Source organism: Pseudoalteromonas atlantica, from assembly GCA_007988745.1.
Lineage (GTDB): Bacteria > Pseudomonadota > Gammaproteobacteria > Enterobacterales > Alteromonadaceae > Pseudoalteromonas > Pseudoalteromonas atlantica.
This window is the reverse complement of record BJUT01000002.1, coordinates 57,672-115,342: the sequence shown is the minus strand read 5'-3', so window position 1 is coordinate 115,342 and position 57,671 is coordinate 57,672. Positions and strand designations below refer to the sequence as shown.

General features: G+C 41.1%; 52 protein-coding genes and 1 pseudogene (2 of these 53 cut by a window edge). 15 read left to right on the top strand and 38 right to left on the bottom strand.

The genetic code is table 11. The features are described from left to right. The 12 genes in view from PAT01_RS02595 to PAT01_RS02540 are tightly spaced (at most 22 nt apart) and all read right to left on the bottom strand, a layout consistent with a single transcriptional unit that may run on beyond the window. On the bottom strand, nucleotides 1-279 hold the 5' portion of the coding sequence (locus PAT01_RS02595; RefSeq protein ID WP_138577009.1) for a type IV pilin protein. It extends 213 nt beyond the left edge of the window; 279 of the gene's 492 nt are visible here — the first part of the coding sequence; the start codon lies at nucleotides 277-279; its stop codon lies beyond the left edge, outside the window. 9 nt (nucleotides 280-288) lie between these two features. Beyond that, nucleotides 289-816, bottom strand: a complete 528-nt coding sequence (locus PAT01_RS02590) for a prepilin-type N-terminal cleavage/methylation domain-containing protein (RefSeq protein WP_138577007.1) — start codon at nucleotides 814-816, stop codon at nucleotides 289-291. Nucleotides 817-838: 22 nt separating this feature from the next. Then, nucleotides 839-1,423 (bottom strand): hypothetical protein, encoded by a 585-nt coding sequence (locus PAT01_RS02585; RefSeq protein WP_024032498.1) that lies wholly within the window; start codon nucleotides 1,421-1,423, stop codon nucleotides 839-841. 5 nt (nucleotides 1,424-1,428) lie between these two features. After that, nucleotides 1,429-2,646: a type II secretion system F family protein gene (locus tag PAT01_RS02580; RefSeq protein ID WP_154944659.1), complete on the bottom strand. Its 1,218-nt coding sequence runs from the start codon at nucleotides 2,644-2,646 to the stop codon at nucleotides 1,429-1,431. After that, on the bottom strand, nucleotides 2,633-4,360 hold the full coding sequence (locus PAT01_RS02575) for a GspE/PulE family protein (RefSeq protein ID WP_096738997.1): 1,728 nt from the start codon (nucleotides 4,358-4,360) through the stop codon (nucleotides 2,633-2,635). Before PAT01_RS02575 ends, PAT01_RS02580 begins: the two co-directional genes overlap by 14 nt. Then, the gene (locus tag PAT01_RS02570; protein WP_138577003.1) at nucleotides 4,357-5,547 is read right to left on the bottom strand and encodes a tetratricopeptide repeat protein; all 1,191 of its coding nucleotides are present in this window, start codon (nucleotides 5,545-5,547) and stop codon (nucleotides 4,357-4,359) included. The genes PAT01_RS02575 and PAT01_RS02570 overlap by 4 nt, the downstream gene beginning before the upstream one ends. Continuing rightward, complete coding sequence (locus PAT01_RS02565; protein WP_024032502.1) at nucleotides 5,544-6,446, bottom strand: ExeA family protein; 903 nt, start codon at nucleotides 6,444-6,446, stop codon at nucleotides 5,544-5,546. Before PAT01_RS02565 ends, PAT01_RS02570 begins: the two co-directional genes overlap by 4 nt. Nucleotides 6,447-6,448: 2 nt before the next feature. Further along, a complete protein-coding gene (gene mshL / locus PAT01_RS02560) occupies nucleotides 6,449-8,107 on the bottom strand; it encodes a pilus (MSHA type) biogenesis protein MshL (RefSeq protein WP_024032503.1) in 1,659 nt (552 codons plus the stop codon). Further along, a complete protein-coding gene (locus PAT01_RS02555) occupies nucleotides 8,091-8,414 on the bottom strand; it encodes a hypothetical protein (protein WP_064386227.1) in 324 nt (107 codons plus the stop codon). The genes mshL and PAT01_RS02555 overlap by 17 nt, the downstream gene beginning before the upstream one ends. Next, nucleotides 8,392-9,072, bottom strand: a complete 681-nt coding sequence (locus PAT01_RS02550) for a hypothetical protein (protein WP_024032505.1) — start codon at nucleotides 9,070-9,072, stop codon at nucleotides 8,392-8,394. The genes PAT01_RS02555 and PAT01_RS02550 overlap by 23 nt, the downstream gene beginning before the upstream one ends. Further along, nucleotides 9,069-9,668 carry a PilN domain-containing protein gene (locus PAT01_RS02545; protein ID WP_154944657.1) on the bottom strand — a complete coding sequence of 200 codons (600 nt, stop codon included), beginning with the start codon at nucleotides 9,666-9,668 and terminating at the stop codon, nucleotides 9,069-9,071. Before PAT01_RS02545 ends, PAT01_RS02550 begins: the two co-directional genes overlap by 4 nt. Continuing rightward, a complete protein-coding gene (locus tag PAT01_RS02540; RefSeq protein ID WP_318299728.1) occupies nucleotides 9,665-10,495 on the bottom strand; it encodes an MSHA biogenesis protein MshI in 831 nt (276 codons plus the stop codon). Before PAT01_RS02540 ends, PAT01_RS02545 begins: the two co-directional genes overlap by 4 nt. 178 nt (nucleotides 10,496-10,673) lie before the next feature. Here PAT01_RS02540 and PAT01_RS02535 point away from each other — a divergent pair. After that, nucleotides 10,674-11,583, top strand: a pseudogene (locus tag PAT01_RS02535) (1-aminocyclopropane-1-carboxylate deaminase/D-cysteine desulfhydrase). Nucleotides 11,584-11,721: 138 nt separating this feature from the next. On the opposite strand, the gene PAT01_RS02530 reads toward PAT01_RS02535, so the two are convergent. From PAT01_RS02530 to PAT01_RS02505, 6 genes are all read right to left on the bottom strand, one after another. Further along, nucleotides 11,722-13,395 carry an EAL domain-containing protein gene (locus PAT01_RS02530; RefSeq protein ID WP_154944655.1) on the bottom strand — a complete coding sequence of 558 codons (1,674 nt, stop codon included), beginning with the start codon at nucleotides 13,393-13,395 and terminating at the stop codon, nucleotides 11,722-11,724. Between the two features lie 145 nt (nucleotides 13,396-13,540). Then, nucleotides 13,541-13,957: an arsenate reductase (glutaredoxin) gene (arsC, locus tag PAT01_RS02525; RefSeq protein ID WP_154944653.1), complete on the bottom strand. Its 417-nt coding sequence runs from the start codon at nucleotides 13,955-13,957 to the stop codon at nucleotides 13,541-13,543. A gap of 9 nt (nucleotides 13,958-13,966) precedes the next feature. Further along, complete coding sequence (gene arsB, locus PAT01_RS02520) at nucleotides 13,967-14,983, bottom strand: ACR3 family arsenite efflux transporter (RefSeq protein WP_029773089.1); 1,017 nt, start codon at nucleotides 14,981-14,983, stop codon at nucleotides 13,967-13,969. A 9-nt stretch (nucleotides 14,984-14,992) separates the two neighbouring features. Next, entirely contained in the window at nucleotides 14,993-15,715 is a 723-nt protein-coding gene (gene arsH, locus PAT01_RS02515) for an arsenical resistance protein ArsH (RefSeq protein ID WP_024032512.1), read from the bottom strand. Nucleotides 15,716-15,886: 171 nt separating this feature from the next. Then, nucleotides 15,887-18,613, bottom strand: a complete 2,727-nt coding sequence (locus tag PAT01_RS02510) for a response regulator (RefSeq protein ID WP_154944650.1) — start codon at nucleotides 18,611-18,613, stop codon at nucleotides 15,887-15,889. A 170-nt stretch (nucleotides 18,614-18,783) separates the two neighbouring features. Then, nucleotides 18,784-19,695, bottom strand: coding sequence for a LysR family transcriptional regulator (locus tag PAT01_RS02505; RefSeq protein ID WP_154944648.1), 912 nt, complete (start codon nucleotides 19,693-19,695; stop codon nucleotides 18,784-18,786). Between the two features lie 138 nt (nucleotides 19,696-19,833). Here PAT01_RS02505 and PAT01_RS02500 point away from each other — a divergent pair, with 138 nt between their 5' ends. From PAT01_RS02500 to PAT01_RS02485, 4 genes are all read left to right on the top strand, one after another. After that, complete coding sequence (locus PAT01_RS02500; protein WP_154944647.1) at nucleotides 19,834-21,006, top strand: MFS transporter; 1,173 nt, start codon at nucleotides 19,834-19,836, stop codon at nucleotides 21,004-21,006. Nucleotides 21,007-21,075: 69 nt separating this feature from the next. Further along, nucleotides 21,076-22,215 carry an MFS transporter gene (locus tag PAT01_RS02495; RefSeq protein ID WP_154944645.1) on the top strand — a complete coding sequence of 380 codons (1,140 nt, stop codon included), beginning with the start codon at nucleotides 21,076-21,078 and terminating at the stop codon, nucleotides 22,213-22,215. A 10-nt stretch (nucleotides 22,216-22,225) separates the two neighbouring features. After that, nucleotides 22,226-22,759 carry a redoxin domain-containing protein gene (locus tag PAT01_RS02490; protein ID WP_154944643.1) on the top strand — a complete coding sequence of 178 codons (534 nt, stop codon included), beginning with the start codon at nucleotides 22,226-22,228 and terminating at the stop codon, nucleotides 22,757-22,759. A 63-nt stretch (nucleotides 22,760-22,822) separates the two neighbouring features. Further along, nucleotides 22,823-23,233 (top strand): hypothetical protein, encoded by a 411-nt coding sequence (locus PAT01_RS02485; RefSeq protein ID WP_154944641.1) that lies wholly within the window; start codon nucleotides 22,823-22,825, stop codon nucleotides 23,231-23,233. Nucleotides 23,234-23,354: 121 nt separating this feature from the next. Here the strand turns inward: PAT01_RS02485 and ssb are convergent, their stop codons facing one another. Further along, nucleotides 23,355-24,059 carry a single-stranded DNA-binding protein gene (gene ssb / locus PAT01_RS02480; RefSeq protein WP_024032519.1) on the bottom strand — a complete coding sequence of 235 codons (705 nt, stop codon included), beginning with the start codon at nucleotides 24,057-24,059 and terminating at the stop codon, nucleotides 23,355-23,357. A gap of 20 nt (nucleotides 24,060-24,079) precedes the next feature. Continuing rightward, nucleotides 24,080-25,447 (bottom strand): MFS transporter, encoded by a 1,368-nt coding sequence (locus tag PAT01_RS02475; protein ID WP_024032520.1) that lies wholly within the window; start codon nucleotides 25,445-25,447, stop codon nucleotides 24,080-24,082. Between the two features lie 163 nt (nucleotides 25,448-25,610). On the opposite strand from PAT01_RS02475, the gene uvrA reads away from it, so the two are divergent. Then, nucleotides 25,611-28,430 (top strand): excinuclease ABC subunit UvrA, encoded by a 2,820-nt coding sequence (gene uvrA / locus PAT01_RS02470; protein WP_154944639.1) that lies wholly within the window; start codon nucleotides 25,611-25,613, stop codon nucleotides 28,428-28,430. 96 nt (nucleotides 28,431-28,526) lie between these two features. On the opposite strand, the gene trpS is transcribed toward uvrA, so the two are convergent. The 3 genes from trpS to rpe are packed head-to-tail and all read right to left on the bottom strand — an operon-like array spanning nucleotide 28,527 to nucleotide 30,913. Continuing rightward, nucleotides 28,527-29,531 carry a tryptophan--tRNA ligase gene (trpS, locus tag PAT01_RS02465; RefSeq protein ID WP_029771853.1) on the bottom strand — a complete coding sequence of 335 codons (1,005 nt, stop codon included), beginning with the start codon at nucleotides 29,529-29,531 and terminating at the stop codon, nucleotides 28,527-28,529. 33 nt (nucleotides 29,532-29,564) lie between these two features. Next, entirely contained in the window at nucleotides 29,565-30,230 is a 666-nt protein-coding gene (locus PAT01_RS02460; protein WP_004589357.1) for a phosphoglycolate phosphatase, read from the bottom strand. Next, nucleotides 30,230-30,913 carry a ribulose-phosphate 3-epimerase gene (gene rpe, locus PAT01_RS02455; protein ID WP_154944637.1) on the bottom strand — a complete coding sequence of 228 codons (684 nt, stop codon included), beginning with the start codon at nucleotides 30,911-30,913 and terminating at the stop codon, nucleotides 30,230-30,232. The genes PAT01_RS02460 and rpe overlap by 1 nt, the downstream gene beginning before the upstream one ends. 426 nt (nucleotides 30,914-31,339) lie before the next feature. On the opposite strand from rpe, the gene PAT01_RS02450 reads away from it, so the two are divergent. After that, complete coding sequence (locus PAT01_RS02450; protein ID WP_154944635.1) at nucleotides 31,340-31,636, top strand: hypothetical protein; 297 nt, start codon at nucleotides 31,340-31,342, stop codon at nucleotides 31,634-31,636. A gap of 3 nt (nucleotides 31,637-31,639) precedes the next feature. After that, complete coding sequence (locus PAT01_RS02445; protein WP_024032525.1) at nucleotides 31,640-31,825, top strand: DUF2970 domain-containing protein; 186 nt, start codon at nucleotides 31,640-31,642, stop codon at nucleotides 31,823-31,825. On the opposite strand, the gene PAT01_RS02440 is transcribed toward PAT01_RS02445, so the two are convergent. The 9 genes from PAT01_RS02440 to PAT01_RS02400 all read right to left on the bottom strand — a co-directional run bounded on the left by PAT01_RS02440 (nucleotide 31,773) and on the right by PAT01_RS02400 (nucleotide 40,718). Then, nucleotides 31,773-32,639: a Dam family site-specific DNA-(adenine-N6)-methyltransferase gene (locus tag PAT01_RS02440; RefSeq protein ID WP_024032526.1), complete on the bottom strand. Its 867-nt coding sequence runs from the start codon at nucleotides 32,637-32,639 to the stop codon at nucleotides 31,773-31,775. The genes PAT01_RS02445 and PAT01_RS02440 overlap by 53 nt on opposite strands. 53 nt (nucleotides 32,640-32,692) lie before the next feature. Further along, nucleotides 32,693-34,072 carry an AAA family ATPase gene (locus PAT01_RS02435; protein ID WP_154944633.1) on the bottom strand — a complete coding sequence of 460 codons (1,380 nt, stop codon included), beginning with the start codon at nucleotides 34,070-34,072 and terminating at the stop codon, nucleotides 32,693-32,695. Beyond that, nucleotides 34,072-35,142 carry a 3-dehydroquinate synthase gene (gene aroB / locus PAT01_RS02430; RefSeq protein ID WP_154944631.1) on the bottom strand — a complete coding sequence of 357 codons (1,071 nt, stop codon included), beginning with the start codon at nucleotides 35,140-35,142 and terminating at the stop codon, nucleotides 34,072-34,074. The genes PAT01_RS02435 and aroB overlap by 1 nt, the downstream gene beginning before the upstream one ends. Before the next feature lie 28 nt (nucleotides 35,143-35,170). Next, nucleotides 35,171-35,689 (bottom strand): shikimate kinase AroK, encoded by a 519-nt coding sequence (gene aroK, locus PAT01_RS02425; protein WP_004589350.1) that lies wholly within the window; start codon nucleotides 35,687-35,689, stop codon nucleotides 35,171-35,173. A 184-nt stretch (nucleotides 35,690-35,873) separates the two neighbouring features. After that, nucleotides 35,874-37,964: a type IV pilus secretin PilQ gene (locus PAT01_RS02420; protein WP_154944629.1), complete on the bottom strand. Its 2,091-nt coding sequence runs from the start codon at nucleotides 37,962-37,964 to the stop codon at nucleotides 35,874-35,876. Next, a complete protein-coding gene (locus tag PAT01_RS02415) occupies nucleotides 37,951-38,487 on the bottom strand; it encodes a pilus assembly protein PilP (RefSeq protein WP_024032530.1) in 537 nt (178 codons plus the stop codon). Before PAT01_RS02415 ends, PAT01_RS02420 begins: the two co-directional genes overlap by 14 nt. Next, nucleotides 38,484-39,089, bottom strand: a complete 606-nt coding sequence (gene pilO, locus PAT01_RS02410; protein WP_004589347.1) for a type IV pilus inner membrane component PilO — start codon at nucleotides 39,087-39,089, stop codon at nucleotides 38,484-38,486. Before pilO ends, PAT01_RS02415 begins: the two co-directional genes overlap by 4 nt. Continuing rightward, the gene (locus PAT01_RS02405; RefSeq protein ID WP_024032531.1) at nucleotides 39,079-39,651 is read right to left on the bottom strand and encodes a PilN domain-containing protein; all 573 of its coding nucleotides are present in this window, start codon (nucleotides 39,649-39,651) and stop codon (nucleotides 39,079-39,081) included. Before PAT01_RS02405 ends, pilO begins: the two co-directional genes overlap by 11 nt. Next, nucleotides 39,639-40,718, bottom strand: coding sequence for a pilus assembly protein PilM (locus PAT01_RS02400; RefSeq protein ID WP_004589345.1), 1,080 nt, complete (start codon nucleotides 40,716-40,718; stop codon nucleotides 39,639-39,641). Before PAT01_RS02400 ends, PAT01_RS02405 begins: the two co-directional genes overlap by 13 nt. A 131-nt stretch (nucleotides 40,719-40,849) precedes the next feature. Here PAT01_RS02400 and PAT01_RS02395 point away from each other — a divergent pair, with 131 nt between their 5' ends. Beyond that, nucleotides 40,850-43,366 carry a penicillin-binding protein 1A gene (locus PAT01_RS02395; RefSeq protein WP_154944627.1) on the top strand — a complete coding sequence of 839 codons (2,517 nt, stop codon included), beginning with the start codon at nucleotides 40,850-40,852 and terminating at the stop codon, nucleotides 43,364-43,366. A gap of 54 nt (nucleotides 43,367-43,420) precedes the next feature. Here the strand turns inward: PAT01_RS02395 and metL are convergent, their stop codons facing one another. Together metL and metB are read right to left on the bottom strand one after the other, a co-directional pair. Beyond that, complete coding sequence (gene metL, locus PAT01_RS02390) at nucleotides 43,421-45,766, bottom strand: bifunctional aspartate kinase/homoserine dehydrogenase II (protein ID WP_154944625.1); 2,346 nt, start codon at nucleotides 45,764-45,766, stop codon at nucleotides 43,421-43,423. Between the two features lie 6 nt (nucleotides 45,767-45,772). Then, entirely contained in the window at nucleotides 45,773-47,020 is a 1,248-nt protein-coding gene (gene metB / locus PAT01_RS02385) for a cystathionine gamma-synthase (protein ID WP_154944623.1), read from the bottom strand. Between the two features lie 268 nt (nucleotides 47,021-47,288). Between metB and metJ the strand changes: the two genes are divergently transcribed. Further along, nucleotides 47,289-47,609, top strand: coding sequence for a met regulon transcriptional regulator MetJ (gene metJ, locus PAT01_RS02380; RefSeq protein ID WP_004589341.1), 321 nt, complete (start codon nucleotides 47,289-47,291; stop codon nucleotides 47,607-47,609). 61 nt (nucleotides 47,610-47,670) lie between these two features. Here the strand turns inward: metJ and PAT01_RS02375 are convergent, their stop codons facing one another. Beyond that, nucleotides 47,671-48,912: a malic enzyme-like NAD(P)-binding protein gene (locus tag PAT01_RS02375; protein WP_029771819.1), complete on the bottom strand. Its 1,242-nt coding sequence runs from the start codon at nucleotides 48,910-48,912 to the stop codon at nucleotides 47,671-47,673. A gap of 520 nt (nucleotides 48,913-49,432) precedes the next feature. Next, nucleotides 49,433-49,648, bottom strand: coding sequence for a 50S ribosomal protein L31 (gene rpmE, locus PAT01_RS02370; RefSeq protein ID WP_004589339.1), 216 nt, complete (start codon nucleotides 49,646-49,648; stop codon nucleotides 49,433-49,435). A 232-nt stretch (nucleotides 49,649-49,880) separates the two neighbouring features. On the opposite strand from rpmE, the gene priA reads away from it, so the two are divergent. The 5 genes from priA (at nucleotide 49,881) to PAT01_RS02345 (ending at nucleotide 54,981) form a co-directional block, all read left to right on the top strand. Beyond that, the gene (priA, locus tag PAT01_RS02365) at nucleotides 49,881-52,067 is read left to right on the top strand and encodes a primosomal protein N' (RefSeq protein WP_154944621.1); all 2,187 of its coding nucleotides are present in this window, start codon (nucleotides 49,881-49,883) and stop codon (nucleotides 52,065-52,067) included. Between the two features lie 11 nt (nucleotides 52,068-52,078). Then, entirely contained in the window at nucleotides 52,079-52,606 is a 528-nt protein-coding gene (locus tag PAT01_RS02360; protein ID WP_004589337.1) for an SPOR domain-containing protein, read from the top strand. Between the two features lie 79 nt (nucleotides 52,607-52,685). Continuing rightward, on the top strand, nucleotides 52,686-53,204 hold the full coding sequence (hslV, locus tag PAT01_RS02355) for an ATP-dependent protease subunit HslV (RefSeq protein ID WP_004589336.1): 519 nt from the start codon (nucleotides 52,686-52,688) through the stop codon (nucleotides 53,202-53,204). An 11-nt stretch (nucleotides 53,205-53,215) separates the two neighbouring features. Continuing rightward, nucleotides 53,216-54,544 carry an HslU--HslV peptidase ATPase subunit gene (hslU, locus tag PAT01_RS02350; RefSeq protein WP_004589335.1) on the top strand — a complete coding sequence of 443 codons (1,329 nt, stop codon included), beginning with the start codon at nucleotides 53,216-53,218 and terminating at the stop codon, nucleotides 54,542-54,544. A 62-nt stretch (nucleotides 54,545-54,606) separates the two neighbouring features. Then, on the top strand, nucleotides 54,607-54,981 hold the full coding sequence (locus tag PAT01_RS02345) for a gamma-butyrobetaine hydroxylase family protein (RefSeq protein WP_138577701.1): 375 nt from the start codon (nucleotides 54,607-54,609) through the stop codon (nucleotides 54,979-54,981). A 31-nt stretch (nucleotides 54,982-55,012) separates the two neighbouring features. Here PAT01_RS02345 and PAT01_RS02340 read toward each other — a convergent pair whose 3' ends face one another. Both PAT01_RS02340 and PAT01_RS02335 read right to left on the bottom strand, forming a co-directional pair. Continuing rightward, on the bottom strand, nucleotides 55,013-56,893 hold the full coding sequence (locus PAT01_RS02340; RefSeq protein ID WP_138577699.1) for a methyl-accepting chemotaxis protein: 1,881 nt from the start codon (nucleotides 56,891-56,893) through the stop codon (nucleotides 55,013-55,015). A gap of 89 nt (nucleotides 56,894-56,982) precedes the next feature. Beyond that, nucleotides 56,983-57,671, bottom strand: partial view of an MJ1255/VC2487 family glycosyltransferase gene (locus PAT01_RS02335; RefSeq protein WP_138577697.1) — the 3' portion only. Its footprint extends 349 nt past the window's final position; 689 of the gene's 1,038 nt are visible here — the last part of the coding sequence; the start codon falls outside the window, past its right edge — the gene reads right to left on this strand; its stop codon occupies nucleotides 56,983-56,985.

The following is a 57,671-nucleotide window of genomic DNA, read 5'->3' as shown; positions in this document are numbered from 1 at the left end:
ACTTGGGCCGCCAGTACAGGTTTCTGGCTCTGGCCCCGCAACCAAGGTAGGTGAAATATACAGTTTATGGCAGCTGCTTGTTGCAGTATTTTGCATCGCGCGTAATTGTACTGTGCGCAGGGCGTTTAATACCCTATCTCTGTATGAGTATGCTTGCTCTGTTGAACTTCCTAGCAACTTGGGCACTGCCGTTACCGACAGTATGCCCAAAATAACTAAAGTAATAATTAATTCAACCAGTGTGAAGCCACGCAATCGTTGATTACTACTGCTATTCATTTATGTAAATTAACACCCACTCGTGATAAGCGTAACAGTAGGAGGCGTAACAGATACAGGCGGCGTGCCGTCGTTTGCATCTGCAGCTTGTGTATACTCAATACGACAATCATCAGTTTGCACGTAGCTATTAGGGAAAATAATTGCTTTTTCATCAGCGGCAACTGCTACAAGATTAAAATCAGCAGAGTCATCAGATGCAAATTCAACATCTAAAAAAGCTTCAAAAGCTGCTTCTGTCGCTGCAGGGTAGCCATACACTGTAGGTACTGCATTCCCGGTATCAACAGTAACCGTTGCACTCGCTTTTTTGTGGTCACTTGCGATAATAGATTTACCATTAACGATGTTCATACCACTGCGAATTGAGCCTTGTAAACCTTCGAGTGTAGAAGCGTTAGCATCACCTTGCAGGTTTAAAAAACGAGGGGCAGCGGTCACCGCTAAAATACCTAAAATTACAATTACAATTATTAGTTCAACAAGCGTAAAACCTGCTTGCTTATTCATTGGTTGTTTTAATGACTGCGTTTTCATAAGTAAGCCTCTTTATAATTACTTAGTTTTTAAAAATTTGCACTTTGCCTGTTGTTGGAAAGTACGAAAACCCTACTTTTTTAGCCATAACGGCGCCATCGGTAGGTAGGTTATTGGTGTTTAAATTATGAGTTAAATAATAAATACACTGGTTGTTTTTAGTGTTATAACGCACTAAATAACTCACCTTGGTTATTATAGAAACCTCGGTACTTAATGTGCTTGTAGGCGCATCTTGTAAAATTACACTTAATACTTTTTGGCATTGCAGTGCAGTCATTGCGCTGGCCCGCGTATCAGTATTAGTCGTTTTATCACCCGTTGGTGTGCCTCTGTGTCCATCGACACCAACAATGACACCTCCGTAATTAATATGTGTTGTATTATTAACGCCCTTTGGACGCCCCGATAATTCCCACTGACCTTTGACCATCAACACCGCAGAGGCAAATCCACCAGCTACCACATCCACACTCGCATTGTGTGCCTGATTTTTAATGCCTATATATTGAGGTATAGCAAAAGCCATAATAACTGCCAGTAAAACAACTACTAAAACGAGCTCAAATAACGAAAAACCTGTTGCACGAACACGACCGTTAGTCACAATGGCTACCCTTTAATAGCCGACATCATGTTCCACATTGGCATAAAAATACCGAGTGCTAAAATAAGCACCATAATGGCAACAAACACCGTCAAAATGGGCTCTATTTTTGCGGTTAAACTGCGTAAATCGTAATCGACTTCTCGTTCGTAAAAATCAGCTGCTTCTTGTAATAACTCATCTACGCGACCAGTTTCTTCACCCACTGCTACCATTTGCAGTACCAACTGTGAAAATAGCTCGCTACTTCGCGAAGCCCGCAACAAACTATCGCCTTTTTCGATATCTTGACGCATGGTGATAATGGCTTTTTCCATGTAGCTGTTATCAACTGCATGGGCCGTTAACGACAACCCTGTCGTCATAGGGACGCCCGAGCGCAGCACCATGGCTAAACTTTGGCTATAACGGCCAAGTAAGGTGCGTTTTAAAATATCGCCTACAAATGGAATTTTGAGTTTGTGGTGATCCCACTTAAAGCGCCCAGCCGCCGTATTTAAATACCGACGCCATGCAACGACTCCCCCCACTAACATTAGCGCTAGCAGCCACCAATAATTGACAAAAAAGTTACTGGTGCCAATGAGGATCTGGGTCATTAAAGGCAGCTCTGCATCAAACTTTTCGAACATGCTGGCAAAGGTAGGGATCACAAAAATATTTAATATGATCATCGCAACTAAAAGCGCCAAAATAACAAAAGTGGGGTAACGCATAGCGGCTTTTATGCGCTTACGAGTCTCTTGCTCTTTTTCAAAATAAATAGCCAGTTGATAAAACGCATCTTCTAATCGTCCCGACCCTTCTCCGACTTTAACCATAGAGATAGTTAAGCGGCTAAACACCTTGCTGTGTATAGCTAACGCACTAGATAGTTCACGGCCTTGTTCGAGCTGGCGTGTTACCTCAAGCAATACACTTTTAAACTCTTTATTTTGCGTGGTATCAGCAAGCCCTATCATTGCCCTAATAATGGGGATCCCGGCTTTAAGTAAAGAATACATTTGCCGTGAAAACATGATCATGTCATCAAGGGTTATTTTTTCGCTAAATAGGTTATCGAATAACTTTATATTGTTTTTTGTTTCAACTAACGAAATTGAAATAGGTATGTACTGGCGCTTTAATAAGCTATCGGCCACACCGGCCTCATTATTTGCCTCAACACGCCCTTTAACCAGCGCACCTTTTGCGTCTTTGGCTTTGTAACTATAAAGCTGCATCGTCATCACCTACCACTTCAGGTACATATTCAGCCACTTTAAATACCTCATCTAACGAGGTAATGCCTTGCTTTGCATACGTTAAAGCCATATAAGAAAGCGGTGCAAAATTAGCGCTATTTTTAGCCGCTTCACCAAAACGCTGTGTGTCGTTAATACGCAGGGCATCCATCATAGCGTCGTTCATTTCTAACAGCTCAAAAATCCCCACCCTGCCTTTGTAGCCGCTATGGCTACATGCTGTGCAGCCTTGGCCTCGCCAAAACTGTGTGCTGCTAACATCTTCGCCTAAATACGTAAGCCAGCTTTGTTCTTGTTTATCTGGGTGATACGGTGTTTTACATTCATTGCAAATACGCCTAACTAAACGCTGAGCAATAATAGCGCGTAGTGAGCTTGCAACTAGATAAGCGGGTGCCCCCATATCAATTAAGCGCATTGCGCTTGATATAGCATCGTTGGTATGTAACGTAGAAAGTACTAAATGGCCTGTTAATGCAGCCCTTAGGCCTATATCAACGGTTTCTTGGTCACGCATTTCGCCAACCATAATAATATCGGGATCTTGGCGTAACGTGGTTCTTAATACACTGGCAAAACTTAAGCCTATTTTGTTGTTTATTTGCACCTGGTTTACCCGTCCAATGCGGTATTCAACCGGATCTTCTACGGTAATAATTTTACTTTCTTGTTGATTAAGCTCACTTAAAGCGCCATACAAGGTGGTCGTTTTTCCTGAACCGGTAGGCCCAGTCACTAACACCATGCCATGAGGGCGTTTTATAATGCTGCGCAGGCGTTTTAAAATATGCACCGGCATGCCCGTTTCATCTAACGATAAAAGCCCTGCAGATTGGTCGAGCAACCGCATCACAACTGACTCGCCATATTGCACAGGCATTGTCGATAAACGTACATCAATGCTGTGCGCGTGCACTTTTATATTAAAACGGCCATCTTGCGGTAAACGCTTCTCCGATATATCTAACCCCGACATAAGCTTTAGCCTAAGTACTAAAGCAGAGGCTATTTTTACTTGGTTTAATGTGTGCTCTTGCAATACACCATCAACTCGTTGGCGAATGCGTAATAGCCTTTCATCGGGTTCTATGTGGATATCTGAGGCACGTACTTGTACTGCATCTTCAAATATAGATTGCAGTAGTTTTACTACGGTGGCGTCAGAGGTTTCATCTGCTAAGGAATTAAGATCAAACTCTTCTACGTCTTCGTATTCTTCGTGTAGCTTTTCAGCAAAGTTAGTAATCTCTTCTGTTCGGCGGTACACATTATCAAACGCTGCCATAAGCTGGCTTTCTTGCACAACAGCAAGCTCAATTCGCTTAGGGGCTAGCATTGGCGCTAACTGATCCAATGCTCTCAAATCAGCGGGGTCACTCATTCCAACTAACACAGAATCCCCGTTATCTTCTATTACTAATGCTCGGTAGCGTCTGGCATAAACCTCTGAAAGTAATTTAGATACATCTGAAGATATTTTGCGCTGCGATATATCTAAAAACGGTATTTGTAATTGTTGGGCTAAAAAGCGCAATAATTGCGGCTCACTTATAAACTCAAGCGCAATTAATGTAGCCCCTAACTTTCGCCCTGACGCAGCTTGCACATTGAGTGCTTCGCTTAGCTGCGCTTCGGTGATCATTTGCTCATGAACGAGTAAGTCCCCTAAGCGCATTTTTAAACTGGGTCTCATACAGCCTCCTTCAATGCGACTAAGCGCTGTAGTGCATGTTGCGTCATTGCGGCATTTAAACCGCCTAAATCTAGGGCAACTTTATAAAGGTGCTTTGCATCAGCAAATTCCCCCAACGCATCTTTTGAAGTAGCTAACGCCAGCCACCACTTAGCCTGCTGAGGCTGAAGCTGTGTAAGCTGTGTAAAACTCGCAAGCGCTATTTGATGTTGCTGCGCATTTTGTGCTGCAGTACCTTTTAATAACCAAAACTCCAAGTTTGCTTGCGGCTCAAGTTCGGCTATAAGCAGTTTAAGTACGCCTTCGTACTCTTGTTGCATAATTAAAATTTTACTGAGCATTACACGCCACTGCACAACCTCAGGGTTTATTTTTATGCCAGCAACTAATAACTGCTGAGCCATAAGTACATCTTGTTGCTGAAAATACGTTGCCGCGAGTAAATTACGCGCCTCTATATGCTCAGGTTGTGTTTGTAAAATAGCGGTTAAATCGTTAATCGCATCATCATATAAAGCAAATTCCAACGCTTGTTTAGCACGCTTTAATTGCTGTGCTATGCGCTGGGCTTTGCTTTGTTTAACACTGGCAGTTTTTACTAATTTATTTTCAGCGGGCGGCTGCTTAGCCTGTGTAATGCTTTTTACTGGTGCACTGCTTTTTGCTTCAACTGGGGCATTTATTTCTGTGCTAGTGGCTACTTTAGCGCTTACTTCTGGGGGGCTTGCTTTTTTGCTCAGTAGCGCGGCTTTGTCTGCAGCGTGTAGCTGTATTACTTCGTCTTTTGGCTGATCAAGCAATGCGTTATTGCTTTGTACCTGCGCCAGCTCTTTTTGCGTATCTGCATTAATATGAGCTGCTTTAGCGCCAGTGTTTTCTTCGCTTAATTGTTTTAAGGGCTTAATTACGGGGGTAATTTTAGCTTGAGCAATTTCAATCGGCTGGCTGTTATTATTAACCGCATATGCTTTTTCAGCCGTGTCGCTACTCGCTTGTGGTGCCTGTGCAAAAGGTAAATAAAGGTAGGCTGTAAAAATTAGTACAATCGCTAATAAAACACTCAGCACTTTAAATAATACATCGTGGTAGTCGCGTACAGGGGGAATATCGACCCCACCACTTTGCTGATTACGCTGTGCAGTTTGGCGCTGGTCGATATTTTTTAGCATGTTATTAATAACACTCATAACCATTGCCTCCATACCCACATAATTGCAATAACAAAAACACTAATAGCTAATAAGCTGTAAGCCCAGTAATGGTTAGCATGGTGCTTTTTGCAATCTTCGGTGTCTGCAATGGCAAGATGTATATGGCGCGGCGTTACTCTTTTAAGGCCTTCACCGTATGCCTGCAGTAAAACTTTATGGCATAAAATATTGACCAAACGGGGAATTCCTCGACTCGCACGCGCTATTTTTAATCCTAAACGATTAGTAAATAGTGGTGGCTGATTAAAGCCTGCCACCTGTAAACGGTGATTAATATAATAAATAACTTCACTGGCGGTCATTGCACGCAATGAGTAGGAAAAACTGATCCGCTGGCGTAGTTGCCTCACTTTACTATTAGCAAGTTTTTCATCTAATTCAGGTTGGCCAAATAGCACCACCTGAATAAGCTTTTCGGTTTCGGTTTCTAGGTTTGTAAATAATCGAAGCGCTTCAAGTGTATCCCAACTCAAGCACTGCGCTTCATCTATTAGTAGTACAACCCGTTCGTTATCTTCTTGCAGCTCTAATAAGTAATGGTTTATTTGCTGACTTAACGATTGCTGATCTAGGCTTTTATCTACCTCCATGCCAAGTTCTACAGCAATAGCCCAACGTAATTCTTCAGGGCTTAAATAAGAATTAGGTAAATAAGCCACAAAGTAGTCTTCTTCAATTTGATTTAAAAGTTTTCTGCATAGTAAGGTTTTGCCTGTCCCTACTTCTCCTGTTACTTTTATAAATCCCTCCCCCATTTCTAGCGCTGTGGTAAGTACTTGCATCGCTTCGTGGTGCGGCTCAAGTGCACAAAAAAACTCGGTGTTTGGGGTTAAGGTGAAAGGCATTTCACTTAAATTAAAAAAGCTCAAATACATAGTTAGTTCTCATACCATGTATTTAACAGCGCGCGGCTGTGAGCTTGTTGCTTTTTCCACGTGTCGGGCATCACCACCGTTGGCTTGATTAAAATAACGAGCTCTTTTTTCTCTTGGCGCTTACTAATACTTTTAAATAAATTACCTAATATTGGCACATCGCCCAAAATAGGTGTTTTCGATTCTTCATCTTCTGTGGTGGTTTGCATTAACCCACCAATTACGACTATTTCACCACTTTGAGCGCGGATCACCGTATCAGATTCACGAATATTGCTTTGTGCAAGCGGCAACTCAAAACGCTGATCATCTAATGTAATCACCTTGAGCTGCTCTTCTGTTTCAGTTACCGATGGGTGAACGTGTAAAATAACTGAGCCATATTTATCAATTTGTGGTGTGACATCTAAGGCAATTCCCGAAAAAAACGGAGTTAGATCTATTTCTGGTGACGTAGTCGTTGAGGTGCCCGTTACTGTTGTGCTCGAAACGTTAGTAACAAAGTACTCATCTTGCCCCACTTTAATCACGGCTTTTTGATTGTTTGTTGCAGTTACACGCGGGTTAGAAAGCATTTGCAGGTCGCCCTGCGTTTCAAGCAAGCTAATTACGCCGCTAAAGTCGCCTTTTTCAATCGTTAACGAGGAGACCCCTCCTAAAGTAGCTGAAATAGAATTACCTATGCTGCCTGCTGTTGTTGCAAACGACACCCCTCCTTCTAACCCTCTAGAAATTCGCTCCCAGTTAACCCCTTGTTGGTATTCATCTTTTAAAGTTATTTCGACAATTTTAGCCTCAAGAATAACTTGTCGCTGAAGGTTTTCTTGGCTTTGACGTAAAAAGTCTTTTAACTGGTTTATTTCACTGGGTAATGCATTAACCGTAACCAAGCTTGCCTGTGGGCTGGCAACTACATAACGGCCATCGTTTGAACCAATAAGTGATTTAAGAGCAAGCTCAAGCTCCTTCCAAAAGTCGTTTTGGTTAATTGTTTGGATGCGAGAGCCATTTAGCTCGGTATTTTGATTATCGCTGCCAAACTGATTATTTTGGCTCGAATTATTACTACTGTTTGAGCTTGAATTTGAACTTGAGTTGTTTTGTGAAAACTGGCTCACTCCACCAGCAACAACACTTACCGTTGATTGCCCATGGCGCTGCATCATTAAATAATTAACCGGTATAGTTTCTGTGCGCATGACCGCTGGTAACACCTGCACAATACGACCTTCTTGGACAATATCTAACGGGTACATGCGTTTAATAACAGCTATAACTTCTTCAAACGTTACGTTTTTTAAATTTAAAGAAATAACTCCGCTCACCTTTGGGTGTACTGCCACGCTGTATGGAGTATCAGCAGTTAATCCATTAAAAAATGAGCTTATTTCTACCTCTTTTGCGGCAACATCAAAACGCTTTACAGCTAACTCATTTGTTAAACTTTGCTCGCTATTAAGTGATGAAAGTAAGCTTTGTGTAAGCGCGCTACTCACCTCTACCGGGGCAACACTTTTAGCATTATTGCTTACAGGAGCAAGCTCTTGTGCTATGTGTGGCTGAATCTCTTTTCCGGGCTTAAAACTATGGCACGCCGTTAAAAAAGGCGGTATTAAAATAAGCGCAAGCCATGGCTTTGTTATATTATTTTTTAATTTCATAGTCGTATAATTCTAATTTTATTTGCTTATCATCATTCGCTAACAACACTGAATTGGCGTTTATTGTTAGCACCCGAAATTCACCTATTACATCTCCTGGCTTATACACCTGCTTAGAAATAATCGCTTTGTATTGCTTTTCGGTTTTAATAATTGACTGTAACGACAGCGCTGTATTGCTAACTGCAGCGCCTTTTAGTATTGGTGCATTGCTTGGCTGAGTAGGATCGCGCAGTATTTCAGCTGAACTAACAGAGAAAAAACACACGCAACATACACACAAACTATAAAGCGATAAATTTTTCATTGGCACTCACCGTTGCTATTTGTAATGTTAACTCTGCATTAGGGTATGTTTGCACCTGATAGTTAAACTGCTGTATTAACAACTTTTGTTGGCTAGCTTTAAGGCCTTCTAAATACTGCTGTAAGCTAAAATAACGCCCCTGCAAAGTAACCACCATTTGGTGTTCGAAAAACAAGGTTTGCGTATCGTGCTCACCGAGTTTTTCTACATCAATTGCTTTTGCTGGGTTTACTCTAAAGCCAACCACTTGCACATCGGGGGTATTTACTAATAAATCCTTTAATACAGCAGGTACTTTGTTTGCTGAAATAAAGCCTTGGCTAAACGTGCTTAACTTATTATTTATATCTTCTAGCTCGCGCTGGGTTTGCCCTACCTGATTTCTAAGTACTTTTGTGTAGTCATGCTCTAATGCCTGGGTAAGCATAGAGAGCTGTGCTTCATTTTGGTTGAGTTTTTGCCACAATGTATTTTGTTCCACGCGTAAACTATTTACTGCATCTTGCTGTGGAAACACCACAAACCATAAACCTAAATAAACAATAAGAAATAAGCCAACAAACAGTACAGAATACTTTTCCCGCTGCTGTAATGCCGCAAATTGTGCTTGGTATTTAACAAATAATGGCCAGCCTTTATTTTCATTTTGCTCATTCATTGTGTTACCTCACTTGAACTAAGTTCTGTAGCCACATTAAACTCGCTCACGCCATCACTGCTCGACAGCTCCAGCACTGAAAACTCCTTCCCTTTGAAAAAGCTCGAATGCTTGAGATTAGCAAGCCAAATAGGTAAAAATTTAGCTTGCTGAGTACGCCCTTTGAGTATTACTTTTTGGCCTTCAAATTTTATCTGATCAAGCCAAATTTGCGGCTCGTGGTACGCTGCCAAATCGCGCATTACATCGGCATAATCCGTTTTCGTGTGCATGGATGTGTTTTCTAAATAATCAAACACCTGCTGTTTATGCAAAATTTCTTGTTGCAGTACTTTTAGCTCATCTATCAAATGCGATTTATTTTGTTTATCAGCTAATCGCTGCTTTACCACGTTTAATTGCTGCTGCGTTTGCTTTAGATAAGCTTGGCTTTGCGTAAGTAATTGCTGGCTACTGTGCTCTTCGTATAAATAAAACAACCAAGTTAATGCAACCACTAACAATGTACCTAGCCACAGCAACAGCATTCCTTTAAAGGGCACGGGGTCGCGCCTAACCCTAATGGCTTTTTGGTAAAAATTAATCCGTGTTTTCATAACACTGAATCCGGATCAGTTAATTGATACGCTGCGCCTAATGCGTAATAAAAGCTTGGTTCGAGATCCTGTGCTAAATCTATATTAGGTTTAAAATCAACAACCTTTACTTGCAAAAATTCTGCAAGGCCAGCCCTTAATGTTAAAGACGATAAATCATCGCAATGCAGCTGAATGCTTCTGATAGGAGGCTGTTTTAGTTGGCTTTCAAAAAAATCCATTGAGCGTTGGATCTCAAGCCCTAAGGCTTCAACCAAACCGTGTGTACGCTCTTTATCTGAAATGCCTAAAAACCCGTTTAAACGCCTAGCTAATAAAAGCTGACCATCACGAATAATTAAAATACGCGGCTCATGCCCTGCATGTTGCACTATAAGCATGTGCGCGCTTTTATCTTCGCCAAACAAGGTCACTAAAATCATTTCTTCCGAGGTCATTGCTCTGAGCACAGGCTTTATTTTTGAAAAGCTATCAATAAAAGGCAGTAACTGTAGTTTATTAGTAATAAACACATTCATTTTACTGCTTTGCATAGGCTGAATAATGGGGTAATCGATAAAGTCGGCAACAATGTTCTCTGGTGGAATATCAACTAAGTCTTTTGTTGTCCATGGTAGGGATTGAATGATCTCTTCGTCACTCAGCATGGGTTTATCCATTTGCACTATTTGATAAAAATAATGAGGAACCACTAAATTTACAGGGCACACCTCAGCGCAAACTTCATTTGTGCAAGTTGCAATAGCGACTGTATAATCCGTTTGGTCCTCTACATTCACACTGTGTGAGTTATGTACGTACCACTGCCCTTGTTTTTTTTTAAACACACCGCGTTTACTGTATCTGCATAAGTAGCAATACCAATCGCTGTGCTTGAGTCTAAACTGCGATTTAACCAAGATAACAACGAAAACAGCTTTTTTTTCATATAGCTACTATTGTTAATAAGAGATTAATTAAGTGTCGTACAAGATTGTTAGTTTGCAAGTTTAAACGCGAGAAATAATGCTTAACTTATTTAATATTGAAAAAGAAAGTCCAATACAACAAATAGATAGCGACTGTCTAAAAAAGAGAAACATACGGTTAAGTATAAAAAGAGATGACTTACTTCACCCGCTAATAAGTGGTAATAAATGGCGTAAGCTAAAATATAATTTACAGCAAATGCAAGCCCTTAATAAAACACAACTACTCACCTTTGGGGGGGGCTTTTTCTAATCATGTTCACGCCTGTGCAGGGGCGGGTAAACTATTTAATATAAAAACCCACGCCATAATTAGAGGGCCACACTTAGATACCCAAAACCCCACCCTGCAATTTGCTAAACAGTGTGCAATGGATTTACATGCGGTTACTCGTATTGAATATAAGCAGCGCCATGACCCTGATTATTTAGCCCAGTTGCAAGCACGCTTTATGCACGCCTATATAATCCCTGAAGGTGGAAGTAATACATACGCCCTGCCTGGGTGTGCTGAGCTTGCTAAAAGCTTACCAAAGCATGATTACTTAGTATGTCCCACAGGAAGTGGAGGAACACTTGCAGGCTTAATTGAAGGTAGCTATGAGGCCACACAGCTGTTAGGAATTGCGGTATTAAAACAAGCCGAGTACTTGAACAAAGAAATTACAGCACTCAGTAAAAAAGCAGCTCAGCAATCCAATTGGCAGCTACTTACTGAGTTTCATGATGGCGGTTATGGCAAATTTAGTAATGACTTATGGCAGTTTTGCCAACGCATGCAGCAGCAACATAACTTACCTCTTGAGCCTATATACAGCGGTAAAATGATGTATGCACTATGGCAACTTATCGAGCAAGATTACTTTGCTGCTGGTAGTCATATAATGGCGATTCATACAGGCGGTTTACAGGGGCTCAATGGGCTAAAATACCGTGGCCTGATCTAGGGCTATTAACCTCTGGGCATTAAAACATGCTTACTTAAGGCCAGTTTAACCACGGTGCAATGTGTAACCTAGTGAGCTCTACAACCGCTGCTAGAGTGGCCCTTTTGGCTGTACTTAGCTTAAAAGGATTAACTGCCCTTAGTAAAACGTGGCATGTGTGTATTCCTGCAAGGGCTCAGAAAAGTAAAAACCTTGTGCGGCAACTACGCCTAGTTTAGCCAACATAAGTAGCTCTTTTTGGGTTTCTACACCCACCGCGTACACAGGTATATTGAGCAATTTGCTTTGCGCCACAATGTTTTTAACTTGTTTTTGCTGTTGTGTTTTTTCATCCACATTATGAACAAGCGGATACCCTAGTTTTATACCGCTAACTAATTTTTGAGAAGCAATTTGGTTAATGTGCTCCACATTCTGTACATTATCAATCACCAGCAAACTTTGTAGGGCTGTAAGTTTTTCAAAGGCACCTGCTAGTTGCGCTTGGTACTTAATAAAGTCTGCTTCGCTAATTTCAAACTGTAACTTTCGCTTTGTCGTAAAATCTTTCATATTGGTGACAAACCAGTTCCAAAACTGCTCGTTAAACCAATTACTTATATGCAAATTAACGCTTACCGTTAGAGCACTGGGCTCAGCTAAAATAAGCTTTTTAACTTGAAGTAGCACCGCTTTATCTAACTCAAATGCTTGGTGATTGTTAAAGTCTTGATTAATAAAGTAACGCGCAGCTAATAAACCGTGCGGTTGCTGCCTAATTCTTATTAGCACTTCATGTTGTACAATATCGCCGCTGGTGATCATAAATAACGGTTGAAAGAATAAGATAAATTTATTCTTTTTAATATTTTCAATAACCTGCTTACTTGAAATTAAGTTCCCTTGCTCGTGCTGTAACGCGAGCCTATGCCAGTGTTGAATTAAGCTTTTTTCTGAAAATACTAAGGCCGATTTAGCGAGTTTAAAAATAACGGGTTGCTCAGCCGCATATCGATAATCGCACAAACCAACCTTTATGTTTTTACGTGTTACTGTGCTTCGATAACGCTTACAAATTTGATAAACGCATTCGTGTAGGCTTTCACTGTATGTATCTAGCTTTGCTACAGGGATATTATTTAAAGTAATAGCAAGGTTGTTAGCATCAAATACATTAACTGATACTGCAGGAAGCTCTTTAAAATATTTTGCTATCAATACCTTAAAGCTTGCTTGGGTATCGGTATTTTCATCAAACACACAATCACATTTCACTATGGCAAATAAGCTATGACGCGCTGCACTAACACCGTACATAGACTTTACTTCGCAGTTTAATGTGGTGATTTGCGTAGAAAGTTTTTTTGCTGCTTTAGTTTTGCTGTAAGGCAATGGCATGTTCGCTGCCGGTTTTTTTACTAATACTTTCCACCATCTAACCCACCAGCTAGTGGCACCTAATATAATGATATTTAATAATAAAAATAAGTAGGCTTGCTCCACCCAGGCAGGCCAGTGGTATAAACTTATGCTGAGCGTTTTATAGCTAAATACATCGTGCTGTATATCAACTAAGTATTTGAAGTGTTCAGCATTTGAGTGTGCAGCCAGCATAAAGCCCTTACTTTGCACCAATGCCTGCACTATTTCTTTATCGGCATTGGCATTAATTTGCAGCTCAAAAATTTGCTGTGTTAACTGCTGACCATTTTTATGAATTTTTTTATGGAGCGTATCATTTAAAAGCACATTAAAAATAATTACCACCAGCGTGAAACTGGTTAAGTAAATTATTTTTTTTTGCTCAGCAATTTTTATTAAGGCTTTATGCATAGTGCTCTCTGTGGCAACGCGACTATTTAAAGTGTTGTTCAAAATAGTCATTAGCACAAGCAGGCAAAGCAAGTTTAAATGTTTATAATTTTGCTAAACAAAAAAACCCCGTGTAAACGGGGTTTTGGCAAATAGTTTATTACTTTTAGGGTTGCTCGCCCTGCGCGTTTAATATCATTTCGCCGTCTTCTTTGTATAGCTCGCCTTTAGGCCATTGCGCTAATAGCGTTAAAACTTGCTCACTAGGGCGACATAGCTTAACCCCTTTTTCGGTGCACACTATAGGTCTATTAACCAGTATAGGGTGCTCAAGCATGGCCTCTAAAATAACTTCGTCTGTTACATTTTCATTTAACAAGCCGAGTTCTTCAGCAGGCGATTTACTCACTCTCAACGCTGTTTTTGGTGTTAAGTTTGCTGCGGCAAATAACGCTAACAATTGAGGTTTTGTCCAGCCCTCTTTAAGGTATTCAATAACCGTGGGGTTATAGCCAGCGGCTTTAATAATCTGCAATACATTGCGCGAAGTACCACAATCAGGGTTATGATGAATAACGACCATGACACTCTCCTAGTTAAACCAATGACGCGTTTTATTAGCAAAATAAACTAAGCTAAGCATAACGGGTACTTCAACAAGAACGCCCACAACGGTGGCAAGCGCAGCACCAGAGTGTAAACCAAATAATGAAATGGCTACGGCAACAGCGAGTTCAAAAAAGTTAGAAGTTGCAATCATGCAAGCTGGAGCTGCAATATTATGAGCTAGGCCCATTTTTTTTGCGGCTATATAGGCTATTGCAAAAATACCGTACGTTTGAATAAGCAGCGGAATAGCAATCAATACAATGGCTTCTGGATTATCTATTAATGTTTGAGACTGAAAACCAAATAAAAGTGCCACCGTTGCCAGTAAGCCAATTATAGAATACGGTTTCATTACCTTTAAAAAGTGATTTAACCGTGTGTGATCTTCACCTTTATCTAACTTTTTGCGGGTAATAGCGCCTGCTATTAATGGAATAAGTACATACAAAACCACCGAGAGTAATAACGTGTCCCACGGTACCGTTATGTCTGTTACCCCTAGTAATAAACCTGCGATGGGCGCAAAGGCAAATATCATAATAATATCGTTGATAGATACCTGCACTAACGTGTAATTAGCATCACCTTTTGTTAATTGACTCCACACAAACACCATTGCAGTACATGGTGCTACTCCTAATAAAATCATACCGGCTATGTATTCTGTTGCCGTTTGTGGATCAACAAAGTCTGCAAAAATGCCTTTAAAAAATAACCACCCTAGTAAGGCCATGGTAAAGGGCTTTATGAGCCAGTTGATAACGACTGTCAGTACTAAGCCTTTAGGCTTTTTGCCTACATCTTTAATAGAAGAGAAGTCAATTTGCACCATCATTGGGTAAATCATAAACCAAATGAGTACAGCGATAACAATATTTACATGTGCATATTCTAAGCTTGCAACAACACTAAATACATCGGGTACGGTGTAACCGGCGACAATCCCTACCGCGATTGCCAGCGCAACCCACACCGATAAAAAGCGTTCAAATAACCCCACAGTAACCTCCTAAATGTCTTTTTGATTTACGCGTTTACTGAGCTGCTCTGCTGTTTCTACTCGCTCAGAGTATCTATCAACAAAGTAATCTTTTTGGTCGCGCATTAATAAGGTAAATTTTACGAGCTCTTCCATTACATCCACAATTCGATTGTAAAAAGCGGAAGGCTTCATTCGGCCATTTTCTTCAAATTCTAAAAACGCTTTAGGCACCGATGACTGATTAGGTATTGTTACCATGCGCATCCAGCGCCCTAATACGCGTAACTGATTAACCACATTAAATGACTGCGAACCACCACAAACCTGCAGCACAGCCAGCGTTTTACCTTGTGTAGGCCTTACCCCACCCAGGTTTAATGGAACCCAATCAATCTGGTTTTTAAACACACTCGTCATAGCACCGTGTCGCTCCGGCGAGCACCATACTTGCCCTTCAGACCAGAGCATTAAATCACGCAACTCTTGCACCTTAGGGTGCGTCTCATCTTCACTATCTGTTATGGGTAAACCTTCAGGGTTAAATATTTTAACCTCAGCGCCAAAGTGGGTTAGCAAGCGTGCACTTTCTTCTATAACTAACTTGCTATATGAGCGAGCTCTTAGCGATCCGTATAACAATAAGATTTTAGGTTTATGAGATGAAAACGTTAGCGTGAAATCCTTAACGGTAGGCGGAGTGCTTTGTGAAAGTTCTAAATTAGGTAGCTCGTGTTCAATTGATTTACTCATAATCCTTAACCTTGTAGTTCTATAGCGAACTAAACATATATGAAAAAACGAATATATGAAATTTCACATATTAAAAGGTGTGAGTCAAACCCTATTTATATAAATTTTACGTTTGGTTTTTTAACGTTGCAGGTGTTAAAGCCTGCTATTAAAGGTAGGTAATTGATAAGTTTATTTATTTAAGCAACTAATTATTGTATCGCGTAATGTTTTAGCTTTTATTGGTTTAGCAACATGTGCATTCATACCAATAGATAGGTAGTGAGTAATATCATCTTTCATTACGTTTGCAGTTAACGCAATGATAGGCATAGAGGCAAGCGCAGTATTGCTGTCACTGCGTATTACTTTAGTCGCTTCTACACCGTCCATAATGGGCATATGAATATCCATTAAAATAATATCAAACGTTTCTAATTTTACGGTTTGTATGCATTCTAAACCATTTTCTACTACGTGCACCTGCGCCCCACTGGCGGCTAATATATCGGATACAATTAATCTGTTTATGGCGTTATCTTCCACAACGAGTATTTTTGCCCCTTGCAGTGGCTTTTCGGTGGCAGGTTTATGGGTATTGCTTGTAGAAGGGCTAACCACTTTGCTTTTCATCGCTTCAAATAACACGCTGGTAAGCACAGGCTTATGCAAAATAGTTTTAATGTTTATTTTTTTAGCTATGTCGTAAATTGCGTCGTTTTTGCTTGCTGTAAGTACAATAATATTGTTGCAAAGCTGTGGGTTTACTTTGTAAATGCGGGTAAAAAACGTTTCACTGCTCATGGTCGGCATTTCACAATCAACAATAATAATTTTATAAGTGTTTATATTTTCTTTAATTATCTCTATTGCATCACTTGCTTGCGTGCAAGGCGTACAACGCAGCCCCATTGCACTAAGCTGACTTTTAATTAAGCTTAAATCATCTTCGTTATCATCTATTAGTAATACATCAAATGGTTCAGCACATGATAACTGCGGGCTGTCTTCTATTAATGCTTGGGTGTTTACCTCAACGTTTATGGTAGCAATAAACTCACTGCCTTCACCTTGCGTACTGCTTACAGAAATATCGCCACCCATTGCTTGGCATAAACGTTTACTAATGGCTAAGCCTAACCCTGTTCCCCCGTATTTTCGGGTTGTAGAGCTGTCGGCCTGAGTAAATGACTCAAACAAGTTAGGTAAGCTTTTTTCATCAATACCAATGCCAGTGTCTTTAACACTAAAGCGTAAAACAGTACTTTTGGTGTCATGGGGGGCTTCTTCTGCGTCTATTTGCACCGAAACAGCTCCATTAGAGGTAAACTTAATCGCGTTAGAGCACAAGTTAATTAATACTTGGTTTATACGCACCACATCGCCAACTAAGTTATGTTTCACGTTATCGCTAATATTAATCTCAAACGCAATACCTTTACTCCGCGCCCTATTTTCAAATGTGGTCGTTATATAATCGACAACCGCGTTTAACGAAAATGCAAAGGCCTCGAGTTTGATATTTCCTGACTCGATTTTTGAAAAATCTAAAATGTCATTAATAACCACAAGCAATTGATCTGACGAGTACTTTATTTTTTCTAAATACTGTTTATCTTCTTCAGGTAAGTTTTTGCCCAATAAAATATTTGTCAGCCCTATAATGCCACTCATTGGGGTTCTGATCTCGTGACTCATATTGGCTAAAAATTCAGATTTTGACGAGGTAAGTTGCTCTGCTTCTTCTTTAGCTTGTAATAGCTCTTTAGTGCGTTGCTCTACACGCGATTCAAGTCGTAGCTTTTCTTCATCAAGCGCGTTTACAAGCTGAATGCGGCGGCGGTTTAACCGTAATACAAACACTAAAAAAGCGCTCAATACAAAAATAGTAATGGCGGCGCTGTAAATTAACACTTTATTTTGTTCAAAGTAACTCGGCTTGTAATAAGCAATAATCGATTTTTCTGGCAGGCTTTGCGGGGCAACATTATATTTTTTTAGCTGTCGCCAATCGTATTTATGAACACTTAAATTTTCATCGCTTATAGTAGGTAACACGTTATTTTCACTGTAAGAAATAATAGCTTCACCCACGCGTTTACCTATTTTCTCACCTGATAAAACATAACCACCCACTACACCTGAGCCCAATAAAACTTCCCAGTAGCTAAAAATGGGGGCGTTACTGTGCTGAGCGAGTAAGCTGACGAGCTGATACGGGCTAATCGACTTATTTTCGTAATTTCTAAATATAGGGGTAAATAAAATAATGGCGTCTGAAGGCGCATTTTTTACTTTTGTCATCAGTTCAGCAGCCGGAAGATCAAACCATTGCTCAACTTCTAAATACGAAAAATCTTGGCTGATAAAATTAAACAGCCCTGTATAAAAGTTTCTACCTATTTCATTTTTAGTATCTAAGATGACTATGAGCTTTTTAGGTTTCATTAAATTAACCGCGCTGGCGGTTGCTTGCTTGTAGTCTAACTTAGCCTGCATTGAGGCACTATTAGTGTTGGCCGGTAGCCTAAACTGTTCGCCAGGTTCTAAATAAATTTTTGGCGTGCTAGTAAAAAAATCATTCAATTGCGATATTAACGTGGCTGCTGAGGGGGATTGCGTGACAATTATATCGATGTGCTTATTTTTATATTTTTGCTTGAGGTAGTCGCTCATTAATTGCGTTTGAGTGGCCTCATCAAAGCGCCCTACATCAATGTTTTCAACAAAAAGCTCATAGTCAAAAGTCCGTGTGGATAGCTCGCTATTTAAGCCCTCTTCAACACTTTTATGCCAAGGCATATGTTGGTTTGTAGAATTTATAAATAAGACATTGGTAATTTTAGAATCCGGTTGAGCGCTTACCGGCAAACTGGCAAATTGAAAAACAAGAAATAAAAATAAAATAATGGCTTTCATGTTTCTCATAGTTGCTTGAAGTGATTAGTACCACTAGAGTAGATGTTAATTAGTTACAAATCAATTAAATGAGATGTAAATTACAAAGGTGTATTTGCGTTTTTTCGCATTTACGCCTCGCTAATTATTGCAGCGCATAAGTTAGCTAAAAGCGCTTTTATAAAGCCAACTCAATTACGCATGCTAAGCTGAATCTCTGCTTGGGCATTAAGTGCCATTTCAACAAACGCTTGCGTGGTAGCGCTGTTGTTATTTTGCTTGTATTGCAGCTGCAAATAAATTTGTGTGTCGACCTTTTCTAACTCTATAAAATGGCAACCCTCGCTATATAATTTACTTACACAATAAGGTGCTATAGCTAACCCTAAACCAGCGGCAACCTCTGTTACTAAGGTTTGCATATGCCTTGGCTGACTAATAATGTTAGGTGAAAAGCCAGCGCGCTTGCAACGAGTAATAATTTCATCAAACAACCCTAAGGCTTCGTCGCGATTAAAAAGAATAAACGGCTCATTTTTAAGGGTTTTCAAATCAATAGTTTGCGCCGATGCAAAGGGATGGTTTTTGTTGACCACCGCTACGAGGCGGTCAACGTACATAGTTTCACTTATAAACTCATCGGCTATGGTGCTTGGTAACGGCCGAGAAAACGCGACATCTACCCGTTCGTTTTTAAGGGCCTCTATTTGCTCGGTTGCGGTCATTTCTAGCAAAGTAACGTGAACATTAGGAAACTGCGACTTATACGTTCGGATTAATTTGGCCAAAAATGTTAAACACGCAGAGCTTAAATACGCAATACTCAGCGAGCCTAACTGCCCGCTATCGGCCAGTTTAACCTTATTTTTAGCCCGCTCTGTAAGCGCTAAAATTGCCGTGGCATCTTTAACTAACTGCTCTCCGGCTTGCGTGATCGACACCTCCCGAGAGTTACGGGTAAACAAGCTAACACCTAGCTGCTCTTCTAACGAAGAAATATGGCGACTTATAGCGGGTTGAACTGTATGTAGCTCTTGAGCCGCTTCTGAAAAGCTCAAGTGCTTAGCCACTGCAATAAAACTTTTTAATATTTTTATATCCATGTGCGACTCGAATTTGCTCTGTGTGAGAGGTATAGCAACAACTATACGTTATTTGTATAGATTCCATCAAATTTAAACATTTCTAATATCGATAATCTCTCTCTATCATTCGCCTACCTTTTAATGTTGGAGAGCAAAATGTCCCAGGTAACGCAGAGTGCCTCGTTAAGTCGCTTTACTTTATTGTTAATGACAACCGCCATTGCAGCAACCGCTGCAAACCTATATTACAGCCAGCCAATTTTACCCCTGATTGGTAACGAGTTTAATTTAACGGATTCACAACTTGGTAGCATTCCCGCATTTACTCAATTTGGTTACGCTTTTGCCCTATTGTTTATTTCGCCGCTGGGGGATTCTATTGCGCGTCGTCGCTTAATAAGCATTTTATCGGGCTTACTGGTTATTGCATGTAGCTTTGCCGTATTTACACCTAACTTACCGCTGTTATTAATGTCGGTATTTTTAATAGGGGTAAGTGCCAACATTACCCAGCAATTAATCCCTTTTGCGGCATCACTTGTATCTGCTGAAAATAAAGGGGCGACATTGGGCACCTTAATGATGGGTCTAACCATTGGTATTTTACTTTCACGCACGTTAAGCGGTTTTGTAGGAGAGCACTTTGGTTGGCGTGGCGTATTTGTTATGTCAGCAATATTAGCTGCGCTATTTGGTGTACTACTTAGGCTCTTTTTACCCCTAAATAAACCACAAACTAGCTTACGTTACTGGCCGCTACTTAAAAGTACAGTGGCGTTATTTAAACAGCACAAACCACTACAAGTGTTTACTTTAACTGGCGCGCTTTGGTTTGCTGCTTTTAATGTACTTTGGGCTACTTTAGCTATTTATGTCAGTGATGCACCTTTTAACTACAGTGCCCAAGAGGCCGGATTATTTGGCATCATTGCATTAGCTGGCGTAATAGGGGCTAAGTCTTCGGGTAAGTGGGTCAATGCGCTGGGCTCTAAAAAATTAGTCATGATAGTACTCACACTTGCCGCAATTGGTTTTGCTATTACAGGCGTTTTTTTAGGAAACCTAATAGCCCTAATTATCGGTATTATTTTAATCGACTTCGCTATTTTTAGCGCACAAGTAGCCAATCAAGTCCGCGTATTTAGCATAGACCCAAGCGCACAAAGCCGTATTAATGGTGTTTACATGCTTGGCTACTACTTAGGCGGCGCCTTTGGCTCAATTATTGGTGTGAAAGCCTTTGCTTTGTACCAGTGGCCTGGCGTAGTCGTCCTTAGTGTAGTGTTAATTACCATCAGCGCTGCTTTTAACTCTCTCGCAAAAAAATAACCGCCATTAACTCCTTGCAACTAAGCGTAAGTCCCCCTTAGTTGCCTCATTTAAAAACAGAGAATACTTATGAATAAACTCAATAACGCAGGAAGCTTCACTTTGCTGTGTATAGCCTGCTTAACAATCATGGTGGGTGCATTGGTTGCACCTGGTTTAATCAGTATATCAACAGCCCTAAATGTTGCTGACAGTGCGGTATTTTTAGTGACCTTACCGGCTTTAGGGGCTGTTATATTTGCGCCTATTGCAGGTAAATTAATTGATAAATATGGCGCTTACCGTTCATTAATTATTGGCTTATTTTTATACGGCTTTTTAGGTGCAAGCGTGTATTGGTTGCAAGGGCCGTTGTTGGTTTTTGCTAACCGTATTTTGCTTGGCGGTGTTACCTCAATTGTTATGGCCGGTTGTACCGTTTTAATATCACAGTGGTACTTTGGTAAAGCGCGCCTAGGCATGCTTGCTAAGCAAGGTATGGCAATAGAGCTAGGTGGCGTTATATTTCTATTTATAGGTGGCCTACTTGCTGTGCAGCATTGGGCTTTACCATTATCGTTGTACCTTATTTCTTGGGTATTTTTAGCCATGTTGCTACTTTTTGTGCCGCGTAATCACCCTCAAGCACAAGAGGCACAAGCAACACAAGAGCACGTAATATCAAATAAAGGCTTATCTCTTAAGCATGTGTATTCGCTGGCTGTGCTTGCAATGGTCACGTTTTTTAGCGCAATTGTTTTACTACCCAGCACAATGCATGCGCAAAATTATAATGAAGAACAAGTAGGGTTTTTACTCTCTTTCATCTCGTTAGTGGCTGTTGTTGGGGCACATTTTATGCCTCAGTTAACTAAAAAAATGGGCGAGCAAAAAGTACTTGCGCTGGCATTTATAGGCTATGGGGCATCATTTGCTTTCTTTTTACAAACGGGTACAGCGTTATTGGTAATAGGCGCTGTGTTTAGCGGTATTGGCTTTGGTTTTAGCATCCCACTATTAAACCATATGACCGTAGAGCGCAGCGCAGCCTCTGTTCGCGGTCGTAACCTCTCTTATTTCACAATGGCTGTTTTTTCTGGGCAATTTTTAACATCGTTTGTTGAATATATCCCAGGAGGCACTCGCAATATTTTTATTAGCTGTATCAGCTTATGTGCAGTCACTGCGCTGTACTTATTTGTTAAAAAAAATTATTCACAATCAGTATAAAAGAGGTTTTATGTCAGAGTCATTTAAATTAATAGCCGGTAATTTTTTTCCAACAGTTACTGCACACTTGCTCGATGGTACAACCGCAGATCTAAGTAAGCCGCACGGTGGTGCCGAGTGGCAAATGCTCGTGGTATACAGAGGCAAGCATTGCCCGCTTTGTATGCGTTACTTAAATTTACTAGAAGCGCAATTACCCGCATTAAAGGCACTTGGGGTGAGCGTTTGTGCTGTTTCTGCAGATAGCTGTGCACAACTAACACAAAGCATGGACACGCTCGCGGTTAGCTTTCCTATAGCTTATGGTTTAACACAGCAGCAAATGAAACAACTTGGGCTGTATATTTCCTCACCTCGCTCTGAGCAAGAAACCGACCACAACTTTGCAGAGCCCGCTATTTTTGTCGTAAATGAGCAAGGGATATTGCAAGCTGTAAATATTTCTAATGCCCCGTATTTACGCCCTGAGTTAGACGTGGTTGTAAGAGGCCTAAAGTTTATTAAAGAGCAAAATAACTACCCTATTCGCGGCACTGTTGTGTAACCATTTAAATTGCAGCCGTGGCGTTTATTACCTTACGGCTGCTTTATTAAGGCATAAGCTTTCATGAAAAACTTATTTAGTAATCTTTTAAATTTAGCCAGCGCGCTTTTTATGTTTAAGTTTGCCCTGCCAAAATTATTAGCTGCGCAAGTAAGCGTTAAAACCTTTAGCTACTTTGCGCAGGTACTGCCCGTTAACGCTAAAATTTATATGTATAGCGTGGGTTCACTGGAATTGGTAGTGGGTTTAATGATGCTTGCTCTTTTGTTTATTAAAAATGAAAAGCAAAAAGCACTGTTTACCTATGTTGCGTATGTTTTATTGGCGGGTACGTTAATTGGGGCGCTGTTACATGAATATTTTGTTCGCCCCGAACCAATTGCTCAGTTAGTGACTTACTCAGGCTGCTTTTTAGTTATATGTGCCATTCAATTTTTAGCCTATAAAAAGGCGCTAATAGCGCGTTTTGAGTGACTTTAACGCGTTAAATGGTAGATAGAAACTGTGCCTTTTGTGCTAAAACGTGTAGTTACAAAAAAGCCGCTTAGTAGCGGCTTTCTAAAAATTTTTTCAACATTTTGTTTTTTGTCTTAGGTCAAAACGGAATGTCGTCATCAAAATCTATTGTTGGTTCCATAGGATTTGATGCACCGCCCTGAGGGGCGTTTTGCGGCTTAGGTGCAAAACCACCTTGCTGCTGTGGCGCATTACTTTGCCCAGGAGCAAAGCCACTGTTGTTTGATTGTTGGTATTGGTTATTTTGCTGTGGAGCAGGAGCTGCAGCTGGGCGTTGTGCTGGTGCAGCTTGTTGCTGTGGTGCATAACCACCTTGCTGGCTGTTTTGGGCTTGGTTGTTTTGACCATAGCCACCGCCTTGTTGATTATTTTGGTAACCGCCACCTTGTTGGCCGCCTTGATTACCTTGATAACCACCACCTTGCTGATCGCCACCGCGAGCACCTAGCATTTGCATTTGACCCGTAAAGCCATCAACAACGATTTCTGTTGTGTATTTTTCTTGGCCTTGTTGGTCGGTCCATTTACGTGTTTGAAGTTTACCTTCAACGTAAATTTGCGAGCCTTTACGGCAGTACTCACCAACAATTTCAGCTAGCTTGCCAAAAAATACTACACGGTGCCATTCAGTTTTATCAACCATTTGGCCAGTGTTTTTGTCTTTATAGCTGTCTGACGTTGCTAAGGTAATATTTGCTACACCATTGCCATTAGGCATGTAACGAACTTCAGGATCTTGTCCTAAATTACCAACCAAAATTACTTTGTTCACACCGCGTGCCATGGAACCTTCTCCTATAAACGTTAGATTAAACCAGCTACTTTACGTGCTTGGTCTAGGTCAAATTCTTTATCATTAATCTTTAAATAGCTGCGGCTTTCGTCGCGTACTACTGTTGCTTCTATTACGCCAGGTAAAGCAACTAGCTGAGAAGCAAGTGCTTGAGCTTGCTCTTCAGAACTTAAATTGGTCATTAAACTAATAACTTTACTTTTCGGTGGGACTTGCATTTTCCACGCAATAATAAGCCATATTAACCCAACAAGTGCCGCTGCCGCAAACACAGCTTGCGTACTTGTAGTTTGGGCAACATAACCCCCTAAAATACCACCTAAAAAAGCCCCCAAAAACTGGCTAGACGAATACCCACCCATAGCAGAACCTTTTTGGCTAGCGGGCGCAATACGCGATACAAGCGCAGGCATAGTGGCTTCTAAAAAATTAAATGCCACAAAATAAAGCAACATACAAATGGCAATGCCAACCACGCTATTCACCCAAATAGACATAGCAAACATACTAATAGAAAGCAGTGCTACTGAGCCAATAAACGCTTGTTTTTCTTTTTCTTTTTTAATGGCAATAATCATAATAGGGACCATTAAAATAAACGCTAACAGCAATACCGGAATATATAAATACCAATGGTGGTTTGCCACTAAGCCATCTTTTATTAGTTGGCTGGGTAGTACCACAAAAATAGTGGTTAGCGTTAAATGTAGCAGTAATACGCCTGCATTTAAGCGCGATAATTGCGGATGCTTAATAAGCTTTTTAATATCACTAAAGCTTGCCAAAGTATCGCCTTTGGGCGCTTTGTTTACTGCGTTTGGCACTAAAAATAAAATAATACCAATACCGAACACGGCAAGTATTGCTGTTAACCAAAATACCCCCGCTACACCCCACGACGCGGCAACAATAGGCCCAAGTAACATAGCAAAAGCAAAGCTCATGCCTATACTCATACCAATTACGGCCATTACTTTAGGGCGCTGTTCGTCGCGGCTTAGGTCGCTGGCAAAAGCAAGCAGCGCACTGGCTATAGCGCCCATACCTTGTAGTGCACGGCCCACTGTAACCATTTGAATAGATTCAGCAAGGGCTGCAATAACAGAGCCCAACGCAAACACAACTAAGCCACCAACAATGACTTTTTTACGGCCTATTTTATCTGACAAACGCCCCATAGGAATTTGCAGTACCGCTTGCGTTAAGCCATACGCGCCAATAGCAAATCCTATCCACATAGGCGAAAAACCATCAAGCGATTGGCCATAAATAGCCAATACAGGCATCAGCATAAACAAGCCGAGCATTCTAAATGCAAACACACTCGCCAGCGATACAGCGGCGCGCTTTTCTCGTGAATTAAGTGAAGATGCGGTCATTATCTGCGTATTCTTACGATATGAAAAATTTAGGCTGGGATTCTACCACAAGCTTGGCAATAATTAATCGCCTATAAGTAAGGATTTTTTCGTTGATCATTGATTAATAATGTTTCGTATTATGCGATACTGGACAAATAATTTTGGTAATAAACGAGATAGCATGGAAAACATTGAAGTCCGAGGCGCCCGTACGCACAATTTAAAAGACATCAGCCTAACCATCCCACGTGATAAATTAATTGTTATCACAGGCCTATCTGGTTCGGGAAAGTCATCACTGGCATTTGATACTTTATATGCAGAAGGACAGCGTCGTTATGTTGAGTCACTTTCTGCCTACGCAAGGCAATTTTTATCGTTAATGGAAAAGCCCGACGTTGATCATATTGAGGGCCTCTCTCCCGCCATTTCTATTGAGCAAAAATCTACATCGCACAATCCTCGCTCAACAGTGGGTACCATTACCGAAATATACGATTACTTGCGTTTAATGTTTGCCCGCGTGGGCGAACCACGCTGCCCAACCCACGACTTACCGCTTGCAGCTCAAACAATTAGCCAAATGGTTGATACCGTTTTAGCACTGCCAGAGGGCACTAAGCTGATGCTTTTAGCGCCAGTGGTTAAAGATCGTAAAGGTGAGCACATTAAATTACTTGAGCAACTTGCAAGCCAAGGCTACATTCGCGCTCGTATAGACGGCGAAGTATGCGACTTATCAGATCCGCCAACACTTGAGCTTCATAAAAAACACACTATTGAAGTCGTAGTTGACCGCTTTAAAGTAAAAGATGGCCAACAGCAGCGTTTAGCAGAGTCGTTCGAAACCGCACTAGAGATGTCTGGCGGTGTGGCAAATGTAGCCTACATGGACGACAGCACGATAGAAGAAATGCTGTTCTCGGCAAATTTTGCCTGCCCTACCTGTGGCTACGCAATGACCGAATTAGAACCGCGCTTATTTTCGTTTAATAACCCTGCCGGTGCGTGTCAAAGCTGTGATGGTTTAGGCGTACGCCAATATTTTGATCCTAACCGTGTGGTACATAACCCAGAGCTCAGCCTTGCCGGTGGTGCTATTAAAGGATGGGATAAACGCAGCTTTTATTATTTTCAAATGCTACAGGCGGTCGCCGAGCACTATAACTTTGATTTAGATGTGCCATTTGAAAAGCTGGCTAAAGAATCGCAAAAAATTATTTTAGAAGGCTCAGGGCAAACAAAAATAGCCTTTAACTACCGTAACGACAGAGGCGATTTAATAACACGCAACCACGAGTTTGAAGGCGTGTTAAACAACATGAACCGTCGCTATCGCGAAACTGAGTCAAACTCGGTGCGTGAAGAGCTCGCTAAATATCAAACTAGCCAAGCGTGTCCTAGTTGTCATGGCTCGCGTTTACGCCAAGAAGCACGCCATGTATTTATAGGTCAAACAAACCTGCCTGCTATTACAACTATGAGTATTGGCGAAGCGATGGACTTTTTTGAAGGGCTATCACTAACAGGCCAAAAAGCCCAAATAGCTGAAAAAATCCTGAAAGAAATTCGCGACCGCTTATCGTTTTTAATTAATGTAGGCCTTAATTACTTATCGCTTGAGCGCAGTGCCGATACCCTCTCCGGTGGTGAAGCCCAGCGTATTCGTTTAGCCAGCCAAATAGGTGCAGGCCTTGTAGGCGTAATGTACGTACTGGATGAACCATCAATTGGTTTACACCAGCGCGATAACGACCGTTTATTACAAACATTGGTGCATTTACGCGACTTAGGCAACACCGTGATTGTGGTTGAGCATGATGAAGATGCGATTCGCGCAGCCGATCATATTATTGATATTGGCCCAGGCGCGGGAGTGCACGGCGGACACATTATTGCACAAGGTACACGTGACGATATTTTAGCCACTAAAGACTCGGTAACTGGCCAGTTTTTATCAGGCGTGCGCAAAATAGAAGTGCCACAAGAGCGTAACCCAACCAGCGACAAATGGCTTGAGCTATTTGGTGCCACAGGTAATAACCTAAAAAATGTAGACTTAAAAATTCCATTTGGCTTATTAACCTGTATTACAGGGGTATCGGGCTCAGGTAAATCAACGCTCATTAACGATACACTCTTTAAGCTTGCGCATACCGAGCTTAACGGCGCGACTACAGCAGAAGCCGCGCCTTACAAATCAATTAGTGGCCTTGATCATTTTGACAAAGTGATTGATATTGACCAAAGCCCAATTGGTCGCACACCGCGCTCAAACCCTGCAACCTACACAGGTATTTTTACCGGTATTCGTGAGTTATTTGCAGGTACACAAGAAGCCCGCTCTCGCGGCTATAAAGTAGGTCGCTTTAGCTTTAACGTGAAAGGCGGGCGCTGTGAAGCCTGCCAAGGGGATGGTGTAATTAAAGTAGAAATGCACTTTTTACCTGATGTATATGTACCATGCGATGTATGTAAGGGCGCGCGCTATAACCGCGAAACCTTAGAAGTACAATACAAAGGTAAAAACATTCACCAAGTGCTCGAAATGACCGTTGAAGACGCGCACGACTACTTTGATAAAATACCTGCAATAGCGCGTAAACTTAAAACGCTAATGGACGTTGGTTTATCGTATATTCGCCTAGGGCAAGCTGCTACCACGCTCTCTGGTGGTGAAGCACAACGTGTAAAACTGGCTCGTGAGCTTTCTAAACGCGATACAGGTAAAACACTGTATATACTTGATGAGCCAACAACCGGCCTTCACTTTGCCGATATTGAACAGCTACTTGTGGTATTACATCGCCTGCGCGATCATGGTAATACCATTGTGGTAATTGAGCATAACTTAGATGTGGTTAAAACCGCAGACTGGGTGGTTGATTTAGGCCCTGAAGGGGGCGCTGGCGGCGGTGAAATACTCATTGCAGGCACGCCTGAAGAAGTAGCCGAATGTGAACGCTCGCATACTGGGCATTACCTAAAGCCATTGCTTTAATATAGATAATAAAAAGTATTCATTAAAAGTCACAAAAATGCCGCTAAATTTAGCGGCATTTTTATTTGCTTTATTTGCTTATACTAATAAAGCAATTTATGTACGAGGAATAAACCCTAGTGCATCATAAACCGATTTAAGTGTTTTTTCTGCACGTACACTGGCTTTTTCTGCGCCTGATTTCATGATGCTGTCAAGTAGGTTTTGATCTTCTCTGATCTCTTTAAAACGTGCTTGGATTGGCTCAATCATGCTAACAACTGCATCGGCTGTGTCTTTTTTCAGGTGACCATACATTTTATCTTCATACTCTGGCACTAAGTCTTCAATTGAGCGCTTAGTGGCTACGCTTAATAAAGTAAGTAAATTAGAAACGCCTGGCTTTTCAGTACGGTCAAAGTAAATACGCGCTTGCTCGTCTGAATCGGTTACTGCTTTTTTAAGCTTTTTCTCAATCTTTTTAGGCTCATCTAATAGCATGATGTAGCCATTAGGGTTTTCGTCAGACTTAGACATTTTTTTGAGCGGATCTTGAAGGCTCATTACGCGTGCGCCAAATTCGGGAATATATGGCTCTGGTAACTTAAATACGTCACCGTATAAATTATTAAAGCGTGTCGCTATATCACGCGTTAACTCTAAGTGCTGCTTTTGGTCATCCCCTACCGGTACTTGGTCAGCTTGATATAATAAAATATCCGCTGCTTGCAATACTGGGTACGAGAATAAACCGACGTTTACATTGTTAGCATGCTTAGATGACTTGTCTTTAAACTGAGTCATGCGGTTAAGCTCGCCCATTTGTGCGTAACAATTTAGCACCCATGCTAACTGCGCGTGTTCTGGCACTTGCGACTGTACAAATAAGGCCGATTTTTCAGGGTCTATGCCACATGCCGCGTATAACGCTATACCATCTAATACACGAGAGCGAAGAAGTTCTGGCTCTTGGCGCACGGTAATCGCGTGTAAATCAACAAGCATAAAGAAACTTTCGTGGTCTTCCTGTAGCTTTAGCCACTGGTTAATAGCGCCAACATAGTTGCCTATTGTCATACCACCGGTTGGCTGAATGCCACTTAAAACTACTGGTTTACTCATGATTTTCCTTTAGTGTTTAGTTAATTAAAAATTTTAACGCTGTGTTAGTGTTGGTATTATATCTAAGAAGTTATCGCATAGGTACTGTGGATTATAATCCTCAAGATTTTCGCCTTGGTTATAACCATAATCCACCGCTATTACATCAATTTTAGCGGCATGTGCTGCCAATATATCGCTTTTTGAATCGCCAATCATAATAGCCTTACTCGGCTCAACATTCAGCTTTTTACATGCATACAGTAAAGGCGCTGGTGAAGGCTTTTTAGCCATATCGTCTCCACACACTATCACTTCAAAGTGACTGGTAAGGGAAAGCTTATCAAGTAGTAGCTCGGTAAATAGACGCGCCTTATTAGTAACAAGTGCTTTTGGCATGCCCCGCAAAGCACTGAGCCCTGTTTCTACATGCTGATACAACACACTATACTTGCCCACTAGCTGCTCATAATGTTGGTAAAATAAGGCAATGGCTTTTGCACTAAGCGCTTCATCTAAATGTTCGCTAATTTGCATATCGCCGCTGAGTGCACGCTTGACTAGGGTTTCAATACCGTTGCCTATCCAGCTTTCAACCAAGCTTTGGCTAACAATAGGAAACGCTAAATCACTCAGTGTTAAGTTTACTGCTAGGTATAAATCGTAAACGCTATCAACAAGTGTGCCGTCAAGGTCGAACAAAGCTACATCATATTTCATTACTTTACATTTCCTAACTGCTCACGCATTTGATCAATAACAACCTTGTAATCAGGCTCATTAAAAATAGCAGACCCTGCTACAAACATATCGGCACCTGCTTGCGCTGCTGCGGCTATGTTATCAACTTTAATACCACCATCTACTTCTAGGCGAATATCACGACCCGACGCAATTATACGCTGCTTTGCTTGAGCTAGTTTTTCAAGGGTGTGGGGAATAAAGCTTTGGCCGCCAAAGCCTGGGTTTACCGACATTAATAAAATAGTATCTAGCTTATCAATAACGTGATCGAGGTAGCTAAGGCTAGTGGCAGGGTTAAATACTAAGCCTGCTTTACAACCATGGTCTTTAATGAGCTGTATGGTGCGGTCTATATGCTCGCTGGCCTCAGGGTGAAAAGTAATTATTGATGCGCCGGCCTCTGCAAACAAAGGGATTATACTATCGACTGGTTTTACCATTAGGTGCACATCTATAGGGGCTGTTACACCGTAATCTCTAAGCGCTTTACACACCATAGGCCCAATAGTGAGATTAGGCACATAGTGATTGTCCATGACATCAAAATGTACTACATCAGCGCCTGCAGCGAGTACTTTATCCACATCTTCGCCTAATTTTGCAAAATCGGCTGACAAAATAGAAGGCGCAATTAAGTATTTTTGTTCAGGGTTTAACATAGTAATCCGTCAATCAGTAAAATATGCCTTAATGTACCGTAAATGCTGAGGTTTCCCAAGTAATACACTGTAAATTAGGCATAACTAAAAATATCGATTTAAATATATAAGTATTTATTTATAAAAAGCTTTAGGGCGTGTTGAGCTTTAGTGGTTGAGTTTTGGGCAGCATGTTTAATTTTTGGTAAGGCCGTGAGTAGGATACACAAGCCATGCTTACATGATAAAAGTTATTAGTTTACGTAAGAGCAGTTATTGTGCCCACTCGATTACAAACTTCGGGGCGCGATTTAAAAACTCTTAGCTTGAGAACACACTTTAACTAGCAAGTTTCAACAGGCCTTAGCTATTACAGATAAATATTAGTTTGTTATTTATACAGCTTTTGTTATTATTAAAGGAGTAACTTAATTTTAGGCTAATATTATGCGTGCATTTAAAACAGGGATCTTAATTGCGTCGGCATTGTTATTTATTGGGGCATTTAGTTTTGCGCCAAGTTCTGAGCAAGATTTAAGCTTAGTTAGCAATTGTCAGCATCAGGCAAGTAGTAAAAGCGCTTCAAACACCTTAACGTGTGCGAAAGTAGAAGAAGATTCATCGTGGTTTTCGTGGCTAACAGGCGATAGTCGCAGTGCGCAGTTCCATTATTTAGATTTATTAGAGTTATTAACTAGCTCAGAAGACGCTAAGAATACGCCTTCAATAAAACCTCTATTTTAAATAATGCTGCACTTTATTAGCGCGTTGCAAAGTGTGCTAGCAGCATTTTTTGGTGTGCAATCAGAGCACAAACGCCAAGCCGACTTCCAACAACACTCCCCTCTTTTTATTATTGCTTTAGCTGTGCTGTTTTTTGTTATTTTTGTAGTGACAATTTACGCAGTGGTTGCTTGGGTGCTAAATACATAGCCATTAGCTCGTCGACCTTGTTGCGTGATCCACCTTTAGGGCTGATAGTACGTTTTACCTGAATTTTACCAAGCGTAGCTTGGCTATAAATTTTTCGCGTCCACACGGTATCGTGGTTAGATATAAGCACTGGGGTATTGTTTTCAAACGCAGCTTGCTCGGCTAAGTTTGCCAAGTTTGCTTGATCGTCTAAATTAAACCCGCCTTTAGCATAAGAGGTAAACGACGCTGTTTTACTTAGCGGCACATAAGGCGGATCGCAATAAATAACCGCATTGTTTGGCACAAGCTTAAATACATCATCGTAGCTTAGGCAGGTAAATGTGGCTTTTTGTGCTTTTTCGGCAAAAAAGTACATTTCTTTTTCAGGAAAATAAGGCTTTTTATATTTACCAAATGGCACGTTAAAAATGCCTTTGAGATTATACCTACACAGCCCATTGTAACCATGGCGATTCATGTATAAAAAGAGCATTGCGCGCTCATACACATCACTGCTTTTATTAAACTGTACACGGTATTCGTAGTAAGCGTCTGGGTGGTTATTTAAATCAACAAATAGTTTTTTAGAGTCACTTATAAACTCATCCGGCGAGCGCTTGAGCTCTTTGTATAAGTTAATTAAATCAGCATTGATGTCGTTGAGTAAATAGTGTTTAAAATTACTATTTAAAAATACCGAGCCTGCACCTACAAAAGGTTCTACCAAGGTTTCAGCGTGTTTGCTGGCTTGAGATAAACGTGCATTAATATCTTCAACTAGGCTGTATTTACCGCCAGCCCATTTAAGGAAGGCTCTACTCTTTTGTTGCATTGGTTCTTAACTTCAATCTGCTGTAGCGCGATTTTACACTAAAGTGAGTCAGTTTACTGATCAAGTCGTGCAATTTCTTGTTTTATTTTGCTGATTTTTTTATAAAAAGGCTTGTTCTTTCTAAGCGCACTCGACAAGGCAGGCAACGCACTTTTAGCATCAGCGAGTGATGCATAACTGCCAATAGTAACCACCCACCACACTTTATTATTTCGCTTAGTTTGATATACCTTAGCGTGCTGGCTTAAATTATGTTGAATAATAAACTCACGGGTGATTTTTTCCTGTGTAACGGCTAGCAGCTGCACAGTTGTATTATTATCTGGCTGAGCTAAATACCAAGCGTTATCTGATACGTTATTTGAGGTTTTAGGCTGCGGGCTTTCTTTATTGTCACTTTCAATTGGCTCAATAGTCTCAGGAGTGTTTGAGCTTTGTGGTAATGCCTCGCTTTGTTCACTTTGCTCACTTTGAGCGCTTTGTTGAGCCTCACGCGTTAGGCTTTGCATTATCGCCGGCACATCATTTTTATGAGGCGCTACATTACCTTGTGATTTATCGCTGACCGGCTCTAAAGGCAAATCCGCTTTTGAAATATCAGAATTAGCACTACTGACTTCTTTATCCGCGCTTGGGATAGCGGTAATTTTAGAAGCAGGAATAGCGGTATCTATGTCCTGGCTTTGTTGATTTTGATAATACGTTTGCCACCACTGGGTCATGTCATTTTTATACAGCAAACCAATGATAAGTAGCATAATTATAATTAACAACGAGATTAAGTGTACTCGCCACGACACTTTATCTTTTTTTACAATATCAGCCACATGCTCGGTTGGTTGCCATGCTAATAATAAGCTGGGGTTGCCTTTCGCTTCATTTAAAAATGCGCTAAATACGGGGTCTTCATCGTACGGTAAATTAGGAAAATACCAGCTCATTAGCTGTTTAGATTCATGTGCAGATAAAGGCTCTAAGTAAATTTCAACGGCATTATTAATAGCTAGCTTTGATTGCGAAGCTAGCATGATATAAAGCGTTACAGGGCTGTTTTTGGCAAGTAACTCTAATTCCTGTAATAGCTCTTCAGATAAGTGCCTTGCATTATCGAGCACCCACAAACAGGCCTCACACGGTTGCTGCTGCAACAATTGGTAAAAGTTTTCACTTAACGATAAATCGTGGTCAATCAGCGGAGAGTTAAAGCTTTGCTCTAATATATCACTCATCAGTGATACATCATTTACACTGGCACTTACTTGTACAAATGCTTTATTAAAACTGTTGTATTTGTCGGTGATGAAGGTTTCGAGCATATAACTTTTGCCTAGGCCAGAGGTGCCTAGTAATACAATTAAGTTTTGCCCGTATTCAAATTGCAGAGCGATTCTATCCACCAACGCCGCACGGCTTGGTAAAATTTGCGCCTGCATTATTGCTCGATTAACGCTCTAACTTGGTCGTCTGATACGTCATCTACCAATGCGCATTGACCAAATTGAGTAGGTAAAATAAAGCGGATAGTGCCTTTTTTATTTTTTTTGTCTTTACGCATATGCATTAAAAACTGCTCTGCAGTCATTTCACTTGGGATCTCAGTCGGTAAATTATAAAGCTTGAGTAGCGTTACAATTCTATCTACCTCAGTTTGCGATAAATCACCGCGTGTATGCGCTAATTTAGCAGCAAGTACCATTCCGGTAGCAACAGCCTCGCCATGTAGCCATACACCGTATCCCATTTGCGCTTCAATTGCATGCGCAAAGGTATGCCCTAAGTTGAGTAATGCACGAAGGCCATTTTCTTTTTCATCTTGCGCCACGATAAGCGCTTTAATTTCACAACATCTATAAATAATATGCTGCAAACTTGCTTCATCTAGTTGCTGTAGCTTTTCTACATTTTGCTCAATAAAAGCAAATAACTCGGTATCGTAAATTAAACCATACTTAATAACTTCGGCCATACCCGCTGCAAATTCGCGCGCCGGTAAAGTGTGAAGTGAATTAGTATCAATAAAAACCGCTTGCGGCTGATAAAACGCCCCAATCATGTTTTTACCCAGTGGGTGATTTACCGCTGTTTTGCCCCCTACAGAGGAGTCAACTTGTGATAGTACCGTGGTCGGAATTTGAATAAACGGTACACCGCGCTGATAACATGCAGCAACAAAACCTGTTAAATCGCCAATAACGCCGCCACCTAGTGCAATTAAGCATGTGTCTCGGCCGCAATTATTTTGCAATAAAAAAGCAGATATTTTCTCAAACCATTCAAGCGACTTGTATTGCTCACCATCTGGAATGACAAAAGAAAGAGGGTCTAGATCAGCTAACGAATCAAGCAGTCCTTGTAAATATAAAGGCGCAACTGTGTCGTTAGTGATAATGATAGGCCGACAATCACCAATGTGGTGAACAAGGCGGCCATTATCTTGAAGTGCAGATTGACCAATAAAAATAGGATAACTTCGCTCGTCCAAATTAACAGCTAATTCAAGCATGCTTTGTTATTTCCTTTATTATTGGTTTTTAAAAATCTAATTTCTCGATGATTTGGTTAGCAACAACTTTAGCGCTTTGCTCATCGGTGCGTACAACAAAATCGGCAACTTCTTTGTATAGTGGCTCGCGTTCTTCTGCTAAGCGCTCTAGTACATTACGAGGTGCTTCTTCAGTTTGCAGTAATGGGCGACGCTTGTCGCGTTGCGTGCGTGCAACTTGCTTTTCTATAGGTGTCTCTAGGTATACAACGATACCACGAGCCGAAAGCTTGTTTCGAACTTCTTTACTCATTACTGAACCACCACCGGTTGCAAGTACAATACCTTGCATTTCGGTTAAGTCGCCAATAACAGATTCTTCACGAAGTCTAAAGCCTTCTTCACCCTCAAGATCAAACACCCAGGCAATATCTGCACCGGTACGGCGTTCGATTTCTTGATCAGAATCGACAAATTCAAGGTGTAATTGGTCAGCGATGTGACGACCAATCGTGCTTTTGCCAGCCCCCATGGGGCCAACTAGAAATATATTACGTTTCTCAGCCATATCTTTTAGTACAAACGAACTCTAAAATTTGAAATAAAACCCCGCCTAACGACCTGGCCCCAAAATTAAGGAGGGGATTATCTCAGTAATTGGCCGGGTATTTCAAGTCTATTACAATAAAAAGCCATATAACGAGCAATTATTATCAATAAACACTCGTTGACGAACATAAAACCACTAAATTTTAGTCTATTTGTATTTTCGGTGTCACGAAAATAAGTAATTCACGTTTCTCATTAAACTCGCTGGTGCTCTTAAATAAGCGTCCAACATATGGAATATCACCAAGTACAGGTACTTTATTTGTGGTATTAATTATTTGCTGCTGAAAAATACCACCCAGCACAACGGTTTGGCCGTTATCAACCAGCACTTGTGTTTCAATTTGTTGAGTGTCTATCGAAACTGCTTCACCTGTTCCGGTTTGAACCGTTTCGCCACGAGTATCTTGTGTAATAACTAAGTCTAAAATAACTTTGTTATCAGGCGTTATATGCGGTGTAACCTCAAGGCTCAATACCGCTTTTTTAAAGCTTACAGTAGTAGCACCACTTGAGGCCGATTCGGTATAGGGGATTTCAGTACCTTGCTCAATACGTGCTTTTTGCTGATTAGCTGCAGTAATGCGCGGGCTCGCAATAATCTCACCTTTATTTTCTTCTTCTAAAGCACTTAGCTCTAAATCAATTAAAGTGCCATTAGCCAACTTAGCTATGTGTAAACCAATACTTGCCGCAGGGTTAGTAATAGGTAGGTTTACATTAAGACGGTCTGATAAATCAGGAATAGTGCCATTTGAGATAGACTCAGCTCCTTCAAGCGAGCCAGAGATACCATCGCTATCTTGTTGATCACTAAATCCCCAACGCACGCCTAAATCTTCTGTGACGTTATCGCGCACTGTTACCATACGTGATTCAATAACAACCTGTTGCACTGGAATATCGAGTGTTTCAATCATACGGCGAATACTCTCAATGCTCTTCGCTGTATCTTTAATAAGTAATGTATTGGTACGCTGGTCAACCGATACACTGCCTCGGGCAGAAATGATGCTGTTAGTATCGGTTTTCAGTAAATCCGCAAAATCTTCAGCCTTAGCGTAGTTTAAACGAATATACTCACTGTAAAGCGGCTCTAAATCCTCGACCTTTTGTTTTGCTAATAAATCTTTAGCTTCACGTGCAGCGAGTTCTTCAGCTGGGGCAACCATCAATATAGAGCCATCCATACGCTTATCAAGGCCTTTAATACGTAGTACAACGTCTAAAGCCTGATCCCATGGAACGCCATCTAAACGAAGCGTAATATTGCCGGTTACGGAGTCACTCGTTACTAAGTTAAACTCGTTATAACCCGCTATGATTTGCAGTACAGCTCTAACCGAAATATCTTGGAAGTTTAAGGTCATTGGACGACCTTGATATTCTTTGCCGCCATCTAAATAGGCATTTTGCGTTTCATCTTTTTCAATTGTTAACGTTAAAATGTTATCTATTTGCTGGTAGGTAAAGGTAAAAGCAGCATTAGGCTCAATAACTAGACGGCTTAAGCTATCTTCTTTAAAGGTCTCAATGGTACTTACTACAGTACCAAAATCTAGCACATCTAATTCATACAGTAAGTCGTCTAAAATATCTGTGTGATGAAACTCTGCAATTATTTTTCCACCACTTTCATGTACTTCTATTGCAGCTTGCGTGTCTTGTAAAAATACTAAAACTTTTGCTTCGCCTTTTTCACCACGGCGAAAATCAATAGATTGAATCCGATTAATATAAGCGCTTGAGGCATCATAACCATTGCTGCTTTCATCAGAAGCTTGTTCAGTAAGCGGGTTATCAGATACGCGCAACGACACTAAGTTATTATTAACTTGTGTTTCGTATATTTTTAAACGCTCTAAATTTACCGTAACTTTTAAGCCTTGCTCTGTCAGTACGCTGCTTACACTGTTTATACCTGCGTGATCGACCGGCACATTTTCAAGGCCCTGTTCTAGTTCTGCACCGTCAAATAGCATTTCTATGCGCGCTGGTGTGTTGTGTACTTGAATTTTAGGTTGTTGTGTTAGCTCTTCGTCAAATACAAGTTGTAACTCTGTCTCGCCTTTTAGCAAGGGGTTATAACGTACATCATAAAGTAGCGGCGCTGCACTGGCTGTTTTTGCGACAAAAAGAGCCAATATGACAAATAACACCGTTTGAAAACGATGATGCCAAAGTACATCCTTATGCATGTGTGTTTTACCTTTTTTATTATTAATTTGCGCCATTATTTGCCGCCTCTAACATTTCCAATTTAGTCAGCCGCTCTTTCCAACAACCCGACCCATCAGGGATTAATTCAACTAGTTCTACATAATCACTACTTACAGACTTAACTTTACCGTCATACGTCCCTAAGTAATTATTTACCGTTACCCTATGCAGCGTTTCATCCGCTGCGGTGATCAGTGCCCACATTTGCCCGTTAGAGCCTAATGTACCTTTCATTGATAGGTTATCGAGCGGGTACTTTTCTAGTGGCTCTCTCACTCTATCAGGGTCAGGGTGTAAACAATTTTTAATTTGCGTTAGTTTATTTTGAATAATTTCAGGCTGCGGAGCCACAAAAGGACTACGTAACTGCGATGCATTATATTCAAAATGTTCAAACTGCGTTAATTCAGGTATTTCCTCAACTTTAGGCGTGGTGCTGGCCTTAACTTGGTCAATAAATTCTTTTTGCTCAGACGTATCGTCGTTACAACCTGCCAACAATAAAACTGACAATGATAATAAAGGGACTAATCTCACTTTTTAACCCCTTCTTCATAACGATATGTTTTTGCTACCACACTGAATGTTAGTTGCTTTTCGCCAGATGATACAATCGAAAAGTCATGTAAACTTACAATTCGTGGTAATTGGGCTACTTTTCCTACAAATTCACCAAATTCATGGTAAGTGCCTATTACTTCAATTTTAATTGGCAACTCAGTATAAAACTCTTTTTCGACTTCAGGTAACCAGCCAATTTTCAAAAATGTTAAACCGCTAGTAGTACCTACATAAGATAAATCGTCTAACAGGCCTGGGGTTTCATTTGAGGTAGGTAATCGCTTTAGTAGTTGTGAAAACTTATCTTCCATTTCAACCATTTGCTGGCGGTATATATCAAGCTTACTGGCTACGGCATACTTTGTTCTGTAGGTACTGCGCAGCTCTACTTCTTTAGCTACCGCGCTGTGATAGCTATCTATTTCATCAGATACCAATAGGCTGTAACTAAAAAACAACACTAAACCGGCTATAAATAAGCAACAAATTGCTTTTACTGCAACGGGCCACTCGCCAATGTTGTCGAGCTCAATTTCATTCCAATCTATTTCATTTAAGGCTTTTAAATCAAGGTTCATCACTTACCTCACCAATTTCATCAAATGGTTTTACGTAAAACTCCATATTAAAATCACTGAGTAACCGTGATGTTTGATCGCCTGCCACAATGCCTTGCATGGTAGGTCTTTCTAATAAATATGAGCCTTGCACCTGACGCAGCATAGTAGATAAACGATTGTTTGATTCACTACGCCCTAGCACATGTATTTGACTACCGCGGCGCTCAAGCTTAGTTAAATACACGCCTTGAGGTACAATTTTAGCTACTTCATCCATAATTTGAGTACCTAAATTACGGCTGCTTTGTAGCTCTTCAATTAATCGCATACGTTGTTGTAAATTTTCTTTTCGCTTATCAAGATTTCTAATTTCACTGATTTTTTTATCAAGCATGCTTATTTCTGAGCTTAGATAATTATTTTTTAAATTTTGGCCATCTTTTAAACCCGCGTAAAAAGAGCTAAGTAAGTACATACTTGCAAAACAGCCAATAACAACCGCAACTAAAATTGTTATAAATTTCTTTTTTGATTCTTCACGCTGTAGCTCTCGCCACGGCAGTAGATTTATATGTGGCATGATGAAAAGCTCCTTAATGCCAAACCAGTAGCAATTGCAAACTGCGTTCTATTTCGCTGCATTACATTTCTGTCTACTTTTGGCGAAACTTCCATATTTGCAAATGGTTCAGCAACCACAGCATGAATACCTAGCTCTTCAATTAACAACCTATCTAAACCGTCAATCATCGATGTACCGCCGGTTAGCACAATATAATCTACTTGATCTTTACCTGTGGTTGTTAAAAACATTTGTACCGCACGGCGCACTTGTTGCAATAATGATGTTTGAAACGGTGCCAGCACTTCAAAAGTATAATTAGGGGGTAAGTCACCCGTTGTTTTGCCTATTTCAGCCTCATCAAAGCCTTTATTATAGTAAGACACAATGCTGTTAGTGTATTGGTCGCCACCAAACACTTGGTCACGGGTATAAATTGTTTCACCTGCTTGAACAACACTGACCAACATTAAAACAGCGCCAATATCTACCACAGCAACACACTTATTAAAGGCGTCACTTGGTAATTGCTGATAATACACATCCATTGCTCTACTTAACGCATAGCTTTCAACATCAACCACTTTAGCGGTTAAGTTTGCCGCCTCAAGTGCGCCCACACGGGCTTCAACACTTTCTGTACGTGCAGCAGATAACAACACATTCATTTTACTCGGATCGGCTTCGTTGGTAGAGAGCTTTTCAAAATCTAAACTCACTTCATCAAGGGGGTAAGGTATTAAGCTGTCAGCTTCTATTTCAATTTGCGACTCTAATTCAGCGTCACTTAATGAAACATCCATAAAAATAACTTTAGTGATAACGGTTTGCCCTGATACAGCCACTGCCGCTGATTTTAAAGATTTTGGTAGTTTTCTTTTTAATTTTGTAATTATGTTACCAATTGCTTCAATATCCTGAATAGAGCGCTCGCTCATTGCGCCTTTTGGCATAGGTTCAATTGCAAGTGCTTCTAGTCGAAATCCCGTTTCAATTTCACTTAAAAGCACTGCTTTGATAGAGTGCGATCCGATATCAATTCCGACCATCGCAGTGGATGGCTTTTGAAATAGTTGACTTAGCATGTTTGCAACTTGACCTTTGTTTTAATAATAAACAAGTTATAATTTTTTTAGTAAAAAATATTATTCATTTTTTAATCAATATATACTAGCAGTCTAAACTCGCAATTGGGAGTCCATTTAGGGAAATATAAGTGATTTTATTAAAACGAACATTACAATTTTTTATCATTTGCACGTTATTTGGTCTGATCACTTTAATCAGCCTTTATTATTACGTTAAACCTGATATCCCCAGTGTGCAAGTTTTAAAAGACGTGCAATTACAAACCCCTATGCAAGTCTTTACCAAAGATGGACTCTTAATTAATCAATTTGGTGAAAAACGCCGCATCCCCGTTACTATAGACGAAATACCTCAACCTTTAATTAATGCCTTCTTAGCCACAGAAGACAACCGTTTTTATGACCATATTGGTATAGACCCTATTGGTATTGTCCGCTCTGCTATTGTGTTAATTTCAACAGGTGAGAAAAAACAAGGCGCGAGTACCATTACTATGCAGCTTGCTCGTAACTTCTTTTTAACACGAGAAAAAGCGTATATTCGTAAAGTTAAAGAGATTTTTATAGCTCTACATATTGAAAGTGTATTAACAAAAGACGAAATTCTTGAGCTGTATCTTAATAAAATAGAACTAGGTAATCGTGCATTTGGTATTGGGGCTGCTGCTCAAGTTTACTATGGCAAAGAGCTAAAAGACCTCACTCTTGCACAAATGGCAATGATTGCCGGCTTACCTAAAGCCCCTTCGGCGCTTAACCCAATTCGTAACCCAATTAGAGCTAAAGCACGCCGTAATGTAGTGCTTGGTCGCTTGCTTACTGAAAACTATATTACGCAAAAACAATACAACGACGCGGCTAACCAGCCTATCACTGCTTATTTTCACGGTGCTGAAATAGACCTTTACGCCCCTTATATCTCTGAGATGGTTCGTGCTGAGATGGTTGAGCGCTACGGTGTAGAAAAAGCATATAACTCTGGCTTTAAGATATTTACCTCTGTGGAGTCTAAAGTTCAAAAGGCTGCACAAACAGCTTTAGTTAATAATTTACATAACTACGATATGCGTCATGGCTTTCGTGGGCCTGTAGACGTGTTGTGGGATCCAGAAACACAGCCCGCCTTAACTGAGCAGCAAATTATAGAAAAGCTAAAACCTGTTAAAGAAATGGCTGACTTGCATGCTGGCGTGGTGTTAAATGTGACAGAGAAAACCGCTGACGTTATTTTAAAAAATGGCCAGCGCACCACACTTGATTGGGATAATTTAAAATGGGCGCGCAAATACATTACTCGCTACCGCCAAAGTTTTGCCCCTAAAGCTGCTACTGACATTCTTACCCCTGGCATGCAAATATGGCTGCGTAAAAATAACGACAACACTTACCTACTAAGCCAAATACCAGAAGCTGCCAGTGCACTTGTTTCACTCGACCCACAAGATGGTCGTATTAAAGCTATAGTAGGCGGTTACAGTTTTGAGCAAAGCCAATACAACCGAGCGGTACAAGCTAAACGCCAAGTTGGCTCTAATATTAAACCCTTTATTTATTCTGCTGCGCTCGAAAATGGCTATACATTAGCCTCTATTTTAAACGATGCGCCAATAAACCAGTGGGATAAAAGTTTAGGTGTAGCGTGGCGACCAAAAAACAGCCCAGCAGTTTATAATGGCCCCATACGTATTCGCCGTGCACTTGCACAATCTAAAAACGTTATTTCTGTGCGCTTACTGCGCGGTGTAGGGTTACAACGCACCGCCGATCACTTGCTTAAGTTTGGTTTTAAAGATGCTGATATTAACCGCAGTGAATCGTTAGCATTAGGGAGTGCATCAATCACGCCATTAGAGCTTGCTCGCGGCATGAGCGCATTTGCTAATGGCGGTCACTTAATTGAACCTTACTTTATATCTGAAATTCAAGATGCCTATGGCAATGTACTATTTAATGCAAACCCGGCTCTTGCTTGCGATGAAGACGAGCTATTACCCGTTTCTCAAGAAATGGATAGCTTTGCCAACAATAACCTAGATACCGACTTAAAAGATGATACAGCCACGCAAGCACGTTGTGCACCGCGTGTTATTTCAAAGCAAAATGCTTTTTTAATTGCTGAAGCAATGCACAGCGCAGTTTGGGGTGGCGGTAGCTGGCCCCATAAAACAGGCTGGAGCGGGACAGGTTGGCGTGCGCAAGCATTAGATAGACGCGATCTATCGGGTAAAACAGGCACAACCAATGACTCTGTTGATACTTGGTTTAGCGGCTTTAACCGCAATGTAGTAACGTCTGTATGGGTTGGTTTTGACAACCCAGGTAACTCGTTAGGGCGCTCCACCTATAATAACAACCTAGATAGCAGCCAAATCTCTGGCGCTGAATCGGGCGCCAAAACGGCACAACCTGCTTGGGTTGATTTTATGAAAGTGGCGCTTGAGGGCACACCAGAGGCGCCAATAGAGCCTCCTGAAGGGCTAGTTTCAATTCGTATCGATTTAAAAACAGGTTTGTTAAGTCATAAAAACGACTACACCAGTCGCTTTGAATATTTTGAAAAAGGCACTGCGCCTACAAAATATGTGCTGTCTCAGCCAACTCATATTTTTGAAGAAGATACAAAAACAGAAGAAGAGTTATTCTAAAAACAAAAACGGCAGCTTACACAAGCTGCCGTTTTACTATTAATATTTGCTGCGCTATTTTAAGTTTTTAACTAACCAATATAAATCAGAGTGCACGCCCGCGGCGGTCACTTCTTTGCCTGCCCCTGGGCCTTGTATTACTAAGGCGTTTTCGTTGTACCACTGGCTATTAATAACAAAGATATTATCGCCAGGTGTTAAGTTAGCTAAGGCGTCCCCTTTAGGCGCGTAAGTAATACCTACCTTCGCCGATACTTTACCCTGCTCTAATGCCAATAAACCGGTATACCTAAGTACAGCATCTTGAGCATTTGCCGCATCGGCATGGTGTTTAATAAAGGCATTTAGCTTATCTTTATTCGCTAAAAAGTCACCCCATGAACCTTGCGCTAACTCATCAGGCATTAATGCTTGTAAGCTTATATCATCTAAATCTAATTCAATGCCAAGCTCGCGCGCAAGTATCAGCAATTTACGTTGCATATCCCGGCCCGATAAATCCTCGCGAGGATCAGGCTCTGTAAAGCCCATTTTTTGCGCTTCAAGAACAAGGTCAGAAAATGCCACACTGCCATCGTACTTACTGCATAGCCACGAGAGTGTCCCCGAGAAAACACCTTCAATACGGGTAATTTTATCGCCACTATTTTGTAAATCGGCCAACGCAAAATTAATTGGCAATCCTGCCCCAACACTGGTGTTGTAGCGCCAATGCAAATTACGCTCGCTAATACTTTGGCGCAGCGCGTTATACCAACTAGATGCAGCAGTGCCCGCGAACTTGTTAGCACTTATTAAATGGCAGTCTCGCTCTACAAAGTCGGTGTATAATTGGCTAAATTGCTCGCTTGCCGTTATATCAACAACAACTTTGTGCTCGTAATCAAGTTCGTTTAATGCACTTAATAAATCCGCCTGCTCATAAGCAACCGCATTATGCTGCCATTGTTTTTTCCATTGCCCAAGCGTAATACCCGAGGCATTAAATAGCATATGTTGCGAGCGAATTAAGCCAACTAGCTTAATACTATAATCGCCCGACAAACGCTTAAATTGAGCATCTAGCTGGCTTAAAAATTCATCGCCTACATTACCTAAGCCAGCCACAACCAGAGCAACTTCTTGGCCTTTATTAATTAATTTTTCGTGCAATAAACTAAGTACATCGCTTTCTATTAACTGATCCGTTAACAGCAATGTATAGCCTGTATCTTGATGAATAAAACGAGGGTGAATACTCTGCTGATTTAAAACCTCAGCCGCTAATGTACTTAGCGTATAAACATCTTGCGTAGGCGCAACCACCGCGCAGCCATTTAAATTAGACTCGCTTATATTTGCTCGCCCAGCAAAATAACTCACTACTTGATGCGTTGCACCCGCGGGCACAACTAAGTATGTATCGCCGTTGTGTATAAAATGATGAAGGCTGTGCTGAATAAGCTGGCTAACATGCGCCACTTCTCCCGCGTTAAGGCCTTCAACGAGCAGTAAATCAACGTTTTGTAATGTAGTAATAAACCGTTTTTGCTTAGCTTTGCCTTGTTTTACAATATCGGTAGGGGCAGTTTGCACATCAAAACTACTACGTACAGCCAGTTTAATATTACTGTTTTTTAAAGGCGAAAGCGTTTTAGCATGTAACACAGGGTTACCCAATCGAGCTAATAAGTTAGCTTGTTCACGGCACACCTTGTTGTACTTAATCGCCTTTTCAACTTTACGTGGGTCAGCACTAAACACCCCTGGCGTATCAGTCCAAATACATACATTTTGTGCGTCGCAATAATTGGCCAATAAGGTGGCGCTGTAATCACTGCCATTGCGCCCAAGCGTAACTGTTTTACCATCAGCACTTGCTGCGATAAACCCTGTTACTACGTTAATTTTATTTGCATCAATAACTTGGCTGCATTGCTGTTTGTTTTGCGCATGCAAAAGCTCCCCGCTTGTTACACTAAACAGCGCTCTAGCATCATGAGCACACGCTTGAATGTTTAATTGCGTTAAATAGGCTGCTAATAATCGCGCAGACCACAGCTCACCATGCGCCAGTAAGGCTGCCTCTTGTAACTGCTGCTTGCTGGCTTGCTCTGCTACGTCACTTAGCTCTTGCGCCAACACAGCTAAAACCGTGTGTTTAGCATCAGCTTTTAATAACTCTTCAATTAATGCCGTTTGGTGATTACTCAATTGCAGCAAAATATCAGCAACGGCTTGCTTATCTTGTTGTTGATAACTTTGCCACAGCGATACCAATGTATCGGTGGTTTTACCCGCAGCAGATACAACCACGCAATCGCCAGGCTGTGTGTGGCCAATAATTATTTTTGCCACACTTTGATAGCGCTCGCCCGAGCTTAAGCTCGAGCCGCCAAATTTATGTACACTTTTTACCATACTCAATCACCACAAAGCTGGATGAGCAGCCTGCTGCTTTACATCACCATTGGCATTGCCTGCAGCTTTACCAACACGCCCTACATTTTTATTTTGACCAGGTTTAACTAAGTTAAATACACGTTCAAAATCAGCCAGTAGGTCTTCTATATCTTCAATACCGACCGAAATACGAATTAGCGTATCGCCCACACCCGCCTCTAAACGTGCTTGAGCGTCCATACCTGCGTGAGTCATGGTCGCAGGATGACAAATTAAACTCTCAACCCCACCTAACGATTCTGCTAAGCTAAATTCTTTAAGGCTTGTTAAAAACGCCGCAGCATCATTCACATCGCCTTTAATATCAAAACTAACCATACCACCAAACCCAAGTTGTTGGGCTTTAGCAAGCGTATGTTGAGGATGCGATTCAAGGCCTGGGTAGTAAACTTGGCTAACATACTCAGAGCTTTCTAGGTATTTAGCAATTACCAGGGCATTTTCTTGGTGCTGTTTTAAACGCACATTTAAAGTACGTAAACCACGTAACGTTAAATAGCTATCAAATGGTGCGCCGGTAATACCAATGTTATTGGCCCACCAAGCAAGCTCATCACCAAGCTCTTGTGTAGCAGCAACAACTGCACCGCCTACAACATCAGAATGGCCGTTTATATATTTAGTGGTTGAGTGCACAACAATGTCTACGCCAAACTTAATTGGGTTTTGTAATGCCGGTGATAAAAAGGTGTTATCGGCGGCCACTAATGCACCGCACTGTTTTGCTATATCCGTCACGGCTTTAATATCCGTTAGGCGCAGCACAGGGTTACTTGGTGTTTCTATCCAAATTAATTTAGGTTTAATGGTTAAAATTTGTTCTAGGCTTTCTGGTTTAGTTAAATCAAGTACTTTAAGTTTAAGCAAGCCGCGCTTTTCTAAAGACGTAAATAAACGGTAGCTGCCGCCATAACAATCGTGAGGAATAACCAATGTATCATCGTTATTTAATAACTGTGTGGCTAAGTGCACTGCTGCCATGCCCGTAGCAGTAATAATTCCGCGTGCGCCACCTTCAAGCTCTGCTAGAGTGTCAGCTAAAATATCGCGATTAGGATTACCACTGCGTCCATAGTCGTATGCGCGCTTAGTATCGAAATCGGCAAACGAATAAGTCGTCGATAAATAAATTGGCGGTACAACGGCGCCATGATGTTTATCGGCATCAACCCCATTTCGTACAGCAATGGTTGCTTTGTTTTTTTCGCTCATATTCGTCACCTGATTAATTTGGATGTTTAGACGTCTAAAAGAGTAAGTTATCCATTATAATAAGTCAAAGATTTTAAAGCTCTAGATGGCTAAAAATAACAGATGTGTAAAACTTCAATGAGGCTGTATTTACTATTACAGCCAGCTTATTAAGATAGATTGCTATCTATTATTTGACTATCTTTTTTAAAACGATAGAATTTCACGCATATTTACACGCTTTTTACGCCGTGTGAGAAATTAATAATCTGAGGCAACGATACATCTTATGGCTAAATGGAATGGTGAGTATATTCACCCATACGCAGAACACGGGAAAAAATCAGAGCAAGTTAAAAAGATCACCGTTTCGATCCCGCTAAATGTATTAAAAGTATTAACTGATGAGCGTACACGTCGTCAAATAAACAACCTGCGTCATGCAACAAACAGCGAGTTACTATGCGAAGCGTTTTTGCATGCCTTTACAGGCCAGCCATTACCTAATGATGATGACCTACGTAAAGATAACGCAGAAAAAGTACCTGAAGAAGTTAAAAAAATAATGCAAGAAATGGGTTTAGAAGTGCCTATTTTAGACGAAGAATAAAACGTCTTTTTAAACAAAAAAACCTCAGCATGCTGAGGTTTTTTTGTTTCAGCGCTATAGATTACGCCATATAATTTTCCGGTAAGTCAATTTGTGCCACGCCCGATTCAACAGCAGCAATAGCCACCGCCTTGGCTATACGTGGTAACAAACGCGGGTCCATAGGTTTAGGAATAATGTAGTCTGCACCAAATTCGAGCTTTTCTACACCCGCTGCTTTTAATACTTGCTCAGGCACTGGCTCTTTAGCAATACTACGAATAGCTTCAACAGCCGCTATTTTCATTTCATCGTTAATGGCGCTTGCACGTACATCAAGTGCACCACGGAAAATAAACGGGAAACATAAAACATTATTAACTTGGTTAGGGAAATCAGAACGCCCCGTTGCCATAATTAAGTCTTTACGTGCACTGTGCGCAAGCTCAGGTGCAATTTCAGGATCTGGGTTTGAACATGCAAACACCACTGGCTTATCGGCCATTAGTTTTAGATCTTCAGGTGCAAGTAAGTTAGGACCCGATACACCTACAAACACATCAGCATCAGCAATTACATCTTGTAGAGTACGCTTATCGGTATTGTTAGCAAAAAGCTGTTTGTATTCGTTTAAGTCATCGCGGCGAGTATGAATAACCCCTTTGCGGTCTAGCATATAAATATGTTCGCGCAGTGCACCACACTTAATTAACAGCTCCATACAAGCAACCGCTGCAGCGCCAGCACCTAAACATACAATAATGGCATCTTCTATTGATTTGCCCTGCACTTCTAAGGCGTTAAGCATACCTGCCGCAGTTACAATAGCGGTACCGTGTTGGTCATCATGAAAAACCGGAATACTGCAACGCTCAATAAGTGCTTTTTCAATTTCAAAACACTCTGGCGCTTTAATATCTTCTAAGTTAATACCACCAAACGTGTCGGCAATATTAGCCACTGTATTTATAAAGTCTTCGGTGGTGCGATGCTTAACTTCAATATCAATAGAATCTAGGCCAGCAAAACGTTTAAATAAAAGCGCCTTACCTTCCATAACAGGCTTAGAGGCTAATGGCCCTAAATTACCCAAACCTAAAATTGCCGTACCATTACTGATCACCGCAACCATATTACCTTTACCGGTATATTTATATGCATTGGCTGGGTCTGCTGCAATTTCGCGCACAGGCTCTGCAACACCAGGGCTGTATGCTAATGCTAAATCTTGCACCGTTTCGGCTGGTTTTGTTAGCTCAATGCTGATTTTGCCTGGAACGGGGTGAGAGTGGTAGTGTAATGCTTGTTCACGAAAATCTGACATAACGCGATGGTATCCTGCAATTTAAGTTAAGTGAGAGGGAGTATGGGGCTAAGATACTCTTATTATTTTTAAATTCCAAGCAATATCAGGTCTATCCTGTTATATGCTATATCCGTTAATTTTAAGTGATTTATCAGCAACTTCGCTAAAAGTTATCAATATTAAACAAATAAAAATTCATTCAAAAAGTGCTTTTTGAGGTTCATTTTGCCCTGCCAATATTTTTCTAAAATAGCAGAATATTAAAATAGTAAAATGCACCAATATGGCGCGTTTATCACCGTTAAAAACAAATATCGCCACGATAAGCACTTTTAGCAGCTTGGTTAAAAATTAACGTATAAAAAATATAGAGAAGAATTGTGAGTTTGTCTGCAAAGGTTTATGCATATTCAGAATAAGAACAGGAAATAGTTATGCACACGTAGTACGGCAACAATCGGTAATTTTTTAGTAAAAATGATGAATTTTAGGCACAAAAAAAGCACCCGAAGGTGCTTTTTTTACTAAACAGCAATAATTACTTCTTGCTGCTAAGTGCACCGAAGCGCTTGTTGAAGCGATCAACACGGCCGCCAGTGTCTAAAATCTTTTGCTTACCAGTGTAAAACGGGTGACACGCAGAACATACGTCTAGGTGAATGTCTTTACAAAGAGTAGAACGAGTTTCGAATTTGTTTCCGCATGAACATGTTGCAGAAATTGCTTCGTACTTAGGGTGAATACCTTCTTTCATAGGAACCTCTAGTTAAGGCCGCATCGCTCTCCAAACCCGAAGTCTGGCACCATACGTCGTTAAAACAAATTTATAGGCCGCGGATTTTATCCAACTAGCTTGCCCCGCACAAGCTTTAATTACGCTTTTTGCCAAAAAAGTAACCAACCAGCGCTACCGCATCCATTTGTATGTAGGTTTTTAGCCTTATTTTTAGTACATTAAGCTATTACCCTTTATCACATGAGTTGTTATGCGCTTTATTGAAGTTGCTATTAAAGTTCCGTTACCACGCACCTTTGATTATAAAATAGATGAACAACTCATCTCGCCCTCGGCGCCTATTATGCCAGGGATGCGTGTTTTAGTGCCTTTTGGCAATCAAAAGAAAGTAGCGGTTGTTCTTGCTCTTAAAACGCATAGCGACGTGCCAGAGAACAAAATTAAAGCGGTTACTGAGGTTATTGACCAAACCCCTATTTTATCACCACAGCATTTAGAACTGCTTAGCTTTACTGCACGCTATTATTGCTACCCGCTCGGCGAAACCATACACATTGCACTGCCCGGTGCGCTTCGCCAAGGTGAAAACCCAGATAAAACCAGTATTAACATGATTAGCCTTACCGAAAAAGGCGCAAAGGTTCCGTCGTTAAAAGCGAAAACTCAGTTAAATTTATTAAAGCAACTCGCACAATCGGGTAAGTCGTCGGTAACCGAGCTAAAAGCGCTCGGCTTTAGTAAAAAAACAATAGATGCCCTAATAGATAAAGAGCTTATAACCCAAAGCATTGAGCATGATAATCAATGGCAAAGCGTTGCACCCACGGTCGGCACCAAGCCAGTACTTAATAAAGAGCAAGCCGTAGCATGCACTACAATAAATCAAAGTGTTGGCTTTAAGAGCTTTTTATTAGAAGGTGTAACAGGCAGTGGTAAAACCGAAGTATATTTACAATGCCTAGAAGAAGTCCTTAAACGTGGCGAGCAAGCCTTAGTATTGGTGCCTGAAATAGGCTTAACGCCACAAACTGTTAACCGATTTCGTCGTCGCTTTCCCGATACGCCAATTATGCTATGGCACTCTGCCCTAACCGATAACGAACGCTTGCAAACATGGCGTTTTTGCGAAAAAGGCAGCTGCGCAATTGTAATAGGTACCCGTTCGAGTATTTTTCTACCTTTTTTAAAGTTAGGAATGATAGTGGTTGATGAAGAGCATGACTCTTCATTTAAACAGCAGGATACCTTACGCTACCACGCACGCGATTTAGCAGCTTATCGGGCATTTCAGCACAAAATACCGCTTATTTTAGGCAGTGCCACCCCTGCGCTCGAAACACTGCACAAAGCTATAAACAACAAATACCAACTTTTAAGCCTTACAGAGCGCGCACAAACTGCGACCGATAATCAGTTTATGTTGCTTGATATGAAAGGCCAACCCGACCAAGCGGGTATTGCACACGCAAGCCTTGCCACTATGCGCCAACATTTAAACCGTGGTAAGCAAGTTATGGTGTTTTTAAATCGTCGTGGCTTTTCTCCTACGCTAATTTGTCACGAATGCGGTTGGCTGAGTGAGTGCAATCGCTGCAGCACCAGCGCAACCTTTCATAAAGCCATTGGCCAAATGATTTGCCACCACTGTGGTGAGCAACACCCAGTACCTCACCAGTGTCCTGATTGCGGTAGCACACAAATTTTTCCTAACGGTAAAGGCACCGAACAAATTGAAGAATTTTTATCGAGTGAATTCCCCGATACACCCGTAACCCGCATCGACCGCGATTCAACCCGCCGTAAAGGGAGCTTAGAAAAAGCCTTAGAGGAGATAAACCAAGGCGGGGCTCGTATTTTAGTGGGCACACAAATGTTGGCTAAAGGTCATCATTTTGCCGATGTTAGCTTAGTGCTTATATTAGATGTAGATAACGGCTTGTACTCGTGCGATTTTAGAGCCACAGAGCATTTAGCCCAGCTGGTAACTCAAGTTGCTGGGCGCGCGGGTCGCTCTGGTGAGCCAGGCCAAGTATTACTGCAAACCCACTTTCCTGAACACCCTTTATTGCAAGACTTAGTAAATAATGGCTACCAAGATTTTGCCCGTTTTGCTTTAAGTGAGCGTGATGATGCCGACCTTCCACCCATTACTAATATGGCTATAGTTAGAGCACAAGGGCACAGTATTAAGCTCGTTGTCGATTTTTTGACGGATTTGGTTCCTGTTAACGGTGTATCTGGTATACAATTGCTCGGTCCAATTCCTGCCCCACTAGAAAGAGTGGCGGGTATGTACCGGTTTCAATTGCATATTCAAGCGCAAGACCGCAAAGTATTGCATCAGTATCTTGCGCAAATGGTCGACTATTTAAGCACCAGCAAACTTGCACAAAAAGTGCGCTGGAGCCTTGATGTTGACCCTATAGACATGATTTAGGTTAAAGCCAAATGGCACAGCACGATTATATTAATAAAAAACCAGCGGGTAGAAAAAACACCAAGCAAGCCCCTGCTAAAAAACCATTTCCTATACTTTTAGTTGTTATTACTGTTTTGCTTGTAGGCGGCTTTGCTTACGGCTTATGGTTTATTAAAAATAACGCCGACCCTGAGCTTGTTGAGCAGCAGGCGCACCCTAAAACAGCTGAAAAAGTAGAAATAGCTAAACCTCGCGCCCCTAAGTTCATTGAAGAAATTAAAGAGCACGAGATCCAAGTTGAAGTAAGAGAAATTGAGCAAAAAGGCCCCTATGTTATGCAGTGTGGGTCGTTTAGAACACACGCACAAGCCGAAACTCTCAAAGCTAAAATTGCCTTTGCGGGCTTAATTTCTGAAATTAAAAAGACCACAGGTACTAATGGTGTTTGGTATAAAGTGCGTTTAGGCCCTTATAAAACAAAGCGCCAAGCCGAAAGCGACAAAAACAAACTCAAACGAGTGCATGTTGTTAGCTGCGGAATTTGGGGCTGGACTTGAAATTAGTCCATTCACCCATATAACCTCATCATAATCGTTTTTTACAAGCTGCCCCCGCAGCTTGATGATGAGGAATAACATGACCACTATCGTAAGTGTACGCCGCGACAATAAAGTAGTAATTGGTGGCGACGGCCAAGTTTCACTTGGTAATACCGTAATGAAGGGCAACGCCCGTAAAGTTCGACGCCTTTATAATGGCAAAGTAATTGCTGGTTTTGCCGGCGGTACTGCTGATGCCTTTACCCTTTTCGAACGCTTTGAAAGCAAACTAGAAATGCACCAAGGTAACCTCACTAAAGCCGCTGTAGAAATGGCCAAAGACTGGCGTAGCGACAGAGCTTTACGCAAGCTTGAGGCACTCCTTGCGGTTGCAGATGAAACTGCTTCACTAATTATCACCGGTAATGGTGATGTAGTGCAGCCAGAAAACGATTTAATTGCCATTGGTAGCGGTGGTAACTTTGCTCAATCAGCAGCCACTGCCCTATTAGAAAACACCGATTTAAGCGCTCGCGATATCGTAGAAAAAAGCCTGACCATTGCTGGCAACATCTGTGTATTTACCAACAACTTCCAAACAATCGAAGAATTATAATAGGACCCATTATGTCTGCTATGACCCCAAGAGAAATTGTACACGAGTTAGATCAGCACATTATTGGTCAAGCTAATGCTAAAAAAGCCGTGGCTATTGCCCTGCGTAATCGCTGGCGCCGCATGCAACTAAACGATGACTTACGCAGCGAAGTAACCCCTAAAAACATTTTAATGATTGGCCCAACCGGTGTCGGTAAAACTGAAATTGCCCGCCGTTTAGCTAAGCTCGCTAATGCGCCTTTTATTAAAGTAGAGGCGACTAAATTTACTGAAGTGGGTTATGTTGGTAAAGAAGTAGAGACTATCATTCGCGATTTAGTTGATGTATCGATTAAAATGACCCGCGAACAACAAACTAAAAAGTTTAAACACCGCGCAGAAGAAGCAGCAGAAGAGCGTATTTTAGATGCACTTTTACCACCGGCTAAAGATCAATACGGTGAAACTCAGCGCGATGACAACTCATCTACTCGTCAAACATTCCGTAAAAAATTACGCGAAGGTCAGCTTGATGATAAAGAAATAGAAATAGATTTAGCGCAAGCACAGCCAAACGTAGAGATTATGGCGCCTCCTGGTATGGAAGATATGACCAACCAGCTGCAAAGCATGTTCCAAAACATGGGTGGCGACAAACGTACTAAGCGTAAGTTAAAAATTAAAGAAGCCTTTAAGTTATTAACCGAAGAAGAAGCCGCTAAATTAGTTAACCCTGAAGAGCTAAAAGAGCAGGCTATTTTTGCAGTAGAGCAAAACGGCATTGTGTTTATTGATGAAATAGACAAAATTTGTAAGCGTGGCGATTCGTCAGGCCCAGATGTTAGCCGTGAAGGTGTACAACGCGACCTACTTCCATTAATTGAAGGCTCAACCGTTAATACTAAGCACGGTATGGTGAAAACAGACCACATGCTATTTATTGCATCAGGTGCGTTCCAAATGGCTAAACCATCAGACATGATCCCTGAGCTACAAGGTCGTTTACCTATTCGTGTAGAGCTTGAAGCACTAAGTGCTAATGACTTTAAACGAATTCTTACCGAGCCACATGCTTCACTTACTGAGCAGCAACGTGAACTGCTTAAAACTGAGCAAGTAAATGTTGAGTTTAACGATGATGCAATAGAGCGCATTGCTAAAGCCGCTTGGCAAGTAAACGAGAAAACCGAAAACATTGGTGCTCGTCGCTTACATACGGTAATGGAAAAGCTAATGGAAGAAATTTCATACGATGCATCTGAACAAGCAGGCTCTACCCTTACTATTGATGCCGCTTATGTAGAAAAACATTTAGGTGCATTAGTTGAAGATGAAGATTTAAGCCGCTTTATTTTATAAGGTAGGCAAAAATACTATACTAAAAGCCTCCATATCGGGGGCTTTTTAATGGGACATATAAAATGAAACACGTAACAAAAGTGCATTATCATAGCGTGAGTAAAAACCTAGATGTTTACTTTGATGATGACAGTATGGCTGTATTTAGCTGCGAGTTTTTACGCGTTCACTCTCCCTCGGCCGAAGTGCAAGGGCATGGTGCAGAGCCAATGAGGTTGGTACTTAATAAACAGCATGTTGGTATAAAAAAGATTGTACCGGTGGGGCATTACGCACTGAGATTAGACTTTGATGATGGCCATAACAGCGGGCTATTTAGCTGGAGCTACTTTGAAACACTACAAGCGCAGCACGAAACCTTGTGGGATAAATACCAAGCGCGTCTTGCCGAGCACGAACAAAACAAAGATAGCGTACCAATAAAGTTTGTTCCTTAAACCTTATTGGCTTTTTAAACGCTACACTGTATTACACTTTAAATTTATCAATAGCCGCAAATAATACGCGCGCTTGTTCAGAGACTTCTTCACTGGTTTGCGCATTATTAACTGCATGCTCAGAGGCATCTTGGGCAATGTCTCTGATGCGTACTACATTTTTGTTCACCTCTGATGCCACCTGACTTTGCTCATCAATAGCAACGGCAATTTGAGTACTCATTTCCATTATGGTTTGCACATCTTCGGTAATAGCACCGAGTAAATCACCCGCTTTAATAGCTTGTGAAGCACTTTCATCACCTTGCGAGCGACATTGATGCATAATACTTACTACCTCTTGCGTGCGCTGCTGAAGCGTATTAATAATGCCTTCAATTTCACTGGTAGACTCTTGTGTACGTTGCGCAAGCGAGCGTACTTCGTCCGCCACAACAGCAAAACCTCGCCCTTGCTCACCAGCACGAGCGGCTTCTATCGCAGCATTCAATGCGAGTAAATTGGTTTGCTCTGCAATGCCTCTGATTACATCGAGCACTGAGCCTATGGTTTCACCGTCTTTTTCAAGTTGCGATACCACACTTGATGCGTTACCTAACGACGAAGACAAATCGCGTATGTGCTTAACCGTAGAGTCTACTTCATTACGCCCTTGCTGCGCGCTTAAATTGGTTGACTCTGCTTTTTTAGCGGCAGCTTCGGTATTATGAGAAATATCTTGAATCGTTGCCTGCATTTGCGTAGCCGCAGTGGCAACCATATCCGCTTCGTGTAACTGCTCTTGCATGCCTGAACTTGTTGCAGAGGTACTTTCAGATAAGTGCTCTGTTGCCACATTTAACGTATTAAGCGCGGTATTCACTTCGTTTATGAGGTTTTTAAAATCGCCTATTAAACTATTAAAGTCCGAGGTCATAATGGTAACTTCATCATTACCTGTTTGCTCTATCATTACGCTTAAGTCGTTATTACGGCGTATGTCGTTTATGGTGTGATATACCCGCTCAATAGGCACAATAATCGAGTGGCTAGTAAAGTACACCAGCGCCAACACTATAATGCCCGAAATAACAAATACAACGATGGCAATAAACTGCGCTTGGTCAACGCTTTTCTCAACTTCCAGCTTGGTTGACTCAACAATTTGACCAACAACCTGATCGCTTTTTTCTACGTTAATACGCATAACGCCTAGTGCACCAGAGTCTAAATCGAGCCCTAACTGCGTTTGTGCCTTTACAAGATTTTGAAAAGCACTTTGATACGTATCTATTAAAGGGCTTATTTGCGACTTATAACTACTTTGCAAATCAGCTTGGGTAATTTTTTGTTTAAACGTACTAATAAGTTCGTTAAAGCGAGTTAAGTATTTTGCATCAAAGCGCAGCATAAAATCTTTCTCAGCGCGTCGCAGCTGTAGCATTGCCGATAAAAGCTCAAAGTTATCTTGCTCTTTTAATAGCACCTCAACTTCGTGCACTGCAGTTCTGAGCTTGCCATATAACCCATCTTTAGGGTTTAAACCTATCTGTTGCTGTAACCTAACAACCTCTGAAAAACTGTTATTGTAGTTAGTAATAAGCGTATGAAAATGCTCAATTTGCGCTGTGGTAATGCCCTGCTGTTGCATTACCTCCTGCAGCTTTTTGATTTTAGTGCTTAGCTGTTTAAAATCCTTATCAAATGATGTAAGTGCTTCCTGCTGCTTGTAAAAAAGAAAGTTTTTTTCATGCTTTCTAAGCTCTAGTGCATGTACGTTGAGCTCTTCTGCAAGCTGAATTGTTTTATTCAGATTGAGTGTTACGCGTGACTCATAAATTACCACACACAACAAAATGACCATTGCCAGACCGACTACCACTGCATTAAGTTGCAAACGCCTTTTAATGGTTAAGTTTTGTAAAAAATTCATTGAAAACACCTATATTTAATATGCACTAATAGTGTAGTACGTTCTGGCGCTTTACATTAAGTTTTTTATTAACTTTTTATACATATAACTCATGCTTTTAGATTAACATTACCCCATAAATCTTTATGCAATGAGTGAGTGTCATGCCACTGTTTATTAAGTAGCCATTTAACCAAAGGGGCAGGATCACTGGGAAAATTAATTTGTTTGTTTTGCGGGGCACTATTCCAATCATCCAGCGCTTGCGGGTTTAAATAATTCATTACATGGGCCATTTTCATCGCCCGCAATGTTTGTGCATTTGCATCTTGTTCAAACTGACCATCAAGAGGTTTAAGTAATAATTTTTTCCCAAGCTTTAAGGCCTCACTTGCCAGCTCAAAGCCTGCATTACCAATTACGCCACTGGTATTTGCTAAGTCGTTTAAAAACCCCGCTCGTGAAGGAGTGCGCAAATGAATATGCCCGAGGGATTTATTCTGCGCATGCGGGTGGTAACAGTAAAACTCTTTTTCTGGGAAGTCCTTTAGATAATCAATAATGTTGTCGAGGTTCTCAAAGGGCAAATACACCAGCACTTTATTCATAACGGCGACAGGATTGCCATGGTCATGGTTTGCAATAAAGGGCGGTATAATATTATCTGCAAAGGGCTGCCAATGTACGCCTAAATAGGTGCTTGCTGGCGCGTAGTGCTTAATGAGAGATTTTCTAAATAAACCACGGCCAAACATAGGCACGCTATTAGATAAAAAAGCCGCTTGGTGACTAATACCAA

What these genes read in the sequence shown, in the direction of transcription:
- aroB (WP_154944631.1), bottom strand. Translation starts at nt 35,142, where the DNA reads ATGCTTGAATTAGCTGTTAATTTGGACGAGCGAAGTTATCCTATTTTT.
- PAT01_RS02570 (WP_138577003.1), bottom strand. Translation starts at nt 5,547, where the DNA reads ATGAGTGTTATTAATAACATGCTAAAAAATATCGACCAGCGCCAAACT.
- PAT01_RS02565 (WP_024032502.1), bottom strand. Translation starts at nt 6,446, where the DNA reads ATGTATTTGAGCTTTTTTAATTTAAGTGAAATGCCTTTCACCTTAACC.
- aroK (WP_004589350.1), bottom strand. Translation starts at nt 35,689, where the DNA reads ATGGCTGAGAAACGTAATATATTTCTAGTTGGCCCCATGGGGGCTGGC.
- PAT01_RS02400 (WP_004589345.1), bottom strand. Translation starts at nt 40,718, where the DNA reads ATGCTAAGTCAACTATTTCAAAAGCCATCCACTGCGATGGTCGGAATT.
- PAT01_RS02475 (WP_024032520.1), bottom strand. Translation starts at nt 25,447, where the DNA reads ATGACCGCATCTTCACTTAATTCACGAGAAAAGCGCGCCGCTGTATCG.
- priA (WP_154944621.1), top strand. Translation starts at nt 49,881, where the DNA reads ATGCGCTTTATTGAAGTTGCTATTAAAGTTCCGTTACCACGCACCTTT.
- metB (WP_154944623.1), bottom strand. Translation starts at nt 47,020, where the DNA reads ATGAGCGAAAAAAACAAAGCAACCATTGCTGTACGAAATGGGGTTGAT.
- metL (WP_154944625.1), bottom strand. Translation starts at nt 45,766, where the DNA reads ATGGTAAAAAGTGTACATAAATTTGGCGGCTCGAGCTTAAGCTCGGGC.
- PAT01_RS02440 (WP_024032526.1), bottom strand. Translation starts at nt 32,639, where the DNA reads ATGCAACAAAAGAGTAGAGCCTTCCTTAAATGGGCTGGCGGTAAATAC.
- PAT01_RS02590 (WP_138577007.1), bottom strand. Translation starts at nt 816, where the DNA reads ATGAAAACGCAGTCATTAAAACAACCAATGAATAAGCAAGCAGGTTTT.
- PAT01_RS02445 (WP_024032525.1), top strand. Translation starts at nt 31,640, where the DNA reads ATGCTGCACTTTATTAGCGCGTTGCAAAGTGTGCTAGCAGCATTTTTT.
- PAT01_RS02490 (WP_154944643.1), top strand. Translation starts at nt 22,226, where the DNA reads ATGTCAGAGTCATTTAAATTAATAGCCGGTAATTTTTTTCCAACAGTT.
- PAT01_RS02545 (WP_154944657.1), bottom strand. Translation starts at nt 9,668, where the DNA reads ATGAAAACACGGATTAATTTTTACCAAAAAGCCATTAGGGTTAGGCGC.
- PAT01_RS02485 (WP_154944641.1), top strand. Translation starts at nt 22,823, where the DNA reads ATGAAAAACTTATTTAGTAATCTTTTAAATTTAGCCAGCGCGCTTTTT.
- arsC (WP_154944653.1), bottom strand. Translation starts at nt 13,957, where the DNA reads ATGGTCGTTATTCATCATAACCCTGATTGTGGTACTTCGCGCAATGTA.
- PAT01_RS02405 (WP_024032531.1), bottom strand. Translation starts at nt 39,651, where the DNA reads ATGCCACATATAAATCTACTGCCGTGGCGAGAGCTACAGCGTGAAGAA.
- rpmE (WP_004589339.1), bottom strand. Translation starts at nt 49,648, where the DNA reads ATGAAAGAAGGTATTCACCCTAAGTACGAAGCAATTTCTGCAACATGT.
- ssb (WP_024032519.1), bottom strand. Translation starts at nt 24,059, where the DNA reads ATGGCACGCGGTGTGAACAAAGTAATTTTGGTTGGTAATTTAGGACAA.
- PAT01_RS02360 (WP_004589337.1), top strand. Translation starts at nt 52,079, where the DNA reads ATGGCACAGCACGATTATATTAATAAAAAACCAGCGGGTAGAAAAAAC.
- mshL (WP_024032503.1), bottom strand. Translation starts at nt 8,107, where the DNA reads ATGAAATTAAAAAATAATATAACAAAGCCATGGCTTGCGCTTATTTTA.
- PAT01_RS02460 (WP_004589357.1), bottom strand. Translation starts at nt 30,230, where the DNA reads ATGAAATATGATGTAGCTTTGTTCGACCTTGACGGCACACTTGTTGAT.
- PAT01_RS02555 (WP_064386227.1), bottom strand. Translation starts at nt 8,414, where the DNA reads ATGAAAAATTTATCGCTTTATAGTTTGTGTGTATGTTGCGTGTGTTTT.
- PAT01_RS02420 (WP_154944629.1), bottom strand. Translation starts at nt 37,964, where the DNA reads ATGGCGCAAATTAATAATAAAAAAGGTAAAACACACATGCATAAGGAT.
- rpe (WP_154944637.1), bottom strand. Translation starts at nt 30,913, where the DNA reads ATGTTAAACCCTGAACAAAAATACTTAATTGCGCCTTCTATTTTGTCA.
- metJ (WP_004589341.1), top strand. Translation starts at nt 47,289, where the DNA reads ATGGCTAAATGGAATGGTGAGTATATTCACCCATACGCAGAACACGGG.
- hslU (WP_004589335.1), top strand. Translation starts at nt 53,216, where the DNA reads ATGTCTGCTATGACCCCAAGAGAAATTGTACACGAGTTAGATCAGCAC.
- arsH (WP_024032512.1), bottom strand. Translation starts at nt 15,715, where the DNA reads ATGAGTAAATCAATTGAACACGAGCTACCTAATTTAGAACTTTCACAA.
- hslV (WP_004589336.1), top strand. Translation starts at nt 52,686, where the DNA reads ATGACCACTATCGTAAGTGTACGCCGCGACAATAAAGTAGTAATTGGT.
- PAT01_RS02495 (WP_154944645.1), top strand. Translation starts at nt 21,076, where the DNA reads ATGAATAAACTCAATAACGCAGGAAGCTTCACTTTGCTGTGTATAGCC.
- PAT01_RS02550 (WP_024032505.1), bottom strand. Translation starts at nt 9,072, where the DNA reads ATGAATGAGCAAAATGAAAATAAAGGCTGGCCATTATTTGTTAAATAC.
- PAT01_RS02575 (WP_096738997.1), bottom strand. Translation starts at nt 4,360, where the DNA reads ATGAGACCCAGTTTAAAAATGCGCTTAGGGGACTTACTCGTTCATGAG.
- PAT01_RS02450 (WP_154944635.1), top strand. Translation starts at nt 31,340, where the DNA reads ATGCGTGCATTTAAAACAGGGATCTTAATTGCGTCGGCATTGTTATTT.
- PAT01_RS02505 (WP_154944648.1), bottom strand. Translation starts at nt 19,695, where the DNA reads ATGGATATAAAAATATTAAAAAGTTTTATTGCAGTGGCTAAGCACTTG.
- pilO (WP_004589347.1), bottom strand. Translation starts at nt 39,089, where the DNA reads ATGAACCTTGATTTAAAAGCCTTAAATGAAATAGATTGGAATGAAATT.
- PAT01_RS02435 (WP_154944633.1), bottom strand. Translation starts at nt 34,072, where the DNA reads ATGCAGGCGCAAATTTTACCAAGCCGTGCGGCGTTGGTGGATAGAATC.
- uvrA (WP_154944639.1), top strand. Translation starts at nt 25,611, where the DNA reads ATGGAAAACATTGAAGTCCGAGGCGCCCGTACGCACAATTTAAAAGAC.
- PAT01_RS02530 (WP_154944655.1), bottom strand. Translation starts at nt 13,395, where the DNA reads ATGCATAAAGCCTTAATAAAAATTGCTGAGCAAAAAAAAATAATTTAC.
- PAT01_RS02500 (WP_154944647.1), top strand. Translation starts at nt 19,834, where the DNA reads ATGTCCCAGGTAACGCAGAGTGCCTCGTTAAGTCGCTTTACTTTATTG.
- PAT01_RS02345 (WP_138577701.1), top strand. Translation starts at nt 54,607, where the DNA reads ATGAAACACGTAACAAAAGTGCATTATCATAGCGTGAGTAAAAACCTA.
- PAT01_RS02510 (WP_154944650.1), bottom strand. Translation starts at nt 18,613, where the DNA reads ATGAAAGCCATTATTTTATTTTTATTTCTTGTTTTTCAATTTGCCAGT.
- PAT01_RS02580 (WP_154944659.1), bottom strand. Translation starts at nt 2,646, where the DNA reads ATGCAGCTTTATAGTTACAAAGCCAAAGACGCAAAAGGTGCGCTGGTT.
- trpS (WP_029771853.1), bottom strand. Translation starts at nt 29,531, where the DNA reads ATGAGTAAACCAGTAGTTTTAAGTGGCATTCAGCCAACCGGTGGTATG.
- PAT01_RS02375 (WP_029771819.1), bottom strand. Translation starts at nt 48,912, where the DNA reads ATGTCAGATTTTCGTGAACAAGCATTACACTACCACTCTCACCCCGTT.
- PAT01_RS02340 (WP_138577699.1), bottom strand. Translation starts at nt 56,893, where the DNA reads ATGAATTTTTTACAAAACTTAACCATTAAAAGGCGTTTGCAACTTAAT.